The 57,671-nt window shown below is 39.5% G+C and carries 58 protein-coding genes and 4 pseudogenes (1 of these 62 running past the window's edge); 13 read left to right on the forward strand and 49 right to left on the reverse strand.

The features are described 5' to 3' along the window. Positions 1-58 precede the first annotated feature (58 nt). From PGQ33_RS09545 to PGQ33_RS09585, 9 genes and pseudogenes are all read right to left on the reverse strand, one after another. Positions 59-340: pseudogene (locus PGQ33_RS09545) on the reverse strand (plasmid mobilization protein); the annotation flags it as partial. A gap of 475 nt (positions 341-815) precedes the next feature. Further along, entirely contained in the window at positions 816-1,148 is a 333-nt protein-coding gene (locus PGQ33_RS09550; protein WP_227616378.1) for a winged helix-turn-helix domain-containing protein, read from the reverse strand. A 100-nt stretch (positions 1,149-1,248) separates the two neighbouring features. Beyond that, positions 1,249-3,450, reverse strand: coding sequence for a HelD family protein (locus PGQ33_RS09555; RefSeq protein ID WP_117739290.1), 2,202 nt, complete (start codon positions 3,448-3,450; stop codon positions 1,249-1,251). A 402-nt stretch (positions 3,451-3,852) separates the two neighbouring features. Then, positions 3,853-3,993: a Maff2 family mobile element protein gene (locus PGQ33_RS09560; RefSeq protein ID WP_002584976.1), complete on the reverse strand. Its 141-nt coding sequence runs from the start codon at positions 3,991-3,993 to the stop codon at positions 3,853-3,855. 208 nt (positions 3,994-4,201) lie between these two features. Continuing rightward, positions 4,202-4,414, reverse strand: a complete 213-nt coding sequence (locus PGQ33_RS09565) for a condensin complex subunit 2 (protein ID WP_177794449.1) — start codon at positions 4,412-4,414, stop codon at positions 4,202-4,204. Further along, complete coding sequence (locus tag PGQ33_RS09570) at positions 4,411-6,192, reverse strand: VirD4-like conjugal transfer protein, CD1115 family (RefSeq protein ID WP_270205641.1); 1,782 nt, start codon at positions 6,190-6,192, stop codon at positions 4,411-4,413. The genes PGQ33_RS09565 and PGQ33_RS09570 overlap by 4 nt, the downstream gene beginning before the upstream one ends. After that, positions 6,189-6,665, reverse strand: a complete 477-nt coding sequence (locus tag PGQ33_RS09575; RefSeq protein ID WP_270205642.1) for a PcfB family protein — start codon at positions 6,663-6,665, stop codon at positions 6,189-6,191. Before PGQ33_RS09575 ends, PGQ33_RS09570 begins: the two co-directional genes overlap by 4 nt. A 94-nt stretch (positions 6,666-6,759) precedes the next feature. Next, on the reverse strand, positions 6,760-6,978 hold the full coding sequence (locus tag PGQ33_RS09580) for a DUF5348 domain-containing protein (RefSeq protein ID WP_005422968.1): 219 nt from the start codon (positions 6,976-6,978) through the stop codon (positions 6,760-6,762). A gap of 23 nt (positions 6,979-7,001) precedes the next feature. Continuing rightward, complete coding sequence (locus PGQ33_RS09585; protein WP_270205643.1) at positions 7,002-7,982, reverse strand: DUF6017 domain-containing protein; 981 nt, start codon at positions 7,980-7,982, stop codon at positions 7,002-7,004. 294 nt (positions 7,983-8,276) lie between these two features. Here PGQ33_RS09585 and PGQ33_RS09590 point away from each other — a divergent pair. Beyond that, positions 8,277-8,555 (forward strand): annotated as a pseudogene (locus PGQ33_RS09590) (recombinase family protein); the annotation flags it as partial. Positions 8,556-9,091: 536 nt separating this feature from the next. Here the strand turns inward: PGQ33_RS09590 and PGQ33_RS09595 are convergent. The 7 genes from PGQ33_RS09595 to PGQ33_RS09625 form a co-directional block, all read right to left on the reverse strand. Next, positions 9,092-10,723, reverse strand: a complete 1,632-nt coding sequence (locus PGQ33_RS09595; RefSeq protein WP_117835220.1) for a glycoside hydrolase family 13 protein — start codon at positions 10,721-10,723, stop codon at positions 9,092-9,094. A 72-nt stretch (positions 10,724-10,795) separates the two neighbouring features. Continuing rightward, on the reverse strand, positions 10,796-12,550 hold the full coding sequence (locus PGQ33_RS09600) for a glycoside hydrolase family 13 protein (RefSeq protein ID WP_270205644.1): 1,755 nt from the start codon (positions 12,548-12,550) through the stop codon (positions 10,796-10,798). A gap of 1 nt (position 12,551) precedes the next feature. After that, a complete protein-coding gene (locus PGQ33_RS09605) occupies positions 12,552-14,507 on the reverse strand; it encodes an amylo-alpha-1,6-glucosidase (RefSeq protein WP_270205645.1) in 1,956 nt (651 codons plus the stop codon). Between the two features lie 20 nt (positions 14,508-14,527). Beyond that, positions 14,528-16,465: a type I pullulanase gene (pulA, locus tag PGQ33_RS09610; protein WP_270205684.1), complete on the reverse strand. Its 1,938-nt coding sequence runs from the start codon at positions 16,463-16,465 to the stop codon at positions 14,528-14,530. An 8-nt stretch (positions 16,466-16,473) separates the two neighbouring features. Continuing rightward, positions 16,474-17,346 carry a sugar ABC transporter permease gene (locus PGQ33_RS09615; RefSeq protein WP_117557902.1) on the reverse strand — a complete coding sequence of 291 codons (873 nt, stop codon included), beginning with the start codon at positions 17,344-17,346 and terminating at the stop codon, positions 16,474-16,476. Between the two features lie 2 nt (positions 17,347-17,348). Beyond that, complete coding sequence (locus PGQ33_RS09620) at positions 17,349-18,728, reverse strand: carbohydrate ABC transporter permease (protein WP_117824206.1); 1,380 nt, start codon at positions 18,726-18,728, stop codon at positions 17,349-17,351. Between the two features lie 12 nt (positions 18,729-18,740). Continuing rightward, positions 18,741-19,982, reverse strand: a complete 1,242-nt coding sequence (locus tag PGQ33_RS09625; protein ID WP_195502574.1) for an extracellular solute-binding protein — start codon at positions 19,980-19,982, stop codon at positions 18,741-18,743. A gap of 272 nt (positions 19,983-20,254) precedes the next feature. Here PGQ33_RS09625 and PGQ33_RS09630 point away from each other — a divergent pair, with 272 nt between their 5' ends. Further along, positions 20,255-21,259 carry a LacI family DNA-binding transcriptional regulator gene (locus PGQ33_RS09630; RefSeq protein WP_118199627.1) on the forward strand — a complete coding sequence of 335 codons (1,005 nt, stop codon included), beginning with the start codon at positions 20,255-20,257 and terminating at the stop codon, positions 21,257-21,259. 117 nt (positions 21,260-21,376) lie between these two features. Here PGQ33_RS09630 and PGQ33_RS09635 read toward each other — a convergent pair whose 3' ends face one another. The 18 genes and pseudogenes from PGQ33_RS09635 to PGQ33_RS09720 form a co-directional block, all read right to left on the reverse strand. Further along, positions 21,377-22,228, reverse strand: coding sequence for an AraC family transcriptional regulator (locus tag PGQ33_RS09635; protein ID WP_117835187.1), 852 nt, complete (start codon positions 22,226-22,228; stop codon positions 21,377-21,379). An 8-nt stretch (positions 22,229-22,236) separates the two neighbouring features. Next, positions 22,237-23,559 (reverse strand): MATE family efflux transporter, encoded by a 1,323-nt coding sequence (locus PGQ33_RS09640; protein ID WP_270205646.1) that lies wholly within the window; start codon positions 23,557-23,559, stop codon positions 22,237-22,239. A 188-nt stretch (positions 23,560-23,747) separates the two neighbouring features. Then, a pseudogene (locus PGQ33_RS17015) lies at positions 23,748-23,861 on the reverse strand (helix-turn-helix transcriptional regulator); the annotation flags it as partial. A gap of 119 nt (positions 23,862-23,980) precedes the next feature. Further along, positions 23,981-24,100, reverse strand: a pseudogene (locus PGQ33_RS17160) (recombinase family protein); the annotation flags it as partial. 17 nt (positions 24,101-24,117) lie between these two features. After that, positions 24,118-24,963, reverse strand: a complete 846-nt coding sequence (gene dinD / locus PGQ33_RS09655; protein ID WP_055247963.1) for a DNA damage-inducible protein D — start codon at positions 24,961-24,963, stop codon at positions 24,118-24,120. A gap of 53 nt (positions 24,964-25,016) precedes the next feature. Continuing rightward, positions 25,017-25,295: a helix-turn-helix domain-containing protein gene (locus tag PGQ33_RS09660; protein ID WP_008368854.1), complete on the reverse strand. Its 279-nt coding sequence runs from the start codon at positions 25,293-25,295 to the stop codon at positions 25,017-25,019. A 421-nt stretch (positions 25,296-25,716) separates the two neighbouring features. Next, the gene (locus tag PGQ33_RS09665; protein WP_044998564.1) at positions 25,717-25,953 is read right to left on the reverse strand and encodes a hypothetical protein; all 237 of its coding nucleotides are present in this window, start codon (positions 25,951-25,953) and stop codon (positions 25,717-25,719) included. Between the two features lie 237 nt (positions 25,954-26,190). Continuing rightward, positions 26,191-28,620: an ABC transporter permease gene (locus PGQ33_RS09670; protein WP_270205647.1), complete on the reverse strand. Its 2,430-nt coding sequence runs from the start codon at positions 28,618-28,620 to the stop codon at positions 26,191-26,193. Next, positions 28,617-29,291 (reverse strand): ABC transporter ATP-binding protein, encoded by a 675-nt coding sequence (locus tag PGQ33_RS09675; RefSeq protein ID WP_006426335.1) that lies wholly within the window; start codon positions 29,289-29,291, stop codon positions 28,617-28,619. The genes PGQ33_RS09670 and PGQ33_RS09675 overlap by 4 nt, the downstream gene beginning before the upstream one ends. Before the next feature lie 177 nt (positions 29,292-29,468). After that, positions 29,469-30,734 (reverse strand): sensor histidine kinase, encoded by a 1,266-nt coding sequence (locus PGQ33_RS09680; RefSeq protein ID WP_270205648.1) that lies wholly within the window; start codon positions 30,732-30,734, stop codon positions 29,469-29,471. Beyond that, positions 30,710-31,399: a response regulator transcription factor gene (locus PGQ33_RS09685; RefSeq protein WP_270205649.1), complete on the reverse strand. Its 690-nt coding sequence runs from the start codon at positions 31,397-31,399 to the stop codon at positions 30,710-30,712. Before PGQ33_RS09685 ends, PGQ33_RS09680 begins: the two co-directional genes overlap by 25 nt. A 197-nt stretch (positions 31,400-31,596) precedes the next feature. Then, positions 31,597-32,700 carry an RNA-guided endonuclease TnpB family protein gene (locus PGQ33_RS09690; RefSeq protein WP_117557934.1) on the reverse strand — a complete coding sequence of 368 codons (1,104 nt, stop codon included), beginning with the start codon at positions 32,698-32,700 and terminating at the stop codon, positions 31,597-31,599. Next, entirely contained in the window at positions 32,697-33,104 is a 408-nt protein-coding gene (tnpA, locus tag PGQ33_RS09695; protein WP_195250961.1) for an IS200/IS605 family transposase, read from the reverse strand. Before tnpA ends, PGQ33_RS09690 begins: the two co-directional genes overlap by 4 nt. 136 nt (positions 33,105-33,240) lie before the next feature. Continuing rightward, positions 33,241-33,498, reverse strand: a complete 258-nt coding sequence (locus PGQ33_RS09700) for a hypothetical protein (protein ID WP_270205650.1) — start codon at positions 33,496-33,498, stop codon at positions 33,241-33,243. Beyond that, positions 33,495-34,100 (reverse strand): DUF308 domain-containing protein, encoded by a 606-nt coding sequence (locus PGQ33_RS09705; RefSeq protein WP_270205651.1) that lies wholly within the window; start codon positions 34,098-34,100, stop codon positions 33,495-33,497. Before PGQ33_RS09705 ends, PGQ33_RS09700 begins: the two co-directional genes overlap by 4 nt. 19 nt (positions 34,101-34,119) lie before the next feature. Next, a complete protein-coding gene (locus PGQ33_RS09710) occupies positions 34,120-35,007 on the reverse strand; it encodes a putative ABC transporter permease (protein ID WP_270205652.1) in 888 nt (295 codons plus the stop codon). A gap of 45 nt (positions 35,008-35,052) precedes the next feature. Beyond that, complete coding sequence (locus PGQ33_RS09715; RefSeq protein WP_270205653.1) at positions 35,053-35,679, reverse strand: hypothetical protein; 627 nt, start codon at positions 35,677-35,679, stop codon at positions 35,053-35,055. Positions 35,680-35,700: 21 nt separating this feature from the next. Continuing rightward, on the reverse strand, positions 35,701-36,240 hold the full coding sequence (locus tag PGQ33_RS09720; protein WP_270205654.1) for a TetR/AcrR family transcriptional regulator: 540 nt from the start codon (positions 36,238-36,240) through the stop codon (positions 35,701-35,703). Positions 36,241-36,547: 307 nt separating this feature from the next. Between PGQ33_RS09720 and PGQ33_RS09725 the strand changes: the two genes are divergently transcribed. Beyond that, on the forward strand, positions 36,548-37,411 hold the full coding sequence (locus PGQ33_RS09725) for a DegV family protein (RefSeq protein WP_270205655.1): 864 nt from the start codon (positions 36,548-36,550) through the stop codon (positions 37,409-37,411). 168 nt (positions 37,412-37,579) lie between these two features. On the opposite strand, the gene PGQ33_RS17020 is transcribed toward PGQ33_RS09725, so the two are convergent. Continuing rightward, positions 37,580-38,008, reverse strand: coding sequence for a DUF6040 family protein (locus tag PGQ33_RS17020; RefSeq protein ID WP_242997051.1), 429 nt, complete (start codon positions 38,006-38,008; stop codon positions 37,580-37,582). Between PGQ33_RS17020 and PGQ33_RS09735 the strand changes: the two genes are divergently transcribed. Then, entirely contained in the window at positions 37,976-38,098 is a 123-nt protein-coding gene (locus PGQ33_RS09735; protein WP_255820990.1) for a hypothetical protein, read from the forward strand. The two genes, PGQ33_RS17020 and PGQ33_RS09735, sit on opposite strands and share 33 nt — an antisense overlap. 55 nt (positions 38,099-38,153) lie before the next feature. On the opposite strand, the gene PGQ33_RS09740 is transcribed toward PGQ33_RS09735, so the two are convergent. The 7 genes from PGQ33_RS09740 to PGQ33_RS09770 all read right to left on the reverse strand — a co-directional run bounded on the left by PGQ33_RS09740 (position 38,154) and on the right by PGQ33_RS09770 (position 42,676). Further along, entirely contained in the window at positions 38,154-38,408 is a 255-nt protein-coding gene (locus PGQ33_RS09740; protein ID WP_118071690.1) for a hypothetical protein, read from the reverse strand. 63 nt (positions 38,409-38,471) lie between these two features. Then, positions 38,472-38,732 carry a DUF6809 family protein gene (locus tag PGQ33_RS09745; protein ID WP_117598312.1) on the reverse strand — a complete coding sequence of 87 codons (261 nt, stop codon included), beginning with the start codon at positions 38,730-38,732 and terminating at the stop codon, positions 38,472-38,474. Between the two features lie 122 nt (positions 38,733-38,854). Further along, positions 38,855-39,151, reverse strand: a complete 297-nt coding sequence (locus PGQ33_RS09750; protein ID WP_270205656.1) for a hypothetical protein — start codon at positions 39,149-39,151, stop codon at positions 38,855-38,857. A gap of 2 nt (positions 39,152-39,153) precedes the next feature. Beyond that, on the reverse strand, positions 39,154-39,573 hold the full coding sequence (locus PGQ33_RS09755; protein WP_117598315.1) for a hypothetical protein: 420 nt from the start codon (positions 39,571-39,573) through the stop codon (positions 39,154-39,156). Then, positions 39,554-40,552, reverse strand: coding sequence for a ParB/RepB/Spo0J family partition protein (locus PGQ33_RS09760; RefSeq protein ID WP_117557950.1), 999 nt, complete (start codon positions 40,550-40,552; stop codon positions 39,554-39,556). Before PGQ33_RS09760 ends, PGQ33_RS09755 begins: the two co-directional genes overlap by 20 nt. After that, entirely contained in the window at positions 40,549-40,749 is a 201-nt protein-coding gene (locus PGQ33_RS09765; protein ID WP_117557952.1) for a helix-turn-helix domain-containing protein, read from the reverse strand. The genes PGQ33_RS09760 and PGQ33_RS09765 overlap by 4 nt, the downstream gene beginning before the upstream one ends. A gap of 238 nt (positions 40,750-40,987) precedes the next feature. After that, complete coding sequence (locus PGQ33_RS09770; RefSeq protein WP_270205657.1) at positions 40,988-42,676, reverse strand: recombinase family protein; 1,689 nt, start codon at positions 42,674-42,676, stop codon at positions 40,988-40,990. Positions 42,677-43,013: 337 nt separating this feature from the next. On the opposite strand from PGQ33_RS09770, the gene PGQ33_RS09775 reads away from it, so the two are divergent. Both PGQ33_RS09775 and PGQ33_RS09780 read left to right on the forward strand, forming a co-directional pair. Next, positions 43,014-43,199 (forward strand): hypothetical protein, encoded by a 186-nt coding sequence (locus PGQ33_RS09775; protein WP_014080774.1) that lies wholly within the window; start codon positions 43,014-43,016, stop codon positions 43,197-43,199. Beyond that, the gene (locus PGQ33_RS09780) at positions 43,192-43,800 is read left to right on the forward strand and encodes a hypothetical protein (RefSeq protein ID WP_005348504.1); all 609 of its coding nucleotides are present in this window, start codon (positions 43,192-43,194) and stop codon (positions 43,798-43,800) included. Before PGQ33_RS09775 ends, PGQ33_RS09780 begins: the two co-directional genes overlap by 8 nt. Positions 43,801-43,847: 47 nt before the next feature. On the opposite strand, the gene PGQ33_RS09785 is transcribed toward PGQ33_RS09780, so the two are convergent. Beyond that, a complete protein-coding gene (locus PGQ33_RS09785) occupies positions 43,848-43,982 on the reverse strand; it encodes a hypothetical protein (protein WP_005348500.1) in 135 nt (44 codons plus the stop codon). A 250-nt stretch (positions 43,983-44,232) separates the two neighbouring features. On the opposite strand from PGQ33_RS09785, the gene PGQ33_RS09790 reads away from it, so the two are divergent. Beyond that, positions 44,233-46,479 carry a tetratricopeptide repeat protein gene (locus tag PGQ33_RS09790; RefSeq protein ID WP_270205658.1) on the forward strand — a complete coding sequence of 749 codons (2,247 nt, stop codon included), beginning with the start codon at positions 44,233-44,235 and terminating at the stop codon, positions 46,477-46,479. Positions 46,480-46,516: 37 nt separating this feature from the next. Here PGQ33_RS09790 and PGQ33_RS09795 read toward each other — a convergent pair whose 3' ends face one another. The 5 genes from PGQ33_RS09795 to PGQ33_RS09815 all read right to left on the reverse strand — a co-directional run bounded on the left by PGQ33_RS09795 (position 46,517) and on the right by PGQ33_RS09815 (position 51,073). Further along, a complete protein-coding gene (locus tag PGQ33_RS09795; RefSeq protein WP_005348496.1) occupies positions 46,517-47,389 on the reverse strand; it encodes an ATP-binding cassette domain-containing protein in 873 nt (290 codons plus the stop codon). Positions 47,390-47,392: 3 nt separating this feature from the next. Then, on the reverse strand, positions 47,393-48,049 hold the full coding sequence (locus PGQ33_RS09800) for a hypothetical protein (protein WP_008705633.1): 657 nt from the start codon (positions 48,047-48,049) through the stop codon (positions 47,393-47,395). Further along, the gene (locus PGQ33_RS09805; RefSeq protein ID WP_117688332.1) at positions 48,046-49,116 is read right to left on the reverse strand and encodes an ABC transporter permease subunit; all 1,071 of its coding nucleotides are present in this window, start codon (positions 49,114-49,116) and stop codon (positions 48,046-48,048) included. Before PGQ33_RS09805 ends, PGQ33_RS09800 begins: the two co-directional genes overlap by 4 nt. Before the next feature lie 116 nt (positions 49,117-49,232). Next, positions 49,233-50,411, reverse strand: a complete 1,179-nt coding sequence (locus PGQ33_RS09810) for a sensor histidine kinase (RefSeq protein ID WP_117688331.1) — start codon at positions 50,409-50,411, stop codon at positions 49,233-49,235. Next, positions 50,399-51,073: a response regulator transcription factor gene (locus PGQ33_RS09815; RefSeq protein WP_270205660.1), complete on the reverse strand. Its 675-nt coding sequence runs from the start codon at positions 51,071-51,073 to the stop codon at positions 50,399-50,401. The genes PGQ33_RS09810 and PGQ33_RS09815 overlap by 13 nt, the downstream gene beginning before the upstream one ends. A 220-nt stretch (positions 51,074-51,293) precedes the next feature. On the opposite strand from PGQ33_RS09815, the gene PGQ33_RS09820 reads away from it, so the two are divergent. The 6 genes from PGQ33_RS09820 (at position 51,294) to mobQ (ending at position 56,431) form a co-directional block, all read left to right on the forward strand. Next, a complete protein-coding gene (locus PGQ33_RS09820; RefSeq protein WP_117688329.1) occupies positions 51,294-52,211 on the forward strand; it encodes a ParM/StbA family protein in 918 nt (305 codons plus the stop codon). A gap of 3 nt (positions 52,212-52,214) precedes the next feature. After that, positions 52,215-52,598, forward strand: coding sequence for a hypothetical protein (locus tag PGQ33_RS09825; protein WP_005348488.1), 384 nt, complete (start codon positions 52,215-52,217; stop codon positions 52,596-52,598). Between the two features lie 24 nt (positions 52,599-52,622). Further along, positions 52,623-53,339, forward strand: a complete 717-nt coding sequence (locus PGQ33_RS09830; protein WP_005348487.1) for a replication initiator protein A — start codon at positions 52,623-52,625, stop codon at positions 53,337-53,339. Then, a complete protein-coding gene (locus PGQ33_RS09835; RefSeq protein ID WP_055214936.1) occupies positions 53,336-54,193 on the forward strand; it encodes an ATP-binding protein in 858 nt (285 codons plus the stop codon). The genes PGQ33_RS09830 and PGQ33_RS09835 overlap by 4 nt, the downstream gene beginning before the upstream one ends. A 170-nt stretch (positions 54,194-54,363) precedes the next feature. Further along, positions 54,364-54,585: a DUF3847 domain-containing protein gene (locus PGQ33_RS09840; protein WP_005348485.1), complete on the forward strand. Its 222-nt coding sequence runs from the start codon at positions 54,364-54,366 to the stop codon at positions 54,583-54,585. Positions 54,586-54,721: 136 nt separating this feature from the next. Next, positions 54,722-56,431 (forward strand): MobQ family relaxase, encoded by a 1,710-nt coding sequence (gene mobQ / locus PGQ33_RS09845; RefSeq protein ID WP_118373743.1) that lies wholly within the window; start codon positions 54,722-54,724, stop codon positions 56,429-56,431. Between the two features lie 131 nt (positions 56,432-56,562). On the opposite strand, the gene PGQ33_RS09850 is transcribed toward mobQ, so the two are convergent. Further along, on the reverse strand, positions 56,563-57,671 hold the 3' portion of the coding sequence (locus PGQ33_RS09850) for a caspase family protein (RefSeq protein WP_006859000.1). It continues 358 nt past the right edge of the window; only the last 1,109 of its 1,467 coding nucleotides appear in the window; the start codon falls outside the window, past its right edge; its stop codon occupies positions 56,563-56,565.

The raw sequence follows: 57,671 nt of genomic DNA on the forward strand, positions 1-57,671 counted from the left end.
TTCCAAAAGTCTCGGCTGTGCACTGTCTCTTTCTTTCCATATCCGATTGAATGACCTAGGGGCTGTGCCACTCGTTCAGCGTCCGGGCTATCTGGTTTAAGTTGCCGCCGATCCTGCCGTATTCGGCGGTCAGTTTCCCGACAGCGGCAAGCAGCTCGTCATTGACAGGAGAAACGGTTATGATGGGGCGTATGGCTGCCCCGGTTATGGCTTGCCGGATAAACTCGGCTTGGCTCATGTTGTAAGCAGAAAGCCTTTCCGCAAACTCGGCGTATTCTTCCTCGGTCATGCGTGTCTTGACTACCCGGCTGCGGTGCGGTGTGTTGTATCGTTTTCGCATGGTAAAACCTCCTTTCTGTGCGTGGTGTCCTCTCACTAATAGGAGAAAAACGGGGTGTGAAGCGGAACTGTTTTTGAAAAATCCGAAAAAATATTTTGAGGGATTTTTAAGCGGCGCAAGCCGCATAAGCAGGGTTTGGGGAAGGCACTCCCCAACAAGATTCCCGCAGGGGCAAAATGAGCGAAAAGCGAATTTTGGTACTGCGGTAGAATCTTGCTCTAAGAAAGTGACGGATTCCGCTGTGTAGGCTTCTGCTGATACCCTCGACGGAGAGGGCGGGGCTTCTGCCAACTTTGCGGCAATATTTTTCCCGTCATTATTACTACGCACTGGAAGAAAAATATGGCAAAGTCCCCCGGAAAATCTTTTCGTGTTTTCGTAACAGTATTTGACAAAAACGGGCGCAAAAAAACAGGAAACCTTTTTCTGATTTCCTGTTTACTGACTGCCAAAAAGGGCGGCGGTTATTCGGTTGTCATTCCCCGGAAGCAAACTTGTAGCCTATGCCTAAAACGGTCTTTATGTAGGTGGGGTTTTTGCTGTCCGGCTCTATCTTTTTCCGTAGGTTGTAAATCACGTTGACAACACTTGAATGGCAGCTATCGCTATCCATGTTCCAAACGGCTTCAAAAATCTGTTCTTGTGTGAGGACATTGCCGGGATTGGAAGCAAGGAATACAAGGGTACTGTATTCAAGGCGGGTAAGGTTTATTTCCTCCCCGTCCCTAAATACCCGGCGTTGGTGCTGCCTTATTTCCAGTCCCGGAAAAAAGAGTGTAGGAAAAACACCAAAAGACATGGTTTCCATTTTAGCTTGATTGGCAGTTATTAACGATATAATTTGTTCATATAAGTTGTTCTGATTATCTGTCCGAATTATTATTAACTTATCCATGTGTTTTCATGACCTATTCTGTCTGCGCTAGTTTTGTATGTTTAGAAGTTGCATATATCAATGGGCTAACTTCTTTTTCACAAAATAAGCTAAGTCTATGGAGTGCTCTGGTACAGGCAACGTATAAGAGATTTTTATCATCTTCATCATAGTAGTTTTGATTGTCTGCATCACAAATTAAGACGGCATCAAATTCCAACCCCTTTGACATATATACTGGTATAATGAATACACCTTGTAACTCTGCTGCACTTCCATTTCTGATTATTTGTATATCTAGTTTGTGCTTTATTTTGTTATACAAGCAGATGGAATTATTTTCAGTTTTACAAATTAATCCTATTGACTGTAATCCTTTTTCTTGGCATGATTTTACCTCTTCAACAATCTTGTCAATAAAGACTTCGGAATTATCCGCAATAAATACTTCCGGGCTATCCCCTTTCCGATTAAAACTTTTTATCTGTGGACTTTGTTCTATGAATTTTAAGCTAAAATTTAATATCTCATTCGTACAACGGAAACTTTTGTTCAACACGATAAGAGAAGATTTTTTCTTATTCAGTATTTTATGAATTTCTTCATAGAAAGATATATCCTCTTTTTTGGCAAGGGTTTGTTTCATATCCCCTAAGATTGTAAATTTAGCATTTGGAAATAATAAGCCGAATATTTCATATTGAAGCGGGTAATAGTCTTGAGCTTCATCAATGACAACCTGCTTGATATTTTTATATTCATTCGTTCCGTATATTTTTAAATATAAATAAAGCATTGCTATTGCGTCATCATAGTATATACAGCCTGCTTCCAGATTTTCTTTCGTATATTCCCGGATTTCCTTTATGCTCTCTGAGGAATTATTATTTTGCAATAAACTGAAAAAATAGGATTCATTGCTAAATAATGTTTTATACAACTCAAATATATCAATTTTTATAAATTTTTGTATTTCCTGCTTTACTAAATTTTTTTCTGCTTTATGTCCCCGTCCCTTTCCTGTTCCAAATATTAGTTCTAAAATATAATCTTCTAATTGCTCTAACTTTATGCCTAATGGAGTTTCTGTTCTTCCCAGTATCTTATCTTGTAGAGTCTGCCTGTTTACAACACATGTTCCTTCATAATAAACATCATCAAATTCTATCCATTGGCATGGAATATCATAAATAAATTTGTCTAATATTTCCCCAAAAAGTTTTGACGCTTTAAACTCGATACTGTCTTTATAAATTTTTTTGTATTGTGAGGGAGCAATTATTTTTTCTAAAAAATCGTTCTTGGACTGAATTTTCCTGCCTTTTAACAGCATTTTTAGAATATCCTCAAATACAACGGAGATAACATTATCTTCTCCCAATTCGGGCAACACATTAGAAATATATTGCTCAAATATAGTATTAGGGGAAATAATCATAATATTATTTGCGGACAACTTTGTCTGTAATCCTTGATACATAAGATAAGCTGCCCGATGAAGGGCAATGGAAGTTTTACCGCTTCCTGCCACGCCCTGCACCATTAACAGGTCGTTTTCCATATCTCTGATAACAGCGTCCTGTTCTTGTTGTATTGTTTCAACTATCGCTTTCATTTTGGCGGTGGTATTCTGTGATAATAGTTGTCTTAAAAATTCATCAACAATCTGCACATCTGTATCAAAAAAATACTTTAACACTCCATTCTTTATTTCATACTGACGTTTTAATTTGAGTTCACCTGTTACCCGCCCGCATGGAGCGTCATAAAATGCTTCTCCTTTCATAAAGCGGTAAAAAATACTTGCAATCGGTGATCGCCAATCATAAACATACATCTCCTGATAACTGTTTTTCCGTAGAGAGGAACGTCCGATATATATTTTTTCACATTCTTCCTCATCATCAAATTTAAAATCAATACGGGCAAAATATGGTGATTTTATCATGTTTTCCAGTAAAAGTATTCTGTGTTCTTCTTCTTCATAATCTACAATTTTATCTGTAACAGGGTTCATATATTGACTTAACTCAACAAGTGCCTCAAATCCGTCAGAAGTGTATAGATTTGTAACACTATGTGTTGCGTTTTCACGAACTTCTTTTTTGGCTTCGATAATTTGTGATTTCTTTTTTTCTGCTGCTTCTTTTGCTTGTTTTAATTGTTCCTCGGCTAAAGATATAGTTTGCTTTAATCTTATTTCTTCGTACTCTCTTTCTGATTGATTATTTCCCATAAAAAATACCCTCCTTGATAAAAAACAACAGAAAAATTCTCACTGATACATTGCTAGGCTAGTTTAGCACACGTTTGCCTATATAAACAGTCTTGTAATCATGAAATTTGTATGATACTATTATGGTGGGAGAGAGAATACAAAAATATTGTATATGCAATAGTAAAAAGGTCAGTAGCCTTTCCCATTATCCCATATCTTCAGCAGACAGGAATACAAGCCCAGTAAATTCTTCTTACAGAACGTGGGAAAGCTGCACCTTAGCTTTCCATGTCCTGTGAATAGAGTTATCCATGATTCCATAGCCTGTTATGCACATTTCCATAATGCTTGTCTTTGGTTCTTTTGTTCGGAATAGTGTGGTGCTTGCGGTCTATCTCTTGTTTTCGGTTGCTTGCTTCTTTACCGTACATGAGCATTCGCGCCCGGATTGTCGTTTCCGTAGCCCTCCAAGAGGTTGATAACACCCCAAATGCCAAGTCCGGCTCCGAGAGCGATAACGAGTGTCTGCAATACGTTTACTGCGCTGTTGAAAAATGCCATATAAAACTCCTTTCTGCCGCTTTGCGGCTGCCCGAAAAAGGGCATAAAAAACGGCGGTCAGTTTTTGATAACTGCCGCGGTCATAAGTCCCCGCGCTGCGTAATTTCTGCGGCGCGGCGGTATTCAGTTGTAAGGGTGCGGCTTCCTGCCGCGATACGCGCAAGGAGTAGGGGCGCGTACCATGTAGCCCGTGTTTATTGTTTTTACTTTAAGCTCCCTCCTTTTCAAAAAGTGGTGTGTAGACAGGCATAATGCCGTACTGCCGTTCCCGGACAGCTTCGATATACTTGATATAGGAAATACCTGCCTGTCTTGTCCTGCGTTCCTGTTCCCGCTGCATTTCCTCGGCGGCTTCCATAAGCCCGCTGATAGCTCGGATTAGCTGCTGTTTTGCCTTTTTCTTTCTGATACGCTTATTCATTCTGCGTCCTCCTGCAAATCTGCTTCGTCAACTTCGTAATAGTCAAATACCTCGTCCGGCTTTACGATTGCAGGACGGCGGCGCAAGTGCTTTTCCATGTCAAAGGCATTTTTCTTGTCAAAGTCGGAAAGGTACTTGTACTTCGGGTGTTTGGTAATATCGTATTTTTCGGAGAAGAACGGGCGCACCCCGCGTAACTGCAAGATACATTTCCCGCCGTCCATGACCGCAATTTCATCTTCGCTCATAAGCTGCTTGCCTAACTTCTGATAGTTCAGCCCGTGGGAAAGCTCCCGTCCTCTTGTTTCGGAAGTATTGAAGCTGTCAATCGTTTCTTTCCCCAAGATTTCCGACATTTCTTTAAGGGTCGTTTTCTCCTTGCCGCCCAAAAACAGGGTCGTATCGCAGTTGCCGACAATGGTATCGGCGTTGTCCTTGTAGATAGCCTTTAGCTGCGACTGGCTCTGCAAGATGATGGACGCGGAGATTTCACGGCTTCGGATAGTGGCAATGAGCTTTTCAAACTTCGGTATCTGCCCGATATTTGCAAACTCGTCAAGCAGACAGCGCACATGAACAGGCAGCCGCCCGCCGTACACATCATCTGCCTTGTCACAAAGCAGATTGAAAAGCTGTGTGTAAAGGATTGATACAACAAAGTTAAAGGTGTCGTCGGTGTCAGAGATAATAACAAAAAGTGCGGTCTTTCGGTCACCCAAGGTGTCAAGCTCCATTTCGTCGGTTTCCATCAGCTCGCGCAGCTCCCGAATGTCAAATGGTGCAAGCCGCGCACCGCAGGAAATGAGGATAGAGCTTCTTGTTTTTCCGGCAGACAGCAAAAACTTCTTGTACTGGCGCACCGCAAAATGTTCCGGGTCTTTTTCCTCCAAGCGTTCAAACATGAGGTCAACGGGGGATTGAAATTCCGGGTCGTCCTCGCGGGCTTCCGACGCATTTATCATTTCAAGCAGCGTCGTAAAGTTTTTCTCATTCTCCGGGGCTTCGTACCAGATGTAGCCGATAAGGGCGCAGTAAAAAAGCCGTTCCGATTTCACCCAAAAATCCTCGCCGGATTTTTCCCCGTCGCCTTTGGTGTTGGCGATAATGGTATTTACCAGTTTCAAAATATCCTTTTCGCTGCGCAGATAGGCAAAGGGATTGTACCGCATGGATTTCTTGAAATTGATGGTGTTCAGCACCTTGATTTTGTACCCGCCCCGCTGCAAGAGCTTCCCGCACTCGATTAAAACCGTTCCTTTCGGGTCAGTGACTACATAGCTGCTGTGCATTTGCATTAAGTTGGGCTTTACAAAAAACCTCGTTTTGCCGCTGCCGGAGCCGCCGATTACAAGTACATTTTTGTTTCGTGCATATTTCGGGTGCTTCGGGCGGCTTGACATCATCAGCCGTTCGGTCTGCGTCAGCAGCACGTTATTTTCAAAAATGGGGTCGATATACGGCTTTATATCCTCGGCGTTGCCCCAACGTGCAGAGCCGTACTCCATGCCCTTACGGTATTTCTTTGCGTTCTTGCCTTTCACATAGACCGCAAGCCGGATAACGACAGCCCCGACAATGCCGATAAGCAAATCCATAGGGGCAAAACTCGGCAGGGCATTTGAAAAGGCGGCAGAAAAGCCGCTGCCAATGGAAAGCAGCTTGCCGGAGAGGTCAGCCCCCGGAGAGAGCCGCACCGCCTGTCCGACTTTATCAAAGAGATACACAAAGAGCAGATAGGGGGCGTTTAGGATAAGCAGCTTCTTGATATTCGGCTTCATAGCGACACCTCCCTGTCCTTGTGTTTTGTCTTTTGACGGTTCGCGTTAAGCTGCTTTGCTGCTTCCCGGAATGTGGCAAGTGCCTTTCGGATAGAGGGCTTTTGCTCCTGTGTCAGCTTCTTTGCGGAAAACTCCTTAAAGGCTGCGGTCAGAGCGTCCGCGTCCCGCCCCTTGAAAAAGACGAGATAACGGGGCGGCGTTTCGGTGCTGTCTTTCTTTAAGGCAAAGTCGATACCGTATTTTTTCGCCGTCTGCTCAAAGGCTTTGATATTGCCCTCGGTTATCTCAATGTTGGATAGCCCCGCGTTCTGCTTCGCAAGCTGCTTTAGGGTCTGCTTCCCGTGGGTCTGTTTTTCCTGCTGTTTTTTTGCCTGTGCAAGCATGGCTTTGATTGCCTTTTGCAGCATTTCAGCGGTCAGCTTCGCTCCCTTGACAGAGAGCGCAACCACTTTTTCGTTGATTTCGTCCTGCAATGTTTACCGTCCTCCTTTCCCGGTAGTGATAGTGTTAAGGTGGTACGCCGCTTTGGGGCGTGAAAAAAGGGCGTCCGTTGTTCACGCCGCCCCGTTAAATCCGCACCCGCAGCCCGTTCAAGTCCTCGGCGCGGATACCTACAAGATACCAGTTGTCCCCGTACTCAATCCGGGTCGGCTTCCATTTGCCGCCTGTGAATACGTCCATGCACTCGCCGCAATGCAAGCCGCCGTAATAGTCGGCAATGTCAAAGCGAATGTCGTAGCGGTCAGCGGTTTCATCAAAAATTAAAGCTCCTGTTTTCTGTGCCATGTGGTAAATCCTCCTTTTTTCGTTTACAGGCTTTCGCCCTCGTTGTAGGTGTAGTAGTCCGGGTCGCCGTATTTAGGCTTGCCGGATAATGCGCCGCTTGCCATGTCGTGAGCGACAAGGGAAGTATAATAGCTGTCAATGGTAGACGGGGCATTGAAAAGAACCGCCTTTAGGTACTGCTTGATATTGCGGATTTTCGTGGTGTTCTCCTGCATACAGTCAAGCACAAAGCGGATATGTTCGCTGTTCAGCTTCATAAACTTTGACTTCACAAGCTCTGCGGGGTAATCGTCCCCTGCAATACGGATTTTCTTTCGTGCCGTACAGACGGTTTCAAGCATGAGGTCAACAATCTCATTCAGACGGTCGCGGTCAAGGCTTCTGTCCTGCAAGAGAATGTCATAGGCGATGTTGTCTTTGATAATTTCCTCATACACTCGGTAAGCGTCGTTCCTTTCCGTTCTTTTCCGTTCCGGCGGCTGTGCCGCTTCGTCCTCGCCATAAGGCAAGGGATTTAGGGAATGGATAGGAATGGAATGGGTAATTGATAAATCCGTATTTGATTTTTCTTTTTTTGGTAAGTTAGTTCTTGATATATCTTTATTTAATTGCATTGGATTTTCCAACGTCGGATTATCCGTTGTCGGATTTTCCAATATCGGGTTATCCGCTGTTGGATTTTCCAATACCGGGCAATCCAATTCCGGCGGCTGCGGCTGTTCGTAAATGGTGTACTCGATAGCGGTCATTTTGCCTTTCTCGTCGCGTCCCTGCCGCCTTGTGATATATCCGGCTTTTTCAAGCTCCCAAACGGCGGTACGGATAGCGTCGATACTTTCCCGGTTGATAAAGGACAGCCCTGCAAGGGTATAATCCCAATCCTCCGGCAGGGACAGCATTTGAGATAACAGCCCCTTTGCCTTTAAGGAAAGCTCCTTGTTGCGTAAGTGGTGGTTGCTCATTACGGTATAACCTTTGTTTCGCTCCACACGGAAAACTGCCATAGCTTCATCACTCCTTTGTTGTGGATTTGTTACGCAGTAGAACGGCGATTTTGAGGGTTTAGGTATCAAGTATCGCCTAAGTGGTTTTCGCACTCGCAAAGCCGCTTGTAGCAAGGCTTTTTTTGCCCCTACTGCGTAACAAAGGGTATGAAAAAAGCGGCGTTTCTGTTCTTCCGTATGGAAGTGGAAACGCCGCTTGTGCGGTGTAATATTTAGTTGTAGTACAAACCATGCTTGTCCATTGTCCGAAAAACCTTGATTTTACTGTGTTTCAAAAAGTATCGTTATCTAACCTCATCTTTCAACCGTCCCGGATTTCAGGCAATGCTTGCAGAAGCCGAAGCCGGGAAAATCGGCACAATTATCGTCAAGGATATGAGCCGTTTCTGCAGAAACTATCTTGAGGTCGGCTTTTATACCGAGATTCTGTTCCCCAAGAAGCAGATACGCTTTATTGCAATCAATAACAGCGTGGACAGTGACAAGCCGCAGGATAACGACTTCACCCCGTTCCTCAACATAATGAACGAGTGGTATGCCAAGGACACCAGCAACAAAATAAGCCGAGCAAGAAGCGGTGGAAAAAGCCGACACCGTAACGGCGAAGCTGAAAGACGATTCCAAACTTTCCTAGACTGGCGATACAAGCAACCTTGCTTTGTGGATTGCCCTGTTGTTCATCAGCGGCGGTGCAGCCATTGGCACAACGGTTGTCAGCAGAAAGAAAAAGTACAACAGATAATTGAATAGTGTTCCCTTGCTCCATCTTCCGAGCAAGACAAAAGCGTCGTAGCAATACGGCGCTTTTTTGTTACCCGGAAGTGACAAACAGCGGCTTTTGAATGGTTGGCGGTAAAGGATACCGCCGTCAAAACAAAGCCGCTCATATCGAAAGAAAACGCCCAAAATCGCCCCGAAACCATACAACGGGAAACGGTTTTGGGCGTTTCTGCGTTTCGGGAGCAAATCGGCAATTAGGCAGCACAAAGGAGGTGTCCTCTATGCCCCGTATGCCGAAATACCTCAAGGAAGAATGGGCGTTCTTTCTTGATGAGCGTGGCAGGAAGAAATATAGTAAGTGAATTTTGATGCCAAAAAAGAAACTCAATCTATTTGCCAGTAAATGCAATTATCACCGCCTCATAAGGACGCAATATATTTCCTTCTCTGCCGTCCTCATAATTCTGGATCCAGACTTCCCCGTCTTTCCACTCATCAAGCAATGGGCAGCTAACTTCCTCATCCGTAAAGTTTGTACATACCAGCATCTTTGTATGCTCATCTGTTCTCGTATAGGCGAAAATTCTCTCATCTTCCGGCAGAAGAAGTTCAAATTTTCCATTCACGAATACTGGATTTTCTTTTCTTAACTGAATCAGCTTCTGATAATAGTAAAATACCGAATTTTCATCTTCCAGTGCCTCTTTCGCATTAATCCTGATATAATTTGGATTCACTGCAAACCATGGTTCTCCTGTTGTGAAGCCTCCGTTCTTCTCACTGCTCCACTGCATCGGAGTACGGGCATTATCACGACTTCTTGCGTAAATAGAATGCAGGATTTCTTCTGGCTGATATCCTTTTTCCAGACGCTCTTTGTACATATTCAATGTCTCAATATCTTCATATTCTTCAATGCTGTCAAACTGCACATTCGTCATTCCCAGCTCTTCTCCCTGATAAATGTAAGGAGTTCCCTGCATTCCATGAAGCATTGTCGCCAGCATTTTTGCCGACTCTTTTCTGTATTTTCCGTCATTTCCCCAGCGCGACACGATTCTAGGAAGATCATGGTTATTCATGAACAGACTGTTCCATCCTACCTGATATAAAGTATTCTGCCACTTTGCAAGGCATTTTTTCAGCTTTACCAGATTCAATGGAATCGTGTCCCATTTTTCCTTTCCTTCTTCCTGATCAAGCATAATGTGCTCAAACTGGAAAACCATGGAAAATTCACTTCCATCCGGATTACTATATTTCTTTGCAATTTCCGGTGTTGCTCCCCAGGCTTCTCCTACAGTGATCATGTCGCCCTTCTGAAATGTTTCCCTGCTTAATTCACGCAGAAATTCATGCAACTTTGGTCCATTATTTGTGATCTTAAGATCTGGCTCTTTTGCAATCTGATCAATTACATCCAAACGAAATCCGCCTGCCCCTTTTTCCATCCACCAGAGAATCATATCATAGAGCTCTCTTCTCACTTTCGGATTCTCCCAGTTCAGATCCGGCTGTTTCACTGAAAATTGATGAAAATAATACTGTCCCAATTCTGGAACCCACTCCCATGCCGGTCCACCGAACACAGAATTCATATCGTTTGGATAAACGTCTTCTTCTCCGTCACGCCACACATAATAATCATGATACGGATTGTCTTTACTTTTCTTTGCTTCCAAAAACCATCTGTGTTCATCTGAAGTATGATTCAATACAAGATCCATCATAATTCGGATTCCGCGTTTCTTTGCCTCCACAAATAACTGTTCCATATCTTCCATTGTTCCGAACATTGGCTCAATATCCTGATAATCTGAAATATCATATCCATTGTCATCCTGTGGAGAACGATACACCGGTGAGAGCCAGATTGCATCTATTCCAAGTTTTTTCAAATAATCCAGTCTGCTGATAATTCCTGGAATATCACCTATTCCATCTCCGTCCGAATCTTGAAAGCTTTTCGGATAAATCTGATATACGACTGCATTTTTCCACCATTTATTCTTATTTTCCATACCCAATTTCGATATCTCTCCGGCAGATTATCTGGTTCTACCGGGACATCCTCTCCTTTCTTTACATGCTCTCTAAATTCTACGAATGAGTGTTCCGTTCACACCAAGTATCTCTCCATCAAATTCTCGGGCAAAAAGAATTTTTCCATTTCCTTTTACTTTTATTTCTTCCTCCGATGCATTTAATAGAACCTCAATTTTATTACCTTCTTCATCTAATTTTATGTATTCTACACATCGATCATTTTTGTAAGTATCCGGAAAATGGAAATGCGGGCTTCTGCACATTTCCTCGTTTCTTCTAAGCATGATCAGTTTCCGCATCATTGCAATTTTTTCCTGATTCTCTTTGCTTTCGATCTCGCTCCATGGCATACATCTTCTGCAATCCGGGTCATGTGCACCTTCCATCGCAATCTCTGTTCCGTAGTAAATACAAGGACTTCCCGGAAGTGTGAAGAGAATTGCAAGCTGCTGATAGAATTTATCCAGATTATGAAAACGGTTCATAAGTCTCTCTGTATCGTGGGAATCCAGCAGATTGAAGAGTACATCGTTATTCTGCTGCATATACATAGTATAACAACGATTTACCATATATTCAAATTCCTCTTTTTTCATCGTTTTATCTAGAAAAAAGTCATGGATTCCACTGAGCAGCGGGTAATTCATAACGGAATCATATTCATCTCCTTGCAGCCACTGGCTTGCATCGTGCCAGATTTCTCCCAACAGATAAATGTCCGATTTTATCGTTTTTAAATGTTCTCGCATCCGCTTTAAGAACCGATGTGATACTTCATTTCCCACATCAAAACGGATTCCGTCTATATCAAATTTTTGAATCCATTCCTCGCAGACCTTACAAAAATACTCAATTACTTCTTCATTATTCGTATTTAATTTTGGCATCGTATCTGCAAATGCAAAAGAGTAAAAGCGCCTGTCTCTTGTGTCTGCTCGTTTTCCGATCTCTTCCCAGTCTTCTATCATAAACCAGTCCGCATAACGGGAATCTTTCCCATGCTCCAGTACATCCATCCACGGCGCGAATTTTCTTCCGCAGTGATTAAATACTGCGTCAACCATAATACGGATTCCTTTTTCGTGCGCTTCCCTGCAAAGTGCTTTCATCATTTCTTCATTGCCGAAAGCCGGATCAATCTTTGTATAATCTGTAGTATCATATTTGTGGTTAGATTCTGCTTCCATGATCGGATTCAGATAAATTCCGGTAATTCCCAGCTCCTGAAGATACTGTAGTCTCTGACGGATTCCCTCCAGATTTCCTCCGAATTTTTCCTGATTTGTCACTGTTCCGTGATTTCTCCACGGTGTGATATCATTTCCATTCTTTTCCGGTGTCCCATTGCAGAACCTGTCCGGGAAAATCTGATACCAGATCGTATCATTCACCCATGCAGGTGTGCGGTTTATATCTGCTGGATTCATCCATGGTACAATAAAACACTGCTGCATACGGCCATCCATCTGAAGCTGTTCTTCTGTCAGGAAACCGTCTTCAAAATAATACCAGACTTCCTCTTCTGTTCTCAGCTCAAAATAATATTTGCATCTTTTATATGCAGGAAGAAGCGTTGTTGTCCACCAGATTTGATAAGGCAGACGTTTTTTATAAATAATTTCCTCTCTTTTTCCTGTCCATTTTTCATTTCCACCCAGAATCCCGGCCTCATAAGGATCTCCGTAATGGATAAACACCTGTTTTACATCATACCCGGTCTTAATATTTACAATCAGTCTGTCCTCATCCAGAGGATAACTCATCTGCTCTGATGTTTTATGATATACACCGGTAAATTCCATCTTATTCTTCCTCCAATTTTTCATAAACACGCAGGATTTCCCCTACACTCCACGCCTGTGCAAAACATCCTTTTGAAGAAACCGGAATCTCTCCATCATAAATTTCAGGGAGCTGGCCAATACATCCTTCACGCATTGCACTTTCCAACACTTCCAACTGCTTTGCCACAATCTCTTTTGCTTCTCTTGAATCTTTATTTACTTTTAGATAGGCGAGATAATATCCACCCATCGGAAAAGTCCAGACAGTTCCCTGATGATAAGCAAGATCTCTTTTTATCATCTCTCCACCATAACTTGCATGAAACTCCTCGTCTTTTGGATCTAATGTCCGAAGTCCATAAGGCGTATACAATCTTTCAAACACTGTATCTACAATCTGTCTTTCTTTCTCTTCGTCCAGCATAGTAAACGGCATAGACACCGCCCATATCTGATTACAGCGAATTTGTGTATCTGCCTTTGTTTCTGAAATTACATCCTTCAGGCAGTGTTTTTCCTCCATCCAGAATTCTCGTGCAAAAGATTCTTTCACTTTCTGTGCGAGTTCTCCATATTTCTGCTCTTCATTTTTCTTCAAAACTTCTGAAAACTTTTGCATGATACAAAGCGCATTATACCAGTAAGCATTGATCTCCACCGGTTTCCCATGTCTTGGTGTCGGAAGGATTTCTCCCACACGTACATCCATCCATGTCACCTGATCCAGCCCCGCTCCGGCACTGATAAGACCATCTTCTTCCATATGGATATTGAAATTTGTTCCTCTCTCATAACCGGAAATAATCCTTTGCATTACCGGATACATTTCCTCTACAAATTTGATGTCCTGAGTTTTTTCATAATATAACCACACGCAGTTGATAAATAATAGTGCCGCATCTACAGTATTATAAAGTGGCTCATTCTCCCCCTCCGGAAACAGATTTGGCATCAATCCATCCTTTTCATAAAATGCAAAGGTCCGCAAGATTGATTTTGCACTTTCAACTCTTCCTGTGGAGATGCAGATTCCCGGAAGTGCAATCATTGTATCTCTTCCCCAGTCTTCGAAAAATGGAAAGCCGGCAAGGATGGTCAATCCATCCGTAGACTCTCTGTTCGAAAGGAACTTGTCTGCACTACAAACCAGTGTCTGTGCCAGTTTATTTTTCAAACCTGAAGTCTTTATAAGCTTCTCTTGATAATGGATCTGCTCTTCTTTTATTTTATCAAATATTTTTTTTGCGTCTATACCTTTCAGACTTTCCATCGAATAAATCACTGTTAAATCTGTCTCTTCCCCTGGATTTACTCGTTTTTTAATCTGATAAACTGCGCCTGCTGTTCCATTTTCCCGTCTTCCATCACATTCATCGTAGCTATAAAAATACGTCTCTTTCTTTTCTGTGAATCCTTCTACTTCTCCATTTGTTTCAAAGAAAAGAGCATACTTTCCATCGGTAATCTTTTGCTCTTGTCTTGAAAATATCTTATCTTCTTTCAAATCTTCCCCTTTGGGTTCAAATTGAAAAAACGGAGTTACACAGAGAGCGGCCTCTTTCTGACCACGGTTTTTCAGATGATAATTCACTGCAATCTGATTGCTGCCCTGTGCCATCACAATCTCTTTTTCTATCTCTATTCCGTTTATCAGATAACGCCACGAAGGAAGAATTTCAAAAGAAAATTCTGTAAGATAACGGTATCCTTCTTCTTTTGTTCCATCCGCAAATTCCTGGGTTGAAAGAACATATTTTGATTCTCCGATATCCAATTCTTCCTTCATCCGATGAATCATATTTATCCTATGATTTGGAGCTTTCGTACATGACATGAATACCGAATGGTCATTTCTTGCCACAGCTCCGGTCATCGTAAGCGAAGAAAAACCTCCCAGTCCATTGGTTAAAAGATAGCAATTTTCAAGTCCTCTCTCTAATGTTTTCCAATCCTGTCTACCATAAATCCACTTCATTTACTACTCCCCCTTAATCATTATTTACGTCCAAGTATCAACACGCTCTGCGGTGCAGCTTCTATCTGTCTGTCTGCACAGATTCCTTTTTCCCAACACCAGCTATCATCTGCATCGCTTAAGATTTCCCAGCCGTCATCCAAATATTTCACTTTATAACTACTTTTTTTTGCATTGTAAATTATCTTCACCTGACCCCATCTTGATGCTTCATCATTGAGCACAGTAAAACCTACTACGTCTTTTTCTTTCCACATATCCGTGATTTGTTTATAACTGTCTTTTGATTTGTCACAAAGTCCGGAGAGCTGTTTTCGAAGTGCAATCAATCCCTGATAATAATGAACCAGTTCCCTATTTTCCCATGCCTTTTCCCAGTTGATACGATTCAGGGAAATCGGAGCCTTAAAGGTATTATCCTGTCCATCTTTTGTACGGGCAAATTCTTCTCCTGATAAGAAAAACAATGTTCCCTGACAAGTCATATAAACTGCCGCTGCCATTTTATTCAGCCTCATACATTCATTTTCCTCTACGACTGTCTCTTTTAATTTATCCCATAATGTATGATTGTCGTGTGCCGATACATAAGTAACAATCTGCGAAGGTGCTTTCACATTTTCAAAACCTTCTGCTTGATAAGGATTTGCACACCACGCTGTCACACTTGCAAGCATTTCATCTTCTTTTCCTTCTGCGCCGTTTATAAACCCTGCTTTCTTTGCACGTAGTGCAGAACCTTTGATTCCATCTCGGGTACTGTCACAAAAAGCCCCGATATTTTCATCCAAAAGTCCGATATTTTCTTTTGCTGCCAGTTTTTTATTGCCTTCTACAGCTGTCTTATCCGCCGCCCATGGCTCTCCGTAAATGATCTTCTTTCCTTTTCCGTATCTCTGATCCAGTTCACTTCGGATCCGGTTCATCAGATCTACATCCAGAAGTCCCATCAGGTCAAAGCGGAATCCGTCAATATGATATTCCTCTGTCCAGTAAAGCACTGATTCCAGAATATATTTCGCACACATCTCTCTTTCGCTTGCAACATCATTTCCACATGCAGAACCATCGGAGATCTTCCCATCCGGAAATACCCGGTAAAAATACCAAGGTACAGTTCTCTGAAACCAGGAGTCCAGCGAATAAGTATGGTTGTAGACAACATCCATGATTACACCAAAACCAGCTTCATGAATTGCCTGGATCATTTCTTTCATTTCCCGAATTCTAACTTCACCATGTCTGGCATCTGTCGCATAGGAGCCCTCCGGCACATTATAATTGACTGGATCGTACCCCCAATTGAATTCTGTATCTTCCCCTGCTTCATTTACAGAACCATAGTCATACATCGGCATGATCTGAATGTGTGTCACCCCGAGTTCTTTTAAATAATCCAGACCTGTAGGATGAATCCCATCCTCATTCAAAGTCGTATGTCTGCACGTAAATGCTTTGTATTTCCCACGATATTCTTCCGGAAAACCACCCGCCTTATCCCATGAAAATTCTTTTACGTGAAGTTCATATACGATTCTCTCCGGTCCTTCTTCTGGTGTCTGATCTTTTTCCCATCCTTTTGGATTGGTCTTTTTCAGATTCACTGCCATGCTGCGCAATCCATTAACTCCGCATGCCTTTGCATATGGATCTGCTGATCGGACTTCTTCTCCATTGCGTGTAATCAGATAATCATAATAAACGCCGTGAAGTTCTTCTTTGCTCTCCCAACTCCACACACCCTTTTCTTCTTTTTTCATCGGAATCTGCTCGTATGCATTTCCTCCATCTCCTGTCTGATACAGGTTTAAACTAATGCATTCCGCCTGTGGTGACCACAGGCGGAATGTCGTTCCTTCTTCTGTACATTCTACGCCAAGATTATTTTCTTCATAAATATAATTTTCAAGAAACTCTTTTGTAGAATAATATTTTTTTAATTCTATTCTATCCTTCATCATCTTTCTTATCCTTTCACTGCACCTGATACTCCATCTACATAGTATCTCTGCATGAACAAGAACAGTATCGCAATCGGAATTGAAATCAGAACTGCCCCAGCCGCAAAACTGGTGTACCAACTGTCAATATATTCTTTTTCCAACATTTTCCAAAGTCCAATTGCAATCGTATACTGGTCTGAGTTTGCTCTGCAGATTACCTTTGCAAAAATAAAATCGAGCCACGGAGCCATGAAAGATGTCAGCACTGTATATACAATGATCGGCTTACTAAGTGGCAGTGTGATCTTGCTGAAAATCTGCCATCTGGTACATCCATCCAAAAGTGCAGCTTCATCAATTGCAACCGGAATTGTATCAAAGAATCCTTTTGCAATCTGGAAACCCAGTCCTGCACCACCGGAATAACATAAGATCAGAGCCAGTTTAATCAGGTTTCCTTCTGTAAGTCCCATCGCCTTTAAGATAAAGTACACAGCGATCATGGACATAAATCCCGGGAACAATCCCAGAATCATTGCCATGTTCATATATGGTTTTCTCATTTTAAATTTCAGTCTGGACAAACAGTAGGAAACTGCCAGCACATAAAATGCTGATAAAATGCAGGAACAAATTGCAATAAACAATGTGTTCATAAACATCTGCGGGAAATTCAAAATGGATGTATCAGTAAACAGTTTTATATAGTTGTCAAGCGTAAATGCTTTCGGGAAGAAGGTTGATACGTAAGAGCCTTTTTCCGCACGGAAGCTCGTCAGAATTACCCATGCAATTGGGAAAAGCCAGATAATTGCCAACACCGCAAGAACAATATGTACGATCGTATTGTTGATCATTTTCTTCTTTTTTGCAGATTGTAATTTCTTTCCTGCCATGATTAAAATCCTCCTTCTTCTTTATAGGATTTACTGTTACGGTATGTAAGAAGGCAACCGATTGCCAGAATGATAAAGGTCATAATTCCGATTACCGCACCAATGTTATAGTACTGTTTATCAATTGTCAGTTTGTAAAGCCATGTAACCAGAAGGTCTGTCTTACCTGCAGTTGAAGAAAGGTTTGTTACCGGATCTCCTCCTGAAAGAAGATAAATGACATTGAAGTTATTGACATTTCCCGTAAAGGTTACGATCAGATACGGTGTTGTCACATACAACATATATGGCAACGTAATCTTTGTAAATGTCTGGAATGCATTTGCTCCATCCACTTTTGCGGCTTCATAAAGTTCTCCCGGGATGTTCTGAAGTACACCTGTCAGCTGAAGCAGTGTATACGGTACCCCTACCCAGACATTGATGATGATAACAGTCACTCTCGCCCATGTCGCATCTGTAAAAAACGGAAGGCTTGCATCACTTGCAATCAATCCAATATTTCTGAGAAGTACGTTGACCGCTCCTTCCGGCTGCAACATGGTACGCATGATCAAAAGAGATACAAACATCGGCACTGCACAGGAAAGAACAAAACAAAATCTCCAGAATCCTTTTGCTTTTGTTCCCTTTCTGTTAATCAGAAGGGAAAGGATCATTCCAAAAATATAATTGCTGAAAGTTGCAAAAAACGCCCAGATGATCGTCCATCCCAAAACAGACCAGAAGGTGCTTCCAAGAATACTTTCGGAATCAAACAATGTCTTGAAATTATCAAGTCCCACCCAGTCAAACAGCATCAGATGGTTGCCGATACGGCTGTAATTGGTAAATGCCATACAGATCATGAACACCAACGGAAGTACAGTAAACACAAAGATGAATGCCGTTGGTGGCGTCATAAACAAGCGATACAGATTCTCATGCAGAAAGGATTTCAGATCTTCTGCAAATGTATTTACATGCATTCCCGCTTTCTGAATACATTCTGCTTTATATGCACTTCTTAAGGTTCCTCTCCATACAAGGATCATAAGAATTGTCAACAAGATTGTCGCCACACCATAAAGTAAAATCAGAACGGACTGATCTCCTTTTGTGTAAATATAGATTTGCTTCGCTTCATCCCATACTTCTTGCTGCTGCACAGTTCCAAGTGTCCGTAAACCACCGATAAACCCAATTCCATTTACTGCCATAAAGACGATGTAGGCAATTTCAACTGCCAGATACAAAAGTCCTTTGATAATCTGACCATGTACAATGTTTCCAAATCCCATCAGAATCATGGAAAGCTTAGTCTCTACTCCACCTTTTTTCACTGCATTTTTGCAGGTATATGGCGTTGGAAATTCATTGATTTTTTTCTTAAACATACTCATTCCGCTCACCTCTTAATTAATTCCATTGCTGTTCATTGCTTCATTCATTGCTTCCGTCTGTTCTTCGGCATTTTCGTGTGTCACACTCTTGTTACGAATTCCTTTTCCCATATTCTCGACCGGTGTCCAGCAATTACTCATGGATGCCACGAACGGCTGGAGTATTGATGTATTATTAAAGGTATCATTCTGTGCCTGAACAAGAGGATCGGATGCAATATCCTTTTCTTTCAGAAGTTCTGTATTACATGGAATCACGGTTCTCATCTCGTAGTGTGCTCTCTGTGCATCACTTCCTCCCAGATAAACAGCAAGTGCAACTGCCTGTTCCATACATTCACTATGTGCATTAACTCCGATTGCCTTTGAACCGGCATATGCTAGCATCTGCTTCTCTTGTCCGTTAATTGTATAAGTCGGAAGCGATGAAACTGCCATATTCTCTCCAAGTGCTTCTTTTATTGCATTTGCATCCCACGATCCGGTAAACATTGCCTTTACACTGCCATCACGAAGTCCTGCAAGTCCTGATCCGTCTGCATCAATTTTAAAATTTGGATTTGCTGCCAGATCAATTGCATAATTGGTTGCTTCCACTGCCTTTTCTCCTGCAAAATCAACTCCTTTTGACTCATCTGTTCCATCTCCAAACAAGGTGCATCCATTTCCCAGATAGAATGCCGGAAGATACCACGAATTAGTAAATGGGAAGGATACTGTTCCTTTTTCCAGCATCGTATCCAGATTTTTCACATCTTCTTCTGAAAATACAGACTTGTCATAAAACATATACCAGGTATTAGTTGTAAACGGAACCCCGTAAAGTTCTCCGTCAACCGTCAACGAATCTAGAAGCTCTTCCGAGTTGGTTGATTCAATCTCTTCTTTATACTTTCCACCAAATTTTGCTACTGCATCCGCATCTGTAAGCGATGTGATCCTATCATTTGCATACAAAAATACATCTGCGCTTGCTTCCGGATCCTGTGCCACCTGATCTGCGGCAGTCGCTTCGTCAGCTACTCCATAGACAAATGTAATATCCCATTCCGGGTGCTCTTTTGCAAAATTGTTACACATTGTCTGAAGCCATTCACCACTGTCTTTTGACTGATCTTCGGATGGAGACCATACCATCAGTCTGACTTTTTCTGACCTTTTATCCGCCGTACTGCTCCCGCATCCGGTTAGTGCTGCTGCCACCAGCGTTACAGTCATGATTCCTGTTAGAAATGTTGCTAGCCCTCTTTTCATCGTCTTTCTTCCTTTCATTTTCTGTTTCGTATTGTTTCGTTAAACTTAATATACGTCTTTTTCAATTTTTCGTCAATCTCTTTTCAATCCGCTGCTTTTTTTTGTTATTTTTTCACATTTCCCACCTTGTTTTTTTGTGCATTATTTTTTATTTTCTTGTTTTCGAAACTCGTCTAAACTTTTATTCTTCCTATAGTTCATTGCTTTTTACTATATCATTGTATATAATAAAATAAGATTTATTTTCCTACTTCATGAAAGGATCACATATTATGACTACAATCCAAGATATTGCTGATAAGATGAATGTTTCCAAGAGTACTGTATCCAAAGCACTCAATGATGCACCTGATATCAGCGAAACTTTACGGAAACAGGTTTTAGAAACTGCTGTAGCCCTGGGTTATACTAAACTACGTCGTTATAAGAAACCCGTAAAAAAAATCTGTATTATAACAGAAAAAGAGAATATACAATACGAAGAGCCACATCATTTTGCCTATGACATTCTGCTTGGTTTTCGCCAAATGGCTGAACCAGCCGGTTTTGATATTGAAATCGTACCTGTGGACGTTCAAATGCAACGGAACCAACGTTATGATGTTTTTATGTTGGAGCATGATTACGTAGGAGCTTTTGCAATCGGCTTTTCCCTGAACGACCCTTGGATTCAGGATTTTAAAACCAGCCACACTCCTGCCGTGCTTTTCGATAACTATATTATTGGGAATCCTTCTACTGCTTATGTAGGTATTGATAATGATGAGGGAATGGAACTTGCTGTCTCTTATCTTGCCAGACTTGGTCATCGTAAGATTGCCTATCTCAGCGGTTCTCTTGGCTCTCAGATTCTTCAGATACGACATGCAGCCTTTCTCCGTGCCATGCACCAGCATGGACTGAAGACTTCTTCTGATTCTACCGGCTGCTCTTATTATTTGTCTGAATGTATGGAAAAGCACCTGCCTCGGTTTCTGGAAAAAGGAATGACTGCTATCATCTGTAGTCAGGACACTCTTGCCAATTCAGCCCTTATCCAGTGTCAACAACTAGGATACAAGGTGCCTGAGGATATCAGTATTATTGGATTTGATGATATTCCGATTGCAGCATATACGTCTCCTCCATTGACTACAGTCAGACAAGACCGGCTTGAACTTGGGAAAAGCGGGTTCTTTGCACTATCAAGCCTGCTTAATAGCATTTCAATCAGTACATTTTTGTTACATGCGCAGCTAATTGAACGAAAATCTACGGGAGAAGTTCCTGTGACATAATATTTATCTAATTATTTTTATACAAAAAGGTTAGGAAACTCCCTTTCGGTTGTTTCCTAACCTTTTTTGATGGCATCTTTTATATTTTCCCAGTCCTATCCTAACCATATACCCAGCTTATTTTTTTCTATATTTTAACGGAGAAACTCCATATGTTTTTTTGAAGCTTCTGATAAAATAGCTTACATTCTGATATCCACTCTGCATTGCGATCTCTGTAACAGGAGTATCCGTATCTTGTAACAGCTGTTTTGCATGCTCTAACCGTAAATGTGTTATATATTGCGAAAGTGTAATATGAAAATGTTCCTTAAAATATCGCGATATATATTTTTCCGAAAGATGAAACTGCTCACCGAACTCTTTTAATGATATCTTTTCCATAAAATTCTGCTGTATATATGAAATCATTTCTTTTTCTATCGTATTTCTCCCGCTTTTATCATTTTCGATTACAAAGCCCCTCTCCCACATTTCAAGAATAAATTGTAAAAGAATTATTTTTGTCTTTATCTGAGCAGTTATTATGGACTCAGTTTTCTTATTTTTTGCCACATATATTTCAACCAACTGCTCACATAGTTCTTTTGCTGTATCTTTTACTCTTGGACTTATCATCAGATGACCATTTTTTAACGGCTCCAGTAATTTAGCATCCAACATGTCATTTATACAAAAAGATATGTATTTTAACGGAAAAAGGAAAGTAAAATAATCCACTGTACCAGTCTGTGAACCCATAAAATGCAGATTACCCGGCGACACTACAAAAGCATCCCCGGGGGTTCCAATATAATTTTCTCCTGATATACTAACAGTCAAAAAACCACTTTTTACATATATAATTTCCAGTTCATCATGCCAATGAACCGGTATCTGAAATGATCGTCCTTCATTTTTTATATGATATGTACTAAACGGATCATCCTTTGTACCATGTGGTTTATTTTCCTTTAATTCAAAGTACATAATCTCTCCTATACTTCTATAAGACCTTTACTTTTCCATTTTCCACTCTTCCATCTAAGTACCATTCCCACTGCTCTCGCACATTCGTCACCTGCCATAGCAATATATGCTCCTACAGCCAGAAGTCCCATGTGTATTCCGAGAAAATAGGTTCCGCCAACTGCAAACAAATACATAAATATCGCACCTAATATAACCGGAAAAAATGCGTCTCCGCTCGTTTTTAACGCCTGCCCATATACAAGGTTTGTTACCCTTCCAAGTTCAAGAAATATATCTACTATTAACAACTTTACCACAAGATTTATCATCTGTATATCATCCGTAAATATATGCACGATAAAATGTCCGGCAAATGCAAAGGTCACGGAAAAGCATGTCGCTGTGATGATACCATATATCGCAGCTTTTCTCGTCCCCTTGTTACATTCCTCAAACTCTTTTGCTCCAATTCTCCAGCCGGTCATAATTGCATTTGCCTGAGCAAGGGCAGCTCCCACGCAATACGAGAAATTTGCAATCTGTATCGCATATGAACGCGCTGTAACATTCATTCCATCCACATCCATCTGATTCATAAAACGCACTATAAATGTCATTGCGATGTTGTAAAGTGCTGTTTCAAGCGCAGAAGGAAAACCAATCTTAACAATCTGTGCAAATATCTTTCTTGATGTAATTCGCTCAGGACTCTGCTTTGCTTTTATAAGTACAGCCCCCATGCCGGCTACAATAATAAGATTTACAACTCTCGAAATAACCGTGGCAACAGCAACTCCCATCACACCCCAGTTGAATGCAAATAAAAATACTGAATTAAGTATTATATTGAGAACATTTCCAACAACCGTTCCTATCAAAGAATGTTTTGTATATCCAAACACTCTCAAATAACTGGAGAAAATAGGAATCAGTGCATTTAAAAAACATGCGCCGCCAACAATTCTAAGATATATTTCAGCCGGCTCAAGCAAAGCCGGAGCAATACTTACGATTCGAAGTATCCCACCAGAAAAAGTAGCAAGAACGACAGACATTACGATACCTATCAATGCGTTGAATATAAGTCCAAGTTGCCTTGCCTGATATGCTATCCCCGGTCTTCCGGCTCCGATATTTTGTGACATAACGGCTATCATACCCGACGATATTACTCCAAACATAATAATAAAAACACCTATATATGTATTTGCTGTTCCCACTGCTCCTACAGCCTGATCACTTACAGATGATAGCATAAGCGTATCAACCATACCTGAAAGCATATAAAATAAAGTTTCTAAGCATATTGGCACAGATAATTGTGTTAATGTTTTTCTTTTAGCTGCCATAGTTTTCTCCTCACATACAATTCAAGAATACCATATCAATAATACGATATATTTCTATGTAATTCTTGTATAATTTCATGTGAAAATTGCACTATTTCTACTTTAGCTTAAAGAATACTGGGTGCGAGCTATATGGAATAAAAGAAAAAGACTACAGTTTATATTCTGTTCAATACATTTAGTCGGCGTTATAACAATTGATTACTCATGCTTACAAGGATTTGCAAATCAGGATAACTTTTTCCGTTTTCCCAATTTGAAACAGTTTGCCTGGTAACATGAAATAATTTACCAAACTCCTCTTGTGTTAATTGATTGTCTTTATTCTTTTAACACCAGTTCTTTTTCTTATTTTCTATACAGTTTTCCAGTCTTCTACACTAAGGATTGCTTCATGTTCGCGTCCACCTGCATGGTAGTAGATATCCTGAAATTCTGCATATTTTTTTAGTTTGTCCTTCTGTGCATCCAAGCTGTAACCATCAACCTGAATTGCTGTTGATACACGAGTATATATGTAGCATTTTGTTTTCTTTTTCAATAACCTAACCTCCCAGTTTATTCATTTGTCAATTTTCCCGACTGCTCAGCTAACTTCTTTTCTTCTCTCTTTACCCTACGTTCTAATTTTTTAATATCTTCTGATGCGGGCAAATTTTCTGGCTTAATCCCCCTCTGCCCCAGCATATCCCTAACTGACGTATTATTTTCAACATGCTCAACAGTAATAGCCGTCTCACCCTGTAAGTCTTTTTCTTCAACATTATAATTTGTCATTTCAGTTGCAAGGTTCTTTGCAGCAATAGTAAGTGTTGGTAAAAAATCTGCAAGCGGCCTTTTATCTTGCACTCCTAAACGTTCTTTCATTTGTTTTGTAGTGAATCCTCCAAATAAAGCCTGATCCCCCTTAGATCGGATACGTCCAAATCCAGCATCATCAACTCCACGTTCATATATATTTTGAGACAGTCGTTTTTCAGATTCTCGAAGCTTTCCTCTTGCCTCAGTTCTTTCAATATAAGAAATCCTTTCTTCTATCAATTCCTGTTTTCTTGTTTGAACTGCAAAATAGCTTTGTGCAAAAGCGATCTGTTCTTTACGAGGATCTCCGTTCTCTGCAATAAGATAACATGCATAACGTGTAAGCATATAATCTTCTACTTCTCTATTTGCGCCACTTCCCAGAATAACCATTTTACTGGCATCAGCAAAATGGTCCTCTACTACAATGCCATTATTTGCGCAAGCAACTTTTGCCTTTAATAAAACATTTTCAAAATTTTGCCATTTTGAATAATCTAGCAAATGCATTAATTCACGTGCATACCAAAATTCAACTCCGTTTTCTTCATGCCTAATTTCATCAAATCTTTTCTTATAATTCATTATCATTTTCTTTTCCATATTAGACTTTCTCCTCCCACATTAAACCATTTTACTGACGTCAGTAAAATGGTCTATTCCTCTTTTTCCCTCAGTTTGTCATAATACGCTTTATACCTATAAATCGTCCGCTCACTGACATTGTTCCTCTTCGCAATTTCTACCATTGTCATGCCGCTCTCATACCCAACAACAAAATCATTATAAATTGCCATCCACTTGGCGTTATGTTTCTGACGACCGCTTAACTTACGATTTCTGTAATACTCCAATTCCTCCCGAAGTTCTGCATTCTCTTTTTCCAACTCCTCAATTCTTTTTAATGCCTCTTCAAGTGTTACAGTTTTCTCCATTACTCTGTCCTCCGTTCATGTCATTTTCGTTTTGTCTATATTATAAATACCTATGTCACTTTAGTCAATTCGATTATGTCATGTCGTATCATTTTTTACAATAGCTTTCATACAATCGAAATACCGCTGATATCTTTTACAGGCTAAACTTCTCCAAAAGCAGTCAGCCTGTATGTTTTTTATCCAATCACGTAAAATCCATTTTCTTTTTATTGCCGGTCCATATTTTAAGATCAGTGCTGTCACAACATCCACACATCTCTCAAATCAGTCTTAATACATCAGTATTATTACCTTGTCCCTTGAACACTTCCATATCTGCAAAAAGGACATCCCCTAACCTGTAAAATCTACAGTTCCGGAATGTCCTTTTTTCCATACTTCACTATATTTTTAACACATGATACTGCTTATCCACAATCTATATGATTCCAAAATGTCTAAATGCCTGCATAATCGCATCTTCCTTCTCCGGTGTACACTGTGGCTGTCTCGCATTCTCTGATTTAGCCGGATTGAAGTTCTCACCGACATCTAATCCACACTTCTTCTTAATCTGTGCGATATACAGTGATGAAACCTTCAGTCCTGTCTTTTCAAGTACATATGCCTTTATCTGCTCATAAGTTGCTTTTCCCTTAAATTCAGATAAATCCATATCCTCCAGAGAGAAGTCCACCTTCACTTTTCTGCTATCGACCATTCCCTTGGAAAGCAAGACAACCGTCTCACAGAACATATTTTATCGCAAGGCTTTTAAAAATGGAATAGATTTTACCAAACGACAGTTTTCAAAAAACTTATATCGGTTGCATTTTGTCAAAAGCACAAAACTTTTTGAAGCCAAGTGCTTTTAATTCCTGTTATGATACTGAGGATATCCCAGCAATACTTGCTATCCCTGATACCTTATTCTTTCTACCAGCGTTTCCTTTTTCAGATTACTGCTTAAAACACAGGAAAGCACAATTTGTAGAATACCAACCAGAAGAATCATAACAAGAATCGGGATAAGAGGAACGTGATAAACGTTCATTCCAAAAATCCCATTATGCTTCGCATAGGAAAACAGTGCATAGCCAAGGGGCAGACCGGCAGCAAGTGCGACGCAGATGGTGCCAACCGTAAAAATCAAGCCCTGTATTTGTAAGCTCAGATTCAACTGCTTATTGGTCATGCCTACCGCTTGCAGCACACCGTACTCCTGCTTCTTCGTGGTGATATTGATAATCATGGTGTTTGCCAGATTCATAAACCCGATGAGACCGACAATTGCCATGAACAGATAGCAGCCAAGCTTCATCATACGGCTTGCGTATTCTGCAGATTGTAACTGTGCATGATAAGTATCCATTTTTATATGCGAAGTATTAGAAATCAAAGTATTCAGACTCTGTTCCACAGATGCAACATCTTTTTTATCACAGTCCACCCACAGATAGCCATAAGCTGTTCCCCTCGGATTCATGGAACGGTATACACCTTCCGGAATGACAAGATAAGTGTCCGCGCTTACAAAGGATCCTGCAATCTTTCCCTGATAGGTATAGGTTTCACTTCCATTCTCAAAGTCAAATGCAATGGATTCACCCGGAGCATATCCATCTTGTTCCATCCACGTCGACCAGCCAAAGAAAATTTCACCATTCTTTACCGCCTGATCATAGTCCATAGAGCCAATATCCCCGTCTTGGCGCATAAAATCAAAATCATTTTTACTCACAATATCAGCTGGATATCTTGTTCCGTTCAGATTTACATAGACAATCTCTCTCGTCATGACATCTGTCACTCCTGGAATGCTTTTGATTTCTTCAATCATTGAATCATTCAGTGGGTTGTTCTGTAGGATTGTGTCCAGATTATTCTCCGAATAGGCTTCATCATAATTCTGGGAATAATCCAGCTGCAACTCAAATTGTCCATGGTTGATTGCAATCCGCGCCTCGTGCTCCGTGTCAATATTCCCAACATAATTAGAGATAATTACGAACAATACACAGGAAAGCCCCATGGTAAGAATCGTAGCAATGGTTCTTTTCGGATTGCCTGTCACATTTGCCATTGCCATGGAGAAAACGGTGACATCTTTTCTGCCTTTTCGTCTGCCCTGTTTTTGCTTTTTGGAGCCGTCAAGATACCGTGTCGCTTCGATGGGTGAAATCCGGGAAACAATTTTCATGGGTTTGCGCAGAGCCAAAACGACCGTAAGAAACGATACAAAAATGCAGATGAGCATAATTGTCAGTGAAAACAGAGGCACCTGATGGTTCTTGATTCCGGACGATACCAGATTTCCCTGCTCCACCAGCCAGTTGAAGCTGACTTTTGCAATCAGGAAACCAAACAGCAGACCCAGCGGTATCGAAGGAACCGCCAGAAGAATGCCCTCACGAAAGATCAACTGCTTCATCTGCTTTCTGGTTGCACCCAGCGCCTTGATTTTTCCGTACTCCTGAACCTTCTGGGCGATCCCGACCTGGAAGATATTATAAATGACCACAACGGAAAACAGCACGATTCCGAGGATCAGGGTTCCACAAACCACAATCATTTCATAGCTCGGCTGCAATACCCACTGCAGGTAGAGGTCATTGATGATCACGTTTTTCTGGTCAATGCCGCAGGAATCCGCGATTTCTTTTATAACAGGCGCAACATTATTCATAGATACATTTGCAGAATCGCTCAAGGTAAAATAGATATTATATCGCCTGTCACCCTCCGCAACACGCTCATTATAAAAATCCCGCGAACCGAATACAACATAGGAAGCCTCGATGGTATATTCATCCCGGTCATATAAAATCCCGCTGACAACAAATTCTTCCGGCTTATATTCTGACTGCATCCCTGCGCGGTAATCCAGTGTAACCGTATCTCCGACCTTTACATCACCATACCCCATTGCACGAAAAAATGCTCTTCCTGCGGCAATTTCCTGCGTTCCCCCCGGATACTTTCCTTCCTTTAACTCATATTCCTTATTATAGGGAAGCATCTTTCTTGCAGTCTCATCCATGCAGACAAAACCACCGTTTTCGTTGCCTTTTATGATACCTTCGGTGCACATAGTGCCTGTAGCATCTATTTCCGCACGGCGGTTTACTTCTTTTAACTGCGGTCCGCCTGCTGCGACAAACAAACCATAATTGCTTCCATATGAGCCTGCCGCCTGACTTTTCTGTAAACGGATCATTCCATTTCCCACAGTACTGATAATCACAAGCAGCATCGTAGTCAGACATATGGACATCATAATCAGTATACTTCTTGTCTTGTTCTTTTTGTCATTGCTATATGCAATCCTGCTTATTGTCTTCATCTAAAATCCACCACCTGTCCATCCTCAATTACCAGAATACGATCAGCGACCTGTGCAATTTCGTCATCATGGGTAATCATTACAATTGTCTGTCCATATTTTTTTGCTGTCATCTTAAGCAGGGCGATTACCTCATCACTGGTCTTAGAATCAAGATTTCCTGTCGGCTCATCTGCAAATATAATTTCCGGACGATTCACCAGTGCTCTTGCAATTGCTACTCTCTGCTGCTGTCCTCCGGATAACTGATTTGGCAGATTATAAATCCGGTTTTCAATCCCCAGAGTTGCAATGATATCATTTACATACGCTTCATCCACTTTTCTTCCATCCAGCCCCAATGGCAGTACAATATTTTCCCAGACATTAACAGATGAAACCAGATTAAATGCCTGAAAAACAAATCCGATTTTTCTTCTGCGGAAAACAGCAAGGGCATCTTCCTTCATCCTGTATAAATCTTTCCCGGCTAAAGTAACACTGCCTTTTGTAGGGGTGTCAAGCCCTCCAAGCATATGAAGTAATGTACTTTTACCGGAACCTGACTTTCCGACAATTGCGACAAATTCTCCCTGCTCAATCTGAATGTCCACCTGATTGACCGCTTTGACCTGATTCTCACCTGCGCCATAAAACTTACAAAGCTGCTTGGTTTCTAATATCACACTCATGTGTTGCCTCCTTTTCAATTCTGTAAAGCGTACCTTTTCAGCACGCTTTCTTTGCCTGTTTATATATTTGGTCATTTTTCAACCTACATCCAAATTGTATCAGGGCAATCTTTCATTTCACTTTCAAAAAACGAGCAGAAGTCTTACAGAATTGTAAGATTTCTGCTCACTTAAAATTTAACCAACATATGGTAATTGAATCACAAACGTGCTTCCTTTTTTCTTTTTACCGGAGGTTACCGTAATCGTACCTGCGTGTTTTTCGATAATTTCTCTCGATAGAAAAAGTCCGATTCCTGTACCACTCTTTTCCATGACCTCCTTGGAACTTCCTCTGTAAAATCGTTGAAAAATTTTGTGATACTCATTCTGCGGAATACCAATTCCCTGATCCTCAATTTCCATTCTTACAAGATCGTTTCTTTTTTGTAACCGGATAAATATTTTCGAACCACACGGACTGTACTTGACCGCATTATCCAGAACGTTGATCACAGCTTCACCAAGCCACCTTTTATCTTGCATAACCATGCATGTTTCCAGCTCTTTTGCATAGTCAAAAACGAATTCAATTTCTTTCTCATCCGCTTTTGGATAAGTACAGTTCACAGCAGATATGACAGTATCCATAAGCGGAAGTTTTTTCTTATTAATCTGAATCAGTCCAGTTTCCATCTTGGATATTTCAAGAAGCGACTGCAATAATGTCTCCAGTCCATCCAGAGCACTCCGACAACGGATACGAAACTCCTCCTGTTCTGTGGCACTTAAGTCATTCTGCATCAGCACACTAAAACATGTATCCAAAGCTGCAACCGGTGTCTTTAACTGGTGAGAAATATCAGAAACCATTTCTTTCGTGTTCTCCTTTTCTGCCCTTGCTTCTTCCTTTATCAACTGAATATGATGTCCGATTGCTTCAAGCTGGTCATTCAATTTTTCCAGTTCTGCTGGATTTTCCGTTTTCAGTAAATCATCAAATTTATTTTCACGGAATCTGATCAGAATTTCTTCCAACTGGTCTAAAATTTTCTGATGACACGCATCTTCTTTTTTCTTCCAATAAAGTAAAAAAGTCAAAAGAAGCACGCATATCAAAGTGCTTACAACACCGGTCACCATAACCTGATGCCGGAATTGTGAATAAAATGTATTCCCATTATTTCCCCAGTATCCATATTGCTCCAATAATTGCCTTCCCTGTTCGTTAGTTTCAATATCCTTATCCTTAAGCAATTCCGAAACAGCATCCAGCCCGGAAAATTCTTCCTTTGCAGCAATCTCTGTCATAAGATTCATTTTATATTTATAATCTTCATAAAACACATACGTGGTAAAGCAATTTAATATTGCAAACAATACTATGACAGGCAAAACCAAGGAGAGCACTACTGTAATCTTCTTGCGATATCTCTTTGTCACTGCCTTACTTCCTGATTCCATATATACCCAAGACCTCTGATATTCTTTATATAGACCGGTGCAGCCGGATTGTCTTCGATTTTCTCACGGAGTCTTCTGATATTGACAGCGATTGTATTTTCATCCACAAAATCCCCTTCCAGATCAAACACATTTTCCAATATTTGTGTTTTTGAAAGAATCTGTTTCGGATTCTGCAGAAAAAAAGTCAGCATTTTCAACTCCGTTTTTGTCAGACTGATTTCTCGACTCTTTATCAGGACTTTCATTTCTCCTGCGATAAATACGATATCTCCCGAAATCATCTTCCCGGCTTCCGTTTTCTCCTGTCTGCGTCGGAAATGTGCTTCTATTTTCAAAAGAAGTACCGAAAGACTAAACGGCTTTGTAATATAATCATCTGCCCCTGCTTCATATCCCATGACATGATCCATCTCCTGATCTAGTGCTGTAAGACAAATAATGTATGTATTATAATTGTATCTCATCCACCTTACAAATTCCAGTCCATTCCCATCCGGAAGATTCACATCACAAATGGTAACATCCACATTATTATCACTTGCAATTCTTTTCGCTTTTTTCACTGATTCTGCTGAAAAAACCTCATATCCGGATTTTTTCAGTGAGAATGTAATTCCACGATTTAAATTTTCATCATCTTCAACCACGAGTATACCTGGCATAGCATATGCACCTCTCTTTATTAACTATTCATCGTGACATGCTCCCACCACTTAAATCCCTGATTTTGAAGTGGGGGCTTCTTGCTCAATGGCTCTACTGAGCCAAGTATCTACAAGCTATCCTCGCGTGCCCCACGATTCTTTTGCCCGGACACGGGCATATTTTCTTGTTTTTCTATTGTCCGGATACGGACAGTTTATGCTGTCAACATCCTTCTTGCCTCTTCACGGATGTTGATTGCTGCATTACGATCTCTGTCCATCTTATTTCCACACTCACAGTGATAGACTCTTTCGGATAATTTCAGCTCTTTCTTTATCCTACCACATTTACAGCATTTTTTACTGGAAGGAAAAAAACGGTCTACTTTTACCATTTTCTTTCCTTTCCATGCCAGTTTATAGTCTAACATTTCCCTGAACATTCCATATCCATTATCCTGTACGCTTTTTCCGAAATGCAGGCACTGTCCCATCGCTTTCATATCGATATCTTCCACTGCAACTGCATCAAAACTATCTGCAATCTTTCGACTAAGTTTGTGCAGATAATCTCTTCGCTGATTCCGTATCTTTTCATGACATCTGGCAACTTTCTTTTTCTGCAGTTCGTAATTATGACTTCCCCGTACGCATCTTGACAACTTTCGTTGCTCCCTCGCCAGCCTCTTTTCATTTTTTCTGAAAAACCCTGCTTCTTCCATCTCAATCTTTTCTGAAAATACTGCCATCCCCTGCATTGCATAATCTATTCCAAGTATCGTTGCAGTACTGTAATCTGGTTCAGCTGCTTGGTTTTCACAGCTGTATCCTTCATACAACAGGCTTGCAAAGTATTTTCCGGATGGTTCCATACTGACTGTCACTGATTTCAGACGAAAATCTTCCGCTGGCTCTCTGTGTTTTTTCATGGCAACCCATTTTAATTTCGGAAGTCTGATCCGCTTACTTTCCATCAGGATATTTCCATTGACCACATTCGTTGTATAGCTGTTTCTGGAATGATGCTTTGACTTGAACCTTGGAAATCCAATCTTGGGTTCTCGAAAAAAATTCTTATATGCCTTTTCCAGATGAAGCTGGACATTTGCCAGCGCCAGCGAATCTACTTCTTTCAAAAATGGATATTCCTTTTTATACATGGCCGGTGTATTTTTTAACATTTTCTTCGTCTTTTCATACTCCTGGATCTTATCATTAAGCATTTGATTGTACAGGAAACGACAACAGCCAAATGTTTTGCCCAGAAGTATCTTCTGTTCTTCTGTCGGATAAATTTGGAAACGATATGCTATGTTCAATACTTTTTCTCTCCCTGGCTTTCAATATATTGACGGATTACTTCTACCGGAGCGCCTCCAGCTGTCAGTAAGCAAAAACTCTGACTCCAAAAGGCTTCTTTCCAAAGTTTTTCTCTGATCTCTGGATACTCCTTTTTCAACAGTCTGCTACTTGCACTTTTATAAGCATTGATAAATTTACTAAGTTCTGTTCTCGGCTGCGCACGGAACATTACATGCACATGATCAATGTCATGATTCCATTCTTCCAGAACTATCCCATACCTTGGAGCAATATGTTCCCATATCTCTTTTGCTCTTTCTGAAATCGGATTATCAATCACTTTTCTTCGATATTTCACCACCATGATCAGATGATAATACATCAGATATACTGAATGCGCATTATGATCTATTTTTTTCATGCAAATCAGCCCTTTCTCCAATAATTATCTTTTCGACTGATTCTATTATACCATAGATCGTTCTATCGAACAAGTGTTCTTTTTGTTTTTGCGCAATTCATCACCCACCTGTAAAGGAAGGAGAATTCTTGCTATATTATGTTAAAACCGCAATTACAGGCTGAAAAAGAATTCCACTTGCAAGATACAGGATGGAAAGAGGGAATACAACTGTCAGACTTTTTAATGCAAAAAGTAAAAGCACTATCCCAGCTGCAAGCATCGCATTTTCGGGAGTATACCTGAGAATGGTATTCACCGATAAAGGTTCACTGGATTTTTTTACAATCACTGTAAATACAATCCCCATAAGGACAATTGCAACAATCGGAATTAATTTCTTTTTATTTTTCATTTCACATCATCTTCATCAATAATATTTCCACTTAATTCATCTATGGCATCCTGAATTTTTTCTACACTCTGTCTGCTTATTTTTTGAATGTGATATAAAATCACTCCATCGATCACCGCATTTATGATGAAAATAATCCCTGTCATAATCGCAGCCGTCTTAACCGTATTGGGAGAAAAGAACATCATAATAATTCCACCCAGAACTACAAAGCATGATAAAATGACATACTTTCTGCAATTTACTTCAAATGCTCTCTGCATATATATTGCTGTTTCCATACAGATAATGCCATTGATTATAATATAAATGCTAAATACATAGGAAAATAAAACTGTCGTAATTCCTGCATGAGTAAATATAAAAATCCCCAGAACGCATTTCATAATTCCCTCAAACAGAGAACCTCTTGAATAAAAGTCTGTCCAAACCCGCAAGTAATAAATCAGGTCAAAAATACCATTTGCAAATATTACAGCGCCTGCAATAATCGCTGTTACCTCCAAAGAATCCTGCGGACGAACAATAAACAATATACCAATCAATAACATCATGAATACGTTAATCCACATATCTGTCTTAATCTTTTTTAACATTTTCATAGTTTTTCCACCTCTTTCTTTAAAATTTTTTTCTTAACTCCTGAATCAATTCATGGTAATACCGATGCTTCATCTCCGGAAATGCTTTAATAATTCTTCCTTGTCCAACAATTGTATGATTAGTGATCGAATTAGAAAGTTCATCAAATTCCCTTTGAAGTTCAGTTCTTTTTTTGCGAAGTTTCTCGATGGATTGTTCTTTTTTCATTTCAGCAGTTTCACGCAATTCAGCTTTTGCAAGAGCTGTCTGCACCTTTCCTTCATCTATAACCTGTGCTGTATCTATTGTTGTGTTTGCAACGGTATCACTGATTTTATCACTTACAATCCGCATATCCGAACGAATCTTATTTAATCTGGTAAGTTTCTTATTTAACCCCCGTATAACAGCTACTGTAACAATAAAATCTGCCAGATACACACAATATAAAATCACCAGTAAGATCCAGCCAAAAGTTGAATCAGCATGTGGCGATGTATGGTTTTCCACATATTTTTGAAAAACTTTCACGACAAAAACAATTGCCAGTCCCCATATTATCGAAAATTCCAGACAGATATACCCATGAAAATTTAAAGGTTTATCCGAATAATCCCACCATCTCGCATGAAAACATACATCTAACAGCCATCCAGCTATTAACTCCACTATAGTAGCCAGAATAATTCCAAATAAAAATATCATTCCATCACTCATCTGATAACCACTGCTTTGCAGTGTATTTATCATAGCAAAAACAGCTAGTACTCCAAATCCATATACCGGACACACCGGACCATTTAGGAATCCTCTGTTCACAACTTTTCCCAAAGCTACTGCATGAAAGATCACTTCAACAACCCAGCCACCAAAGGAATATATCAGGAAATACCAGCATATCTGATAGTATGTCATTCCACAAATCATAATTTTTTCCTCCTCCGCATTACAGCTCATTCACCTTTTTCTTTTTTATTTTCCAACAAATGTCAATATCGGTGTAAAATACCGGATTGTTAACAAAATTCCTAAAATCCTGCTTATCAGAAAAAGCGGAACTGCCGTCAGCACATCAATTAATGTGTGCTGTTTTGTTGTAAGAGTTGACAACACAATCATAATGGCAATTGAAACTGTAAATACTCTGACCCAAAGACTCATTCCAGCACATGTGAAGGAAACACAGATTACAAGGAAACAACTAGAACAATGCAGACTTGGTGCACAATTCAGCCCTCTGTAGCTGCCATGATAGACGAATTTCATAAAGTTTCCCCAGAACCCATCTGGAGGCGCCGGTCTCTGAAAAGAAGTCGGATAGATCAAATAGCACACCACACTGAGTACGATTTCCATTACCATAGTCATCAGATAACCACAATAAGAACATGGATCAGTTCGGAAAACTATCAGCGGATAAAAAGCAATCATTGGAAACCAGAAACAGTAAGGTAACACCGTCCATGGAAGAAAAGGAATCTTATCATCCACCGAACGTTTTACGTTGTGAATCTTACTCTGAAAAAACTCGCTTCCAAAATATAGCAGTGTCTGGAAAGCAAGCAAGATGCCTTGCACCAATATCAGTTTCTTAAACATATAATCGCCTCTATTCTGGGTTTAGCCCGTCTGTTTTCTTAAATCATATAAAATTGTTGCAACATCCTCTGGCAATTCAAGAAAATCCCCCTTACTCCATTCCCGATACATATTATAAATAGCACCGGCAAACGCACTGATTCTCAGATTTTCTTCTCTTGTTCCTTTTTCTACATCAATCCATTTCTGGATAAGATACTCTGTAATTTTTGCTAAAAATAAATCCCCCATTCCGGCTGTAATCAGAGCGTCTATAAATTCACGATGCAAATAGAAGAATCTGAAGCAGCGCAGCATATATTTTTTCTCATAGAATACCGTTTTGCTTTCTGTATCGGATTCTTTTGCTCTATATTCTTCCACCACCTCAACTAAATGTTCCGTCAGGATATCCTCTATCGCATTATAATTTCTATAAAACGACATTCTGGAAACATTCGCCTCTGAAGTGATATCTGAAACAGAAATGGAAGAAAATGCTTTATCTCCCATCAGCCGCAGCAGTGCTTTGTACATATCCTGTTTTACCTGAATATTGGTCTGACTTATTCTTTTCTTCATCGCTATAACTCCATTCCTGATGAAATATTTCTCTTGTAGATATTGAAATGTTTCTCTTTTAATGTTACAATCTGTAACATCATTATAAGGTATTTTATTCTTTTTTACAATCCAATATTTTACTATTAGTATTTTGTAACTGTTCAGAGCCAAGCAAAATTTCAAAAAACAGGTATAAAATGCTTGCATTTTTAAAACTGTTTTTGAAATTTTATTTGGCGGATACGCCACACCGACGAAATGCGTAGCATTTTGGAGGCTGGCTCTGAACAGTTACAGTATTTTTAATAATCAGGAGAAAAGCACTATGAAAACAGCCATCATGACTGACACAAACAGTGGTATTACTAAAAATATCGCCGAAAAACTTGGAATATATGTTATACATATGCCTATAATTATTGATGAAACAACTTTTTATGAAAATGACACTATCACAGAAGCCGAATTTTTCCATGCGCTTTCCAGCAGCAAACACATTACCACTTCTCAACCCTCCCCTGGTGATGTAATGGATTTATGGAGTCAAATCTTAGACGAAGGATATGATGAGCTTGTATACATTCCAATGTCAAGTGGTCTGTCCAATTCTTGTGCTGCTGCTACAGGATATTCACTGGATTATGAGGGAAAAATTGAAGTTGTTGATAATCATCGAATTTCCGTTACCATGTACGAATCAGTGCTCCATGCAAGAGAAATGTCCCTGAATGGAGCTTCTGCAAAGGAAATAAAAGCAGCCTTAGAATCTGATGCCTATAATTCAAGCATCTATATTACTGTAAATACATTAGAATACCTGAAAAAGGGAGGACGTATCACCCCTGCGGCAGCTCTGATTGGAACAGTACTATCCATAAAACCGATTTTAACAATCCAGGGCGAAAAGCTGGATTCTTATGCCAAAGCACGTGGTTCTATGAAAAGAGCTGAAGAAAAAATGATTCTTGCAATTCAGTCTGATCTTGAAAAAAGATTTGTCCATCAAGATATGTCGAAATTGCATATTGGAGCCGCCGGTGCCGGACTTACAACTACACAGCAGAAAGAATGGCTGACTCTGCTCCACAATAAATTTCCGGAAGCTGACGTTTTTTACAGTCCGCTTTCTGCCAGTATCAGTGTTCATACTGGTCCCGGTGCAGTAGGTATTGGTATCAGTTTCAGATAAAAAACAAATCAAATACATAAAAAATCAAAATACAAGATTTTATCAACACTTCCTATGGTTTCTGCACCGGAAGTCATGTCGGGCCTAATACAATCACACTTTTTTTCCTCGGTAAAGATAAGGTAGAAATCGGCATTAGCCGATTTCCCCTTTTCACCTTATTTCATTTTACAGATAATCAAATTTCTTTTGAAGATATACTCGTAGCAGCATGATTCCTACATTGATAAATCCAAATAACAATATCAAATTCACAGGCAAATATCCTCTGATTATATCTCCAAGTACTGCTATCCCAGAAAGACTTCCAACTAAAAACATTTGCGAAATTTCATCCCACATTCTTTTGTATCGTTTTATTACTTCCACGATTATCACTATCATAATTGCCAATATAAAAAGTACAGCTACGATTGCCAGAATTCTGTTAATCCATGCCTCTTTTCCTGTATATGCTATTTTCTGATTGAATCCGTTATCATAAGTCGGATATACCAGCCAGTCACAAAATCGCACATACCATATATATGGAATTTTGAAGAAATTGAGCAGTTGCCGGACCACATGAAGGCATACTTTACCCGTCTCCTCAATCATTTATCAGATGAATATGCCTGTCTTGCCGAGGCATCTTACGATGCTGGTATTGAACGAGGCTATTCCAGAGAAGAAGCCTATGAAAAATAGAATACAAAAAAGGCAGAAAGCTAGTGAAAACCAAACTGGAATTCACTAGCTTATTTTAATGCCAATAATCATAAGGTGAACGATACCCTCGCTGCTGTGCTACCACCGGCTTTGGCTCGGCCTTTGATATGCTCTCCTCTGCAGCTTCTTTTGTGGCAAACAACCTATTCTTGTTTACCTGGATTCCACCGCCATTTTCAAATCTTATAATAATCAAATTTCCAGCCGGGCGCACCACCGTACACTCCCGGACTATCCTATTACTTTCTACAATATAGGCTTTATCGCCTGCTTTATATCCTGCTGCCATAAATGCCTCCTACAAAAGAAAAGGCCAGCTCAAAGGGAAATCAAAGCTGGTCATCCTTACAACCTATTTTGCTGTTACCTTCTCTCGTAAAGCGATACCATCAACAACTCCATTCACGTAATCCTGAGACGCTAATGCACTATGTACTTCCGTAGTTGCGTCCATGTATGCTCCAAGTTGCTGCTTCTGCATATCACTTAACCCTGCTTGCAAATATGATAACAGCCTATCTTCCTGCTGCTTAAGTCGGGTATATTCTTGAGACTGAATATACACACGAAGTGACTCATCAAAATTATCTTTGATGCATTCTTCCAATTCCATGTCAATCACACCTCCAATACCGGGATAAATATTGATCGGCCTGTTTAACAAAATATAAAAAACCCTAGGTAGCGAACCTAATGTTATTAGGTCAAACATATGTTCTTTTGTCAATTTTAGAATTAAAACGAATCGATTATTGTCTGGATAATATCATTAGCTTTGGCATTAGTATATTTTGCATACAATGCATCAAAAACATGCTCTAGCGTCTGCTTCTGGTCGACTGTATCCATCGAACACTCTGACAGCCAATATAAAAGCACATCAATGGCAATTTTAGTTTTACCCAATCCCTGCTCATGAAAAATCGCAGCATATTCTAAATCTTTCACCGCATCTACAGCTTCTTGCTGATACGGAAAAGCCTTAAATTTGGCTATATATTTAGGCTCTCGTTTTAACTTGTTACTTTTCATAACTATACAATCATTCCAATCGCTTTTACTTCATAATCCCCAGGTATTTCTTTCTTGATTTTTCCAAGAATATTATTTGCCCTGGCCCGGTCTTCAAGAGGAACTGCCAAAACAAATGTTGCATGTCCCTGGTTTAATGAACATTTTTTCAAGTATGAGTAATATTGATTTATACTATGTTCTCTCAAAATGTCATCACTTGTTTTTGCCTCTCCTATAAACATAACACCGTTGTATTCAAAAAATACGTCTGGTCTGTATCCTTCCATTGTCAATTGAGGAAGCGGTCGTCCATCATTAATATCGGTTTCGATAAAATAACTCAACTCCTCCCCAACGCTATCTTTAATAAATCTTAAGGCGTATTCAACTAAAACCTTATGCTTATTTGATTCTCCCATATCAGTTACCATCAATTTCATCTAAGACTATGCTCTGCACTGTCTCAACTACTTTTCGTAGTGCGTTTAATTTTTCCTCATACTCAGCATCTGTTTTTAGCTTAAGGACCTCCACATGTGTAATGTCAAACATTCTCTTTGAAAGTTCATTGGCCAACATCTCGTAGGTAACATTTTTCAGAGAATCCGGTGTGATATCCTCAGCTTCTAAAATTTTCTTAGCCGCAGCCGTGTCATGCTTTAAAAAAGCCTGCCTTGCTCTTTTACTATTCAGAATCTGTGGTAATCGTCTCACGTCTTCTAATCGAGAGAATTTTTCATCTACCATCCATTGTGCAAAATCAGTTTTGTCATATCCATGTAACTGAAGACTTTCCACAACATTCTTTTTTTGTAATTCAACAAAGCCGGAAAATTTCTTTTGATCGAACTGTGTGTCATCCTCACATAGTGGAGCATATATATCTCTCATATCTTTATATGCTTGAATCATGTAGCGAATTTCTGATGCTTTTGAGGATCCACCACAATACGCCAAAAGTTCTTTCATAGGCATTTTCTCTTCGTCCGAAAGAAAGGTTAAATATTTCGCCTTGGCATAAGCATCCCAATCTCTTGGTCCAACCAAATGTGCCTGTAACCGAATTGAGTGCATTTCATTATTTTCGAGATTCTCATAGATGATAGCCCTGATTTTATTCCAATTTCCTGGCACATTGTCCCTAATAAAATCTCTATATATTTGCAGACGAGTGTTACCCTCGATAACTACGTATCTGCCATCCGGAAAGTGATTTACAATAATTGGATTAATGATTCCACCATGCTCCTTGATAGACTCCTTTAAACTTGCACAACTGTCAGTTCCAGTTCCTAGCAGCATAGCAAGTAATTCTCCTGATCTGCTTTCTTCCGGATAGTTTTGTAAATAATTTTGTATACGCGGATTTGTAAAATCCAAATCTAATAAAGCTGTATCAATCTCAGTATATGAACTCATTTAGCGCCCTCCTCTATCTCATCACTATTTTTTCTTGTACGCCTGGGATCTTCAGGCTTTATCGCATTATCAGGTATTAGCCATGTATTTCCCTTCATAATCGCTCCTTCGATCCGCCCATTTGTACAGTATGTTGTTACTCTTCGTCTGGAGAGCCCCCACTTTTTTGCCATTTCGGTTGTTGTTAAAAGTTCCATATACTTCCTCCATATTACAATGACAACATATTTATTATAATCCTTTAGAGGAACACTTTCAATGGAATATCTTGTACAAATGGTAAAATCCGCGGACACGCTTTATGCCGATAAAGTTTCGGTGCACAAGCAGTTGTCCGCGGATTTTACTTACACCCCTTGTGGGGAAATTCTATATTCTCATAATTTTTCGCTAAAAACACAGGTTCATATCCTGCGATAATCGCCGGAAACCCACTTAAACTGGGGCTTTTCTCGAGAGTAAACAGACCGTCTCAACGGTACTTTCGTTGTCCCAACAAAGTTCCTGTGTCTCCCTGTCTCCAAAATACACCGGAAAACGGAACTTTATGTGCTTCAGGAATCTGCCATCTGGCTGCTCCTGCTCGTAAATGTCTACCTGTTCCACAAAGCTGTTAAGAAATTCTTTCTTCTCCAGGTCGGTGAACTTATCATATAGTTTATCAAAATATAAAAGAAATTGATAGACGTTTTCTTCTGATATTTTCTGTTGCCGAATATTCAACAGGCGATTCTTTACTTCCTCTATACTGTTCTCCACGCCTTCAATCTCATCATACAAACGGTATAACCTTGTCTCCATATCCTGATATTTCTTCTCATAAAATTTATCCATAATATCCAGACTGTCCATCTGCTGTCCAAGTCTTGCTTTTGCTCCGGTCAACTGCCTGTGCTGCTTTTCCAATCCGTCAATCTCTTTTTCTATTTCTTCTGTATCTATTCTTGAACCAATTTTATTCAGAATTGCTTCTTCAAATTTAGGATTCTTCACCAGCTTCCGAATAACTTCTTCCACTGCATTGTTAATCTTCTCCTCACTCCATTGTTTACGATATCCACATTTATGACCGTCTACCAGACGACGATGTTTACAGGCATAATAGAAATAATCTTTATATAAGGTTCCGTCTTTCTTTTTCTTTCGGTTCACGTTCCCATACATACCGCTTCCACATAACGGACATCTCAATATTCCAGATAAGATATGCTCATGATCCAGACTATGCGTCTTTTCATATTTCACACCTGTTTTTTCCCGTTTTTGATGTGCCAGCTCCCAATCTGTTTCTGAAATAATCCCTTCGTGGATACCATCATGCAGCATATAATTTTCCTGTTTTACAATGCGATATTCATTTCTTGTTCCAGAAACTTTCTCGTTCTTCCTTTGTCCATAAGCCAACTTTCCACAGTATACCGGATTATCCAGAACACCTTTTATAAAGGAAGAGGCAAATGCGTCCAATGTATTATTCTGTCGTTTTTTCTTTTTATATCCATGCTGGTTCAGCCATGCAGCAATCGCAGAGATTCCCATATTAGTATGAATAAATTTGTCATAAATCAAACGAATAATCTCCGCTTCGTCCTCTGCAATCTGTAATTCTCCATTTACCAATTCATAACCATATGGAGCGAATCCTCCGTTCCATTTTCCTTCCCTGGCTTTCTGCTTACGTCCTTCCATTGTCTGAACAAGGATATTCTCCCGTTCAATCTCTGCCACCGCAGACAGAACAGAAATCATCAGCTTTCCACTATCTTTTGAGCTGTCAATTCCATCTTCTACACAGATCAGATTCACTCCAAAATCCTGCATCCTCTGCAAAGAGTTTAATACATCTGCTGCATTACGACCGAATCTGGAAAGCTTGAACACCAGTACAAACTGTACCTCATCTGTTCCATTCTCAATATTATCCAACATTCTCTGAAATTCCGGTCTGCCCTCTACGCTCTTTCCAGACTTACCTTCATCTGAATACTCATTTACGATTTCCATATTCTGAAATTCCGCATATCTCTTGAGTTTTTCTTTCTGAGCATCCAGACTGTAGCCATCTACCTGCATGGTTGTGGATACTCTGGTATATATATCGCATTTAATCTTTTTATTCTTCATAATCTTCCTCGCAGTATAACTCTGTTTTATTGTCCCAACCTTATTTTAGTACTTGTTCCAACTATTTTCAATACTTATTTTCCGTATTGACGCATTTCTTCGCCAATCGTATAATTAAGTTAGATACAGAGCATTTCTGTTATCAAAATATTGCCCGCCCACCATTGGCGACTTATAAATGATTGGCTCGAAAATATTGTTCGCTTACCGGAAGCGTCTAATAAATGTCCGGCTTGAAAATTATTTAGAAATAATTTCTGTTTTTGATATTGTGTTTTTATCACACATTGCATATACTATAAATACACAAAAAAGCCAAAAAAGAGGAGGTGTTAGTATGGCTACTTCAAGTATTACTCATAATTTTGTCGTATCCAATCCAAATAGCGTAAAGCGTTTTGTCGCAGCAATTGACGAAGCCGACCGTGACCGCACACCAAAGCAGACACTTCCCGGACGTCAGTTAACGAACCCACAGGAAATCTTAGCTTTAATGTCAAAAAGGAAGAAAAAACATGTCTGATAAATATTTTACCGTTAATATTCGGGCATATTTGGATAAAGACGAACCGACATATATCGGAGAGGAAAGTCTTTACGACTTACTCTCCGATTTTTCTTGTCCCAAAAATCCCGATGTGGAATACTTTTTATTACATAATGCGATTGAGTTTACCAAAAAAGATCAATCTATCACTTATCTGGTATTTGATGCTGAAGATGCTTCACTGGTTGGTTATTTTTCACTTACAATAAAACCAATCTCTGTCCGTGCTTCAAATATCAGCAAGACAATGGCAAAAAAACTGTCCCGTGTCAGTATTTTGGATGAAGAAACACAATCCTATACTACCGCAGCTTACTTGATCGCCCAGTTGGGAAAGAACTATTCTCTTCCAAAGGAAAAACGAATTCCTGGAAATATTCTACTGGGATTTGCACTGGAAACCATATCCAGTCTCAAATATTCCGTAGGTGGCGTTATGGAGTTTCTTGAATGCGAAGATAATGAATTTCTTCTGAGCTTTTATACGCAGAATCATTTCAAGCCATTTGATACGCGTATTACCGCTTCTCAGAATAATGAGCCACACACTCTGCATCAGCTTTTAAAATTTATTTGATTTAAAAATGCATGAAAAAAGCGACAGTCTGATTTACATTTTGTATTTCAGGAAACTGCCGCTTCTTTTTCTTCCTTATTCTGTTTTTCTTCCTCCAACTCCCGGAGGACTTCAGCGCCGTACTTATCAATCATCCGTACCAGAAAATCAATGCACCGCTCAAATTCAATATTCTGTTGCATAAGCTCCTCCCGTTATTGTTTTGATCTGAGCTTATTTTACAGAACCTGCCGGAAAACCACATTGAATAGAAATTGATTGTAAATTGACACAATCAATTTAAAAATATCCGCATTTTCTTGAATCGAATATATGTTCGTATTATGATAGATATACTTAATCTTAACTACGAAAGGGGAATTTCTATTGAATCGATGCGATTTTTCTTCTATTAGCACTTGCTTAAAAAATCATATCAGCGAAAGTAATCAAATGAGTCAGCCTGATTTTTTATACGAATTATTTGAAGATTTTATGGATGATCCGGCAAATCAGGATTTTTCTATGGATAATGGTCTGGTTTGTCGTTGGCTGACCGGTCAAGCAAAGATCAGTCCCAAAATATCTGCCTACTATTCCAAACCCAGTAATCAGAAAAAACTGGCAGAAACCATTCACCAGAATCTGCTTCCATTGATGTCTGACTGCAATATGGCTATGCAGGATATATACACATTATTTATACAAGATGACACCATCTCCGATGCCAAAAAGAAAAATCTGGCTTCTCTGTACAAACCAGCCAGCTCACGTCTGCTTTTTCTTGCAAAGCTGATTTCTTTTGGCATGGAGCGACAATTTATCAAACGTGATACTAAAAATCAAAAATTAATTGCCGGAGGTGCCCTGTCACCCATTGTGCTGGATTATATTATGGACAGTGAGGTTCCGAAACCATGCCGTCATTTTATCGGAAGAGATAAAGAACTAGAAGAATTATATACCATGCTTGAGGAAAACCGTCATGTTTTTCTTTGCGGAATTGCCGGTATTGGTAAAAGCGAACTTGCCAAAGCCTACGCAAAACATTACAAAAAGCATTACACTAACATTCTATATGTAGAATATACAGGTGATCTTCATCAGGACATTACTGACATGGATTTTATTGATGATCCACCAGAAATCAGCGAACAGGAACGGTTTCAAAGACATAACCGTTTTCTGCGTTCCCTGAAATCCGATACTCTGCTTATCATAGATAATTTTAATGTCACAGCTACACAGGACAGTTTTCTGTCAGTAGTATTAAAATACCGCTGTCAGATTTTATTTACGACCAGAAGTAATCTGAATGAATACTGTACTTTTCAATTAAAAGAAATAAAGGATATAAACATTCTTTTCCAACTGACATCTGCATTTTATTCAGAAGCAGACAAGTATCGTTCGACCGTCGAAAAAATCATAGAGACCGTACACTATCATACTTTTGCTGTAGAACTGGCTGCAAAACTTTTGGAAAATGGAATTTCAACTCCAGGTCAGTTATTAGCAAAACTTCAGGAAGAAAGAGCATCTCTCGATAACGAAGATAAAATTAAGATAATCAAGGATGGTCAAAGCAGTAAAGCCACTTATTATAGTCATATCCATACTCTATTTTCACTATATGCTTTATCCCGAAAACAGCAGGATATCATGTGCAATTTGTGTTTTCTTCCTTACACTGGTATTTCTGCCCGCATATTCGCCAAATGGCTGGAACTGCCTACCTTAAATGAAATTAACGACTTGATTGAAACTGGTTTTGTGCAGACAACTACACGTCACACAATCTCCCTGCATCCTATGATTAAGGAAATTGCCCTTTCAGAGACAAAACCATCTGTAAGTAGCTGTCACATATTACTGGATTCTTTACAGAAAATATGTTTAATGCATGGAATTGAAGTCGATTATTACAAGAAGCTGTTTCAGACAGCAGGAAACATCATAGAATTGATTGAAAAAGATGATATACCAAAATATCTACTTTTTCTGGAAAATGTTTTTCCATATATGGATAATTATAATTACCAGAAAGGTATGAAAGAAATCATTCAGGAATTAAAAAATTTTTTGAAGCCTAAAGACATTGGCACCGATTCTGACCAGGCATTGTTACTGGATTTTCAGGCTACTCTTGAAATCAAGCCAGAAAAAGCAATAAAACTGGAAAAGGATGCACTTGCCCAGATAGAAAATATCACTGCTGACAATGCTCGCCTTGTTTCCAACCTTCATGCCAATCTCGGTGGACTTTACCGCATGAACGGTCATCCCGATCTTGCAAGAGAACACATGGAAAAAAGTATCTCACTGCTTGACCAATTTAACCTGCTTCATATAAATGACAGCATACCTCAGATTGCCAATTATGCAATGTTCCTGACAGAACAGCAGGAACCCGAAAGAGGCATCTCTGAATTGCAAAAATTATCCGGCATCATCAAGGAATACCATTCCGATGACTGTCTGGATTATGCCAAAGTACAGGAAACCCTTGGAACCATTTATCTGATGACTGCCAATCTTCCGCAAGCCAAAACACATTTTAAAAGAGCTTTCAAAATATATGAAAAGATCTGGGCTGATGAACCAGAAATGATTGAAGCAAAATATCAGGAAATTCAGGAGTTATATCCACAGATTGGATTTTGCATTGGAAAAAATCTATCCGGTCTTTTAACAAAATAAGCATAATTTACGGCGGGCAACTTGCCCGCCGTTATATTCAACTATTCGTCAAATAAATATATGCATCTTCCAAAGTGATATCATTATCCAGGACACAATTCTCATTTGGCTTTCCTTTGCTTAATACTTTCATATGAATTCCATTTTCTACATACTGCTTAGATGATATAGAATAATTGGCTTCTAACAAACGGGCTTCTTCTGCATTTTGTACCGTACAATTCCAAACACAGCCCTTTGCATTTTCCAGCAACCCACTCACGCTTCCAGAATATAAAAAACTTCCCTTTTTCATAATGGCAAGCTGTGTACAGGTTGCTGCTAAATCTTCTACTACATGAGTGGAAAACAGCACAGTTCTATCCTTTGAAAAATCAACCAAAAGATTGCGGATCCTGATTCTTTCTTCCGGATCTAACCCGGTGGTAGGTTCATCAATAATCAAAAAATCCGGATTATTAAGAAGTGCCTGTATGAGTCCGACACGTCTCTTCATACCACCAGATAATTGCCGCATTTTTTTATTCTGATGCTCTGTAAGAGAAGTCTTTTCCAGATAATAGGTAATTCTTTGTTCGAGGTCATTTCTGGCTACTCCTGACAGTCCCCCCATATATACAAGACATTCTTTCACCGTAAGATTCGGATATAAGTCGATTTCCTGTGGAAGATAACCAATCTTTTTCTGTATTTTCTCATAATTTCCCTCGTTATACAGAATTCCATCAAGGGAAACCATTCCTTCCGTTTGTTTTAAAACAGTTGTAAGAACCCTCATCAAAGTGGTTTTTCCGGCACCATTCTCACCCAAAAGTCCGTAAATTCCCTTAGGTATTTCAAGAGATGCCTTATTTACTGCAACTACACCATTTTTAAATCTAACTGTTAAATCATTTATTCTAATACTCATAATCTATCCTCTTTTCTTTAAAGTCATTGGTAATACTGCAAATAAAAACAGCCCCGCTATAAAAGACACAAGCGTTCCATAAATCCAACTCTCGGACATTAATTGAGTAGGTTCACAAAAGCTGAAAGAAAACAATCCCAGATTTCCGAAAAATGAACTTCCCGCTTTTGATATAAGTCCAATGACAATTCCAAATAAACATCCAATACCTGCCCACATATTTCGAAGCAATGTACACAAAATCACAGAGCATATACTCCAAAGCCAGATAGTTCCAAACATTGCAATGAAATATAAAAGAAATATCTGAATACCCGAAATGCCTTCGTTTACACTGCCCGGTTTTTGCCAGAAAAACAAAACATATCCAACACAGGAAAGTATTAATAAATATAATATTTGAACGCCCACTCTCTGCGATATTACTTTTAACTGCTTTTTTTGATCATACAAATGAAATACATCGGCACGCTTACTTTTTACTTCCATCAAATATGTGTCACTACAAAAAATAATTGTTAAAAATGCTATTGGCGACTGAATCGCTGAACCGATTTCTTCATAGTATATAATCGGATGAATAGCACACAATATCAGTATAAATGCACATGAATAAAAAATCTTATATAACGACAGGCAGTTTTTTAGTTCCGTTTTCAATGAACCCTCCTCCTTTTCCAGATTGTAACAGAAATACATACTAATATAACTGATGAAATTACAAGAATAATCTGATTTATGTTTGACATTTTGGCTACATGTGTTTCAAAAAATCTGCCAGGGAATCGCACCATAATAGAGAACGGTCTCATATAATAAATATCATTCTTCATGGTCAGCATATTTGAATATATAATGTGTAAAAACAAGATTGGTGCTGCCGGAAGCGGATTTTTAAATATTACTGCTGTAATTGTATAGACACAACATATCATCAAAAGATTCGGAATAATATAGATCAGAGAATTCACGCAAAAATCAATTGGTGTTACTGGAAAGCCCGATTCTAAAGACGTTTTCAAACACAGCATAAAGAATATAACATTCAAAATCACTAATACTCCCAGCATACTAATGAATCCGCTTATTACTTTCCCACATATATATTGGACTGCCGTAACAGGCTTTGTATGTAATAATTCATAGGTACTTTTTCGTGTATCCTGAATAAATAAAAATGATAGCAAGACTGTTGCAAAAAAAGCCATATGCAATCCTGCAAAATCCGTAAATTTTTTGGCAAAGTACCAGGAAAAAGAATGTTCGGATAATTTCCGCTCGATATAATGATTGATTTCTTCTGCTGTCCCCTTATGAATTTCAAGGTCATCATAAGCATATATTGCATTATAATAGCCATATTGGGATTCCAAAAACTCAGAAGCAGTCTTTACATCCATATTCTGAATTTCTTTCATTACATGATCTGCTTCCTGCCTGCTAAATCCAAAACCATTTTTGGAGGTGTCCATTAACGTCTCTTTGATCGTATCTTCCCACTCCCTTCTTCTTTCTTTATCATCAGATGTGGGAATGTACCCATCCATGACATCAGCATCTTCCAATGCTACGTCATTTTGTGTGATCTTTTCATTCGGTTTGATATAATGAATTTGCAAATACGATGACAGACATTGATACATACTGGCAACTATAATAATCAAGCCAATCCACAAAACAGGGTTCTTTAAATAATCAAGTATACTTCTTTTTATGATTGTTTTCATTGTATCTCTTCCTTTCTTTATTTCTTTAACAACATCATACAAATCAATTCTCAATAAATTCACAACAAAAAAGACTAAAACCACTTTATTTGTGATTTCAGCCTTATAAAGTATTTTTATTCAGCTTTGAAAAGAGCTTCTACATGAGCACCGCCTTGTCTGGCATTATATATTTTCAAATTTCCTCCATGCTTTTCACAGAAAATACGAGAAATATACATACCAAGGCCAAAATGCTTTAAATCATCTTGTGGATTCTTATGATAAAATGGTTCTGTTACTTTTTCCTCAGTATCCACAAACCCTATTCCATCATCTTCAACAGAAATTATAAGAAAACCATCCTTTTTCTTTATCTGCAAAGCAATACTTTTTTGTGCATATCGAACCGCATTTTCCAGTAAGTTGTCTGTCACTTCCATGACAAGTTCCTCATCCACTTTCACAATGTTTTGTTCCTGCACTCTTTCTACCTTACATAATTTACTTTCCTTCTTGGACAGCATGGCAGCTTCTGCCTCAATCTTTTTTGCCAGTTCCGATAATTCTATCTCTGAGCATTGCAGTTCCCTCTGTTCTAAATGGGACATTTTTCTCATGTTTTCCGTGAAATGCTCTATACGGTCAATCTGATACATGCCTGTTTGTAAGATATCAATAACATCCTCTGTTTTTATACTCTCAGAAGAAACAAACTCTAAGAGCATTTCCTGATACCCTCGCAATATGGAAAGTGGAGAACGTATATCATGTGCAATTGCATTCCGCAAAGCCTTCTCGTCATCAATCATTCGCCACATCTTTCTGTTATTATCTGCTAAAGCACTTCGCATCATTTCAAATTCTTTACACAAAGTTCCCATCTCATCTTTATTTTCATAGGACACATGAAAATCCAGTTCATTATCTGCAATCATTTGTGAGGCATCTTTTAGTTCCTGTAGAGGTGTCTTTAACTTATTTTTATAAAAAAAGAATACCGCAACAACACTCCCAACAATCGAAAAAATCAGTACCGAATATGTTTCCATAAAGTCACACATTTCCGAAAGATGATAGTCCAAACGATTCATCTGCGATTGATTAGGTCTTGATATCTCAATCTCGTATTTCTTTCCATATTGCTGAAACACGTCCGTATAATCTGCATAATCAATATATTTTTCCCATATTTTATTCTGCATATTTCCTGCAAAATGAACTGTAAATCCAGATAACAGAAATGCTGCCGTTAAGCTGATCACAAAATAAAGCAGAATTGTTTTTTTCAGTGACAAGTTTCTTATTTTTTCCATCGGTATCCAATCCCCCATACAGTTTCTATGTATTCTTTTTCTGAATAATCCGCTATTTTTTTCCTTATACGCCGTACTAATTCCGTTATCGTTCTACTGTCCCCTTCTGCATCATATCCACAGACTTGTGCATATATACGTTCTTTATCAAACACCTGCCCTGGATGCATGGATAAGAATTCAATAATCTGATATTCAATTTTTGTGAACTCCATCCTGTGTCCAGCTATAGCTACTATTTTTTCAGAATAATCAATCAGCATTTCATCCATGAAACGGTATTCCGTTTTTTGTTGATGCCTTTCTTCTCTCTTTATGTTTGTGACAATCCTTGCTTCCAACTCCCGAAGACTAAATGGTTTCGTAATATAATCATCCCCACCTGAAAGCAACCCATTAATTTTATCATCTTCGTCAACTCTTGCTGTCAGAAATAAAATTGGACATAACACTTTACTGCATATCAGACGACATACTTCAATCCCATCCATGCGTGGCATATTGATATCCAACAAAATAATATCCGGTTTCATTTTTATTTTATTTAATGCTTCCATTCCATCTGTAGCCGTAATGGTTTCATATTGTTTCATATTAAAATAACTACAAAGCATTTTCACCAATTCTTTATCATCATCGACAACTAAAATCTTGTATTTCATCCAAACCACCTCCAGTATCCATATTATACGATAAAAAACAATGAAATCACAACAAGAGTACATGAAGAACGTAAGCACAATATATCTTTTTTCTCAATTCCTGCTCAATTTCCCCTCAATGCCTTTTTCCTCCGATTTTCGTATGCTTATCCCACAGCAGAGCAGTACCACACCGGTACGACCTGCTGAATCAATCAATACGAAAACGGAGGTATTTTTTATGCGAGAACTCAGAAACACCAAAATCATTGCTGTAGATCATGGCTACGGCAATATGAAAACAGCAAACACCGTCACCCCAACCGGCATCAAAGCCTATGAAACTGAACCAATCTTCACCGGGAATATTCTGGAATACAACGGCATTTACTACCGGATCGGCGAAGGACACAAAGAATTTATCCCGGATAAAGCTATGGACGAAGAATATTATCTTCTGACGCTAATGGCTATTGCAAGGGAACTGAATGTCTTTTCCATCCGTGAAGCAGATGTTCATCTGGCTGCCGGACTTCCTCTGACATGGATCAGAAATCAAAGAGAAGCTTTTCGTTCCTATCTGCTCCAGAATCCAGAAGTCCATTACCGTTTCAACGGCAAAGAATATCATCTCCGCTTTGTGGGATGTAGCCTTTACCCACAGGGATATCCGGCTATTGTAAACCACCTTGGAAATTTCAAGGGAACTAATCTCCTTGCAGATATCGGAAACGGAACCATGAACATTCTGTATATCAACAATAAGAAAGCACAAGAAAGCCGATGCTGGACAGAAAAACTTGGTGTAAACCAATGCATGATTGCTGCAAAGAACGCTGTTCTGGACAAATTTGGAGTGAAGATTGAAGAATCTACAGTAGAACAGATTCTGCGGTTTGGAACAGCTGACATTTCAGCACCATATATGGATTGTATCAGTTCTATTGCCAGACAGTATGTGGCAGAACTTTTTTCCACACTCCGCAAATATGAATACAATCCTGACCTAATGCGCCTGTATGTAGTTGGCGGCGGTGGATGTCTGATCCGTAACTTCGGAACGTATGACAAATTACGAGTCACCATCATTGATGACATCTGCGCCACCGCCAAAGGTTACGAATCTCTGGCTTATATGAGCCTGAAAAGGAGGGGATAAACCATGCAGAACAATATCCGCAACACAAACCTGCGCTTTAATCTGGACAAAGAACAGCAACGGAGAGCCTGGGAATATTTACAGACGATGGACAGGCAGGATTTTAAATCTTACAGTCAGGTAATCTCTCTTGCACTGGTAGATTATTTTGACCGCTACTACCGCACACAGGCTGATCCTTATCTGGAAACAAGAGAACGGGAAGAACTTTTTGTGAAACAGATTGTAGATGCAGTGGAAAACAGTCTGAAACAGGCATTGCCACTTTTTCTTTCCGGACTGACTGCAGGCATGGCGCAAAGGGAGCCCCAAATCAGGGCATCCTTTCCAGCACCTGAAAATTCACAGCCAGATAGTGATGTAGACTGGGATTTTCTTGGGGAATAAACCCTTTTGATTGGAGGTGAACACATGACTGACTTTCTGACAGCAGACACCAACCTGCCATCTTATATGATGTTTCCCCGTTTCCTTCTGGACATGGAAATAAACGAAACTGCCAAAATGCTTTATATTATCCTGCTCGACCGGGCAAGGCTTTCCCAGAAAAATGAGGGGTGGTCAGATACAGACGGTCATGTGTTCATTTACTTTACGATTGAAGCACTGGCAGAAGTTCTCCACAAAAGCCAGATGACGGTTAAAACTGCTCTGGCAGTACTGGAAAAACAGGAGCTTATCTTCCGAAAACGGCAGGGTCCCGGACAGCCCAATCGGATTTATGTAAAACTCCCAAAAGAAACCATCCACTATACAGACAGATTTCTTTCCCTAAGACAGACAAAAAACTGTCCTATTGACAGACAGGATTCTTTCCCTGATACAGACAGAAAACTGTCTGGTAATAAGAAAGAGATAAAAAAGAACAATTTAGCAATAAGAGGGAGTAAGGAGCCACTCTCACCCTATGGAAAATTTCAAAATGTTTTTCTGTCAGAAAAAGAGCTTGAAGATATCCGGCAGACAATCCCTGACTGGAAGGATTATATTGAACGCTTATCCGGTTATATGGCTTCTACCGGAAAGCAATATCAGAACCACGCAGCTACCATCATCAGTTGGGCAAGACAGGATCATCCTGCTTCCCGACAACGAAATTACGAAAGTGAGGAATACGAAACATTATGACAAAATTTATAGAAAAACCAACAGCTATAACCCCAAACAGAGAGCTTCAGTCTGATGAATATTTTAACGAAACAGACCACCTGATCTACTGTTCCAAATGCAATACGCCAAGGCAATGCAGGCATGAATTACAGGGAAAGGTTCTTATTCCTTCCATCCGCTGTAAATGCCAGCAGGAAATCTTTGAGCAGGAAGAAGCCCAGAGAAAACTTCATGAAAAACAAATGGAAATAGAGCATCTTAAAACCAGCGGCTTACAGGACAAAGCACTCTATGACTACACTTTTGCCAGGGATAACGGCATCAATCCGGAAATAAAACTGGCACACAATTATGTAAGCAACTGGGAAGAGATGAGAGCAAATGCTTCCGGACTTCTCATCTGGGGTGATGTCGGTACTGGAAAATCTTTTTTTGCAGGCTGCATTGCCAATGCCCTTCTGGAAAAAGGCGTTCCTGTACTGATGACCAACTTTTCCCGAATTCTAAATACCCTTACCGGAATGCATTTTGAAGACAGAAACCAGTTCATCAACAGCTTAAACCGCTACAGTCTTCTGATTATTGATGATCTCGGAATTGAGCGGAACTCTGACTTTGCACTGGAACAGGTATTCAATGTGATCGACAGTCGTTACCGCAGTAAAAAGCCCCTGATCATAACGACCAATCTCACTTTATCAGAGCTGAATAACGCCGCTGATATCGCACACAAACGAATTTATGACCGTATTCTGGAGAGATGTATTCCTGTCCGTATCAATAACCGGAATATTCGTCAGGACAATGCAACAGCTAATTTAAAACAGGCAAAAAGAATTCTGTTAAACAATCATGCTCCGAACCAGAACTGAAGCAAAGAAGCATAACACGATAATTATTCTTCACTGACAGTGGTACTACTTTCTTTCCTTATTTATCACCAGAAACATGCCACTGTCAGTTATCCGAAACTATAGTACCAAACCATAAGATTTTAAAACCAATACTGCCCGGATACGGGCATAAAAAGGAGGTGCCAGATATGGCAGATAAAAAAATCATGACACCGGAAGAAAAAGCACTTTTACAGGCAAGACACCGCCAAGAAGAAGCCGAAGCAAGAAATCGCAAAAAAGAACGTGATGCCAGAACACACCGATTAGTCCAGGAAGGAGCCATTTTGGAAAGTATTGTTCCCCATATTAAAGAAATGGATTTGGATTCCCTGAAACGGGAGCTGATAATCCGGCTACGAGGAATGTAAACGCACAAGTTCTACTCCCGAAGGGCGCACTTACTCACCACCCGATAAATCGGGCGGTGGTATCCCCTACGGGGCTCGTGCGCTCTGCCGAGGGCTTTTCCGCTGTTGCAGGCAACATCGAAAGGAGGTGCCAGATATGGCAATTTATCATATGCAAGCCAAAGTTGTCAGCCGTGGTTCCGGACGTTCCGCTGTCGCAGCTTCTGCTTATATGAGCTGCAGCCGGATGTACAATGATTACGATGGCATCCAGCATGATTACACCAGAAAGCATGGACTCATTTATCAGGAAGTATTGCTTCCACCGATGGCTTCACCAGAATGGAAAGACCGTGAACAACTCTGGAATGCTGTGGAAGCTGCAGAAAAAACAAAAGACAGCCGACTGGCAAGGGAATTTGTTGTCGCACTTCCCGTTGAATTAGATAAGGACAGTAATATTTCTCTTCTAAAAGATTTTATTCAAAAGAACTTTGTAGATATGGGCATGTGCGCTGACTTTGCTATTCACGATACGGATGGACACAATCCTCATGCACACATTCTGCTTACCGTCCGTCCACTGAACGAAAACGGAACATGGCAGTATAAAACAGAAAAAGAATATCTCTGCATAAAAAATGGAGAAGAAAAAGGATTTACAGCTACTGAATTCAAAGCTGCTCAAAAAGATGGCTGGGAAAAGCAATACAGATATAAAGTTGGGAAAAAGAAAGTTTATATGACCGCATCTGTCGCACAGGAAAAAGGCTATGACCGCATCGACAAGCATCCAAAAAGCAGCCGCTATGGCAGACAGAATCCCATTTCTGAACAATGGAACAGTGATGAGCAACTCTGTATCTGGAGAGCAAACTGGGCAGATACTGTAAATGAAATGCTTGCCCACAATCAGATAAATGCATCCATTGATCACCGCAGCTTTGCAGATCAGGGAATCACCGAACAGCCGACCATCCACGAAGGCTATATTGCTCAAAACATGGAAAAGAAAGGAATGATAGCTGACCGCTGTGAAATCAACCGCCAGATTCGTGCAGATAACCAAATGCTCCGGGAATTAAAAGCTCAGGTAGAGAAACTGGCTCAAGCTGTCAAAAATTCTATTCCTGTAATTGCAGAAACAATGGAAACTATCCGAAATCATATGATCTTTACACAATATCATTTACTTCATAATGAGATGCAAAAAGAAGTAATTCATGATTGGATGAATCATTTTAATCCAATACTGAATAAATACAACACCGTTAAAAAGAAACTCAAAGCTAAAGTTACAGAACGGAAAGAGCTGAATGTAGAAAAAGAGAAAACCAGTATTTTGAATCCCATCCAGCATATAAAATTGAATCAGCAGCTTACCACTGTTACGGAAGAAATTGAAGAACTGAAATCAAGGAAAGAGCAACTAATCTTCCAGGCACAATGCTCCACTGATAAAGATATGACGAATCTATCCAAAAAATATGACCAGATGAATAGCAATCTTGATATCCTGGATTCTCAGGACATCTCCCTTAAAAAGCAGCTTAAAAAAGACGCCGCTGCTTTCCGGGAAGAAAAATTTCGTCCTGAACCTGAACAGTATACAGAATTGCTGGACACCAGAATCCAGATACGTCCTGATTTCCGGGATAAGCTGATCGAGCAGCTCAAAGGTACTTTTGGTAAGTATTATGACTATCACCGCCGTGATATTGCCGCCAATGAGGTAGATTATCTCAATGTGGAAGATCCTGATGTTTTTTCCCATCGTGCCTGGGAACTTGAATATCAGAGGAAACAGGAGATGCGGCGAAATCAGCCTGCCAGAGCTAAGAAAAGGTCATATGATATGGAATTATAATCATCATCGAGTAGATAATATGCTCTTACAACTCTCTTGTTTAAAAGGCGTATGGATTTAAAAGTTCCATACGCCCAATTCACTTTAACCAGTTACAATCTGCCATGTTTTCTTGTATAAAACCACATTCATTATAATGCTGAGATTCTTTGTTGCATATCAATAACTTGAACTTTACTATTTTTAAGAACTAATCCATACGAAAAATGAATCGTATTTCCTCCCACTGGTTCAAATTTAACATATTGTCCACATATATTTCTATTACGTTCACCAAATATTTTCTTTATCTTTTCTGGCAATACACTATATATCGGACATGACACATCTATAGTATAAAATCCATTTTTCATAGGATTACCTCTGTCACTAAACCATTCACTTATTGAAATTCTATTACCTGCTACAGATTTACATTGAGCTGTATATTCTTTGCCACGTAATGTAAACATTAATGGGGTTTCCTCTGGAATATTAGAAGATACTTGAAATCTTATCTTTCCATCATTCATTTTCCAGCTCAATGAAGCTTCAATCTTCAATTCCTTTCCATTAATAGGTTGTTTAGGTTCTAATTCCTCGGGCAATGGCAATAAATCTCCCATCTCAACGTAATGATTTTTATAATACCATCTACCATATTTCTGTATAAATCCCCATGATGACAAATAATTGCTGTTTAACTGATCTATAGTAGCATCCGAAAACTGAAATCCTCTTTTTGAATAATCTACTCTTGAATATGCACGTAAAATTTTAATAATTGGTATATGATATTTATTATAGGCATCTATATATGGCAAACATTCAATATCATAAATATTATCCGAAGCATTCTCATAAGATTTTCGACGAGCACATATGAATTCATATATTTTCTCATCAGTAACCTGTTCATTGACTGGTTGTGGCGTAACAGAAAAATAAAAGTCTCCCACTAACGAAGAATATTCCCATGAAAGCTGTTCTTCTCCGTATTGGCTAATTGATATTTCTGACACTTTATTTCTAACAAATTTAAACATTTCTTCAATTTTCAAATTTGGAATAAGCATAGCATCTTTTAAAACTTGTGTATATAATCCATTACTACATTGTCCATCAAATGCACTACAGTCAGCGCTTGTAGAATAAGCAATCATAGTACCTTTAGGTGGATTATTAAATGGCGCAAAGCCTGTTAAAAATCCCCTCCCCATAGCAAAAGGATTATCTCGACATGCATCCAATATACATATTA

Source organism: Coprococcus sp. AM100_B19A, assembly GCF_027662015.1.
GTDB classification, from domain to species: Bacteria; Bacillota; Clostridia; order Lachnospirales; family Lachnospiraceae; genus Allocoprococcus; species Allocoprococcus comes.

Excerpts from the sequence above, each read along its gene's own strand:
- PGQ33_RS09550 (WP_227616378.1), bottom strand. The coding sequence starts at position 1,148 with ATGGAAACCATGTCTTTTGGTGTTTTTCCTACACTCTTTTTTCCGGGA.
- PGQ33_RS09555 (WP_117739290.1), bottom strand. The coding sequence starts at position 3,450 with ATGGGAAATAATCAATCAGAAAGAGAGTACGAAGAAATAAGATTAAAG.
- PGQ33_RS09560 (WP_002584976.1), bottom strand. The coding sequence starts at position 3,993 with ATGGCATTTTTCAACAGCGCAGTAAACGTATTGCAGACACTCGTTATC.
- PGQ33_RS09565 (WP_177794449.1), bottom strand. The coding sequence starts at position 4,414 with ATGAATAAGCGTATCAGAAAGAAAAAGGCAAAACAGCAGCTAATCCGA.
- PGQ33_RS09570 (WP_270205641.1), bottom strand. The coding sequence starts at position 6,192 with ATGAAGCCGAATATCAAGAAGCTGCTTATCCTAAACGCCCCCTATCTG.
- PGQ33_RS09580 (WP_005422968.1), bottom strand. The coding sequence starts at position 6,978 with ATGGCACAGAAAACAGGAGCTTTAATTTTTGATGAAACCGCTGACCGC.
- PGQ33_RS09585 (WP_270205643.1), bottom strand. The coding sequence starts at position 7,982 with ATGGCAGTTTTCCGTGTGGAGCGAAACAAAGGTTATACCGTAATGAGC.
- PGQ33_RS09595 (WP_117835220.1), bottom strand. The coding sequence starts at position 10,723 with ATGGAAAATAAGAATAAATGGTGGAAAAATGCAGTCGTATATCAGATT.
- PGQ33_RS09600 (WP_270205644.1), bottom strand. The coding sequence starts at position 12,550 with ATGGAATTTACCGGTGTATATCATAAAACATCAGAGCAGATGAGTTAT.
- PGQ33_RS09605 (WP_270205645.1), bottom strand. The coding sequence starts at position 14,507 with ATGAAGTGGATTTATGGTAGACAGGATTGGAAAACATTAGAGAGAGGA.
- pulA (WP_270205684.1), bottom strand. The coding sequence starts at position 16,465 with ATGAAGGATAGAATAGAATTAAAAAAATATTATTCTACAAAAGAGTTT.
- PGQ33_RS09615 (WP_117557902.1), bottom strand. The coding sequence starts at position 17,346 with ATGGCAGGAAAGAAATTACAATCTGCAAAAAAGAAGAAAATGATCAAC.
- PGQ33_RS09620 (WP_117824206.1), bottom strand. The coding sequence starts at position 18,728 with ATGAGTATGTTTAAGAAAAAAATCAATGAATTTCCAACGCCATATACC.
- PGQ33_RS09625 (WP_195502574.1), bottom strand. The coding sequence starts at position 19,982 with ATGAAAAGAGGGCTAGCAACATTTCTAACAGGAATCATGACTGTAACG.
- PGQ33_RS09630 (WP_118199627.1), top strand. The coding sequence starts at position 20,255 with ATGACTACAATCCAAGATATTGCTGATAAGATGAATGTTTCCAAGAGT.
- PGQ33_RS09635 (WP_117835187.1), bottom strand. The coding sequence starts at position 22,228 with ATGTACTTTGAATTAAAGGAAAATAAACCACATGGTACAAAGGATGAT.
- PGQ33_RS09640 (WP_270205646.1), bottom strand. The coding sequence starts at position 23,559 with ATGGCAGCTAAAAGAAAAACATTAACACAATTATCTGTGCCAATATGC.
- dinD (WP_055247963.1), bottom strand. The coding sequence starts at position 24,963 with ATGGAAAAGAAAATGATAATGAATTATAAGAAAAGATTTGATGAAATT.
- PGQ33_RS09660 (WP_008368854.1), bottom strand. The coding sequence starts at position 25,295 with ATGGAGAAAACTGTAACACTTGAAGAGGCATTAAAAAGAATTGAGGAG.
- PGQ33_RS09665 (WP_044998564.1), bottom strand. The coding sequence starts at position 25,953 with ATGGATTTATCTGAATTTAAGGGAAAAGCAACTTATGAGCAGATAAAG.
- PGQ33_RS09670 (WP_270205647.1), bottom strand. The coding sequence starts at position 28,620 with ATGAAGACAATAAGCAGGATTGCATATAGCAATGACAAAAAGAACAAG.
- PGQ33_RS09675 (WP_006426335.1), bottom strand. The coding sequence starts at position 29,291 with ATGAGTGTGATATTAGAAACCAAGCAGCTTTGTAAGTTTTATGGCGCA.
- PGQ33_RS09680 (WP_270205648.1), bottom strand. The coding sequence starts at position 30,734 with ATGGAATCAGGAAGTAAGGCAGTGACAAAGAGATATCGCAAGAAGATT.
- PGQ33_RS09685 (WP_270205649.1), bottom strand. The coding sequence starts at position 31,399 with ATGCCAGGTATACTCGTGGTTGAAGATGATGAAAATTTAAATCGTGGA.
- tnpA (WP_195250961.1), bottom strand. The coding sequence starts at position 33,104 with ATGAAAAAAATAGATCATAATGCGCATTCAGTATATCTGATGTATTAT.
- PGQ33_RS09700 (WP_270205650.1), bottom strand. The coding sequence starts at position 33,498 with ATGAAAAATAAAAAGAAATTAATTCCGATTGTTGCAATTGTCCTTATG.
- PGQ33_RS09705 (WP_270205651.1), bottom strand. The coding sequence starts at position 34,100 with ATGAAAATGTTAAAAAAGATTAAGACAGATATGTGGATTAACGTATTC.
- PGQ33_RS09710 (WP_270205652.1), bottom strand. The coding sequence starts at position 35,007 with ATGATTTGTGGAATGACATACTATCAGATATGCTGGTATTTCCTGATA.
- PGQ33_RS09715 (WP_270205653.1), bottom strand. The coding sequence starts at position 35,679 with ATGTTTAAGAAACTGATATTGGTGCAAGGCATCTTGCTTGCTTTCCAG.
- PGQ33_RS09720 (WP_270205654.1), bottom strand. The coding sequence starts at position 36,240 with ATGAAGAAAAGAATAAGTCAGACCAATATTCAGGTAAAACAGGATATG.
- PGQ33_RS09725 (WP_270205655.1), top strand. The coding sequence starts at position 36,548 with ATGAAAACAGCCATCATGACTGACACAAACAGTGGTATTACTAAAAAT.
- PGQ33_RS09735 (WP_255820990.1), top strand. The coding sequence starts at position 37,976 with ATGAAGGCATACTTTACCCGTCTCCTCAATCATTTATCAGATGAATAT.
- PGQ33_RS17020 (WP_242997051.1), bottom strand. The coding sequence starts at position 38,008 with ATGATTGAGGAGACGGGTAAAGTATGCCTTCATGTGGTCCGGCAACTG.
- PGQ33_RS09740 (WP_118071690.1), bottom strand. The coding sequence starts at position 38,408 with ATGGCAGCAGGATATAAAGCAGGCGATAAAGCCTATATTGTAGAAAGT.
- PGQ33_RS09745 (WP_117598312.1), bottom strand. The coding sequence starts at position 38,732 with ATGGAATTGGAAGAATGCATCAAAGATAATTTTGATGAGTCACTTCGT.
- PGQ33_RS09750 (WP_270205656.1), bottom strand. The coding sequence starts at position 39,151 with ATGAAAAGTAACAAGTTAAAACGAGAGCCTAAATATATAGCCAAATTT.
- PGQ33_RS09755 (WP_117598315.1), bottom strand. The coding sequence starts at position 39,573 with ATGAAATTGATGGTAACTGATATGGGAGAATCAAATAAGCATAAGGTT.
- PGQ33_RS09760 (WP_117557950.1), bottom strand. The coding sequence starts at position 40,552 with ATGAGTTCATATACTGAGATTGATACAGCTTTATTAGATTTGGATTTT.
- PGQ33_RS09765 (WP_117557952.1), bottom strand. The coding sequence starts at position 40,749 with ATGGAACTTTTAACAACAACCGAAATGGCAAAAAAGTGGGGGCTCTCC.
- PGQ33_RS09770 (WP_270205657.1), bottom strand. The coding sequence starts at position 42,676 with ATGAAGAATAAAAAGATTAAATGCGATATATATACCAGAGTATCCACA.
- PGQ33_RS09775 (WP_014080774.1), top strand. The coding sequence starts at position 43,014 with ATGGCTACTTCAAGTATTACTCATAATTTTGTCGTATCCAATCCAAAT.
- PGQ33_RS09780 (WP_005348504.1), top strand. The coding sequence starts at position 43,192 with ATGTCTGATAAATATTTTACCGTTAATATTCGGGCATATTTGGATAAA.
- PGQ33_RS09785 (WP_005348500.1), bottom strand. The coding sequence starts at position 43,982 with ATGCAACAGAATATTGAATTTGAGCGGTGCATTGATTTTCTGGTACGG.
- PGQ33_RS09790 (WP_270205658.1), top strand. The coding sequence starts at position 44,233 with ATGAGTCAGCCTGATTTTTTATACGAATTATTTGAAGATTTTATGGAT.
- PGQ33_RS09795 (WP_005348496.1), bottom strand. The coding sequence starts at position 47,389 with ATGAGTATTAGAATAAATGATTTAACAGTTAGATTTAAAAATGGTGTA.
- PGQ33_RS09805 (WP_117688332.1), bottom strand. The coding sequence starts at position 49,116 with ATGAAAACAATCATAAAAAGAAGTATACTTGATTATTTAAAGAACCCT.
- PGQ33_RS09810 (WP_117688331.1), bottom strand. The coding sequence starts at position 50,411 with ATGGAAAAAATAAGAAACTTGTCACTGAAAAAAACAATTCTGCTTTAT.
- PGQ33_RS09815 (WP_270205660.1), bottom strand. The coding sequence starts at position 51,073 with ATGAAATACAAGATTTTAGTTGTCGATGATGATAAAGAATTGGTGAAA.
- PGQ33_RS09820 (WP_117688329.1), top strand. The coding sequence starts at position 51,294 with ATGCGAGAACTCAGAAACACCAAAATCATTGCTGTAGATCATGGCTAC.
- PGQ33_RS09825 (WP_005348488.1), top strand. The coding sequence starts at position 52,215 with ATGCAGAACAATATCCGCAACACAAACCTGCGCTTTAATCTGGACAAA.
- PGQ33_RS09830 (WP_005348487.1), top strand. The coding sequence starts at position 52,623 with ATGACTGACTTTCTGACAGCAGACACCAACCTGCCATCTTATATGATG.
- PGQ33_RS09835 (WP_055214936.1), top strand. The coding sequence starts at position 53,336 with ATGACAAAATTTATAGAAAAACCAACAGCTATAACCCCAAACAGAGAG.
- PGQ33_RS09840 (WP_005348485.1), top strand. The coding sequence starts at position 54,364 with ATGGCAGATAAAAAAATCATGACACCGGAAGAAAAAGCACTTTTACAG.
- mobQ (WP_118373743.1), top strand. The coding sequence starts at position 54,722 with ATGGCAATTTATCATATGCAAGCCAAAGTTGTCAGCCGTGGTTCCGGA.